At 63.8% G+C, this 56,819-nt stretch carries 53 protein-coding genes and 1 tRNA gene (2 of these 54 cut by a window edge); 23 read left to right on the top strand and 31 right to left on the bottom strand.

Annotation, left to right across the window (positions count from 1 at the left end):
* Positions 1-590, top strand: partial view of a zinc-dependent alcohol dehydrogenase family protein gene (locus tag ACS13N_RS02375; RefSeq protein WP_438930179.1) — the 3' portion only. The gene continues 427 nt to the left of window position 1, outside the view; 590 of the gene's 1,017 nt are visible here — the last part of the coding sequence; the start codon falls outside the window, past its left edge; its stop codon occupies positions 588-590.
* A 7-nt stretch (positions 591-597) separates the two neighbouring features.
* Here ACS13N_RS02375 and cobA read toward each other — a convergent pair whose 3' ends face one another.
* The 7 genes from cobA to ACS13N_RS02340 all read right to left on the bottom strand — a co-directional run bounded on the left by cobA (position 598) and on the right by ACS13N_RS02340 (position 7,680).
* On the bottom strand, positions 598-1,404 hold the full coding sequence (gene cobA, locus ACS13N_RS02370) for a uroporphyrinogen-III C-methyltransferase (protein ID WP_438930178.1): 807 nt from the start codon (positions 1,402-1,404) through the stop codon (positions 598-600).
* Between the two features lie 57 nt (positions 1,405-1,461).
* Positions 1,462-2,769: a sulfate adenylyltransferase subunit 1 gene (locus ACS13N_RS02365; RefSeq protein ID WP_438930177.1), complete on the bottom strand. Its 1,308-nt coding sequence runs from the start codon at positions 2,767-2,769 to the stop codon at positions 1,462-1,464.
* A gap of 2 nt (positions 2,770-2,771) precedes the next feature.
* Positions 2,772-3,722, bottom strand: coding sequence for a sulfate adenylyltransferase subunit CysD (cysD, locus tag ACS13N_RS02360; RefSeq protein WP_048934575.1), 951 nt, complete (start codon positions 3,720-3,722; stop codon positions 2,772-2,774).
* Positions 3,723-3,732: 10 nt separating this feature from the next.
* Entirely contained in the window at positions 3,733-4,536 is an 804-nt protein-coding gene (locus ACS13N_RS02355; RefSeq protein ID WP_438930176.1) for a phosphoadenylyl-sulfate reductase, read from the bottom strand.
* Positions 4,533-5,081, bottom strand: coding sequence for a DUF934 domain-containing protein (locus tag ACS13N_RS02350; protein WP_438930175.1), 549 nt, complete (start codon positions 5,079-5,081; stop codon positions 4,533-4,535). Before ACS13N_RS02350 ends, ACS13N_RS02355 begins: the two co-directional genes overlap by 4 nt.
* Before the next feature lie 17 nt (positions 5,082-5,098).
* The gene (locus ACS13N_RS02345; RefSeq protein WP_438930174.1) at positions 5,099-6,760 is read right to left on the bottom strand and encodes a nitrite/sulfite reductase; all 1,662 of its coding nucleotides are present in this window, start codon (positions 6,758-6,760) and stop codon (positions 5,099-5,101) included.
* Positions 6,761-6,906: 146 nt separating this feature from the next.
* On the bottom strand, positions 6,907-7,680 hold the full coding sequence (locus tag ACS13N_RS02340; RefSeq protein ID WP_438930595.1) for a sulfite exporter TauE/SafE family protein: 774 nt from the start codon (positions 7,678-7,680) through the stop codon (positions 6,907-6,909).
* Positions 7,681-7,830: 150 nt separating this feature from the next.
* Between ACS13N_RS02340 and ACS13N_RS02335 the strand changes: the two genes are divergently transcribed.
* From ACS13N_RS02335 to ACS13N_RS02320, 4 genes are all read left to right on the top strand, one after another.
* The gene (locus ACS13N_RS02335; protein ID WP_438930173.1) at positions 7,831-8,772 is read left to right on the top strand and encodes a CysB family HTH-type transcriptional regulator; all 942 of its coding nucleotides are present in this window, start codon (positions 7,831-7,833) and stop codon (positions 8,770-8,772) included.
* 37 nt (positions 8,773-8,809) lie between these two features.
* Entirely contained in the window at positions 8,810-9,988 is a 1,179-nt protein-coding gene (locus tag ACS13N_RS02330; protein ID WP_438930172.1) for an ABC transporter substrate-binding protein, read from the top strand.
* 21 nt (positions 9,989-10,009) lie between these two features.
* Entirely contained in the window at positions 10,010-10,894 is an 885-nt protein-coding gene (locus ACS13N_RS02325; RefSeq protein WP_438930171.1) for an NAD(P)-dependent oxidoreductase, read from the top strand.
* A gap of 70 nt (positions 10,895-10,964) precedes the next feature.
* A tRNA-Leu gene (locus tag ACS13N_RS02320) sits at positions 10,965-11,049 on the top strand.
* Between the two features lie 184 nt (positions 11,050-11,233).
* Here ACS13N_RS02320 and ACS13N_RS02315 read toward each other — a convergent pair.
* Positions 11,234-11,707 (bottom strand): RidA family protein, encoded by a 474-nt coding sequence (locus ACS13N_RS02315; protein WP_438930170.1) that lies wholly within the window; start codon positions 11,705-11,707, stop codon positions 11,234-11,236.
* Between the two features lie 372 nt (positions 11,708-12,079).
* On the opposite strand from ACS13N_RS02315, the gene ilvD reads away from it, so the two are divergent.
* The 4 genes from ilvD to ACS13N_RS02295 all read left to right on the top strand — a co-directional run bounded on the left by ilvD (position 12,080) and on the right by ACS13N_RS02295 (position 16,550).
* A complete protein-coding gene (gene ilvD / locus ACS13N_RS02310) occupies positions 12,080-13,939 on the top strand; it encodes a dihydroxy-acid dehydratase (RefSeq protein WP_438930169.1) in 1,860 nt (619 codons plus the stop codon).
* Between the two features lie 167 nt (positions 13,940-14,106).
* Positions 14,107-14,907 (top strand): prolipoprotein diacylglyceryl transferase family protein, encoded by an 801-nt coding sequence (locus ACS13N_RS02305; protein WP_438930168.1) that lies wholly within the window; start codon positions 14,107-14,109, stop codon positions 14,905-14,907.
* 80 nt (positions 14,908-14,987) lie between these two features.
* Entirely contained in the window at positions 14,988-15,851 is an 864-nt protein-coding gene (locus ACS13N_RS02300; protein ID WP_438930167.1) for an ion transporter, read from the top strand.
* Positions 15,852-16,061: 210 nt separating this feature from the next.
* A complete protein-coding gene (locus ACS13N_RS02295) occupies positions 16,062-16,550 on the top strand; it encodes a GlcG/HbpS family heme-binding protein (RefSeq protein WP_438930594.1) in 489 nt (162 codons plus the stop codon).
* Between the two features lie 73 nt (positions 16,551-16,623).
* On the opposite strand, the gene dkgB is transcribed toward ACS13N_RS02295, so the two are convergent.
* The 4 genes from dkgB to ACS13N_RS02275 are packed head-to-tail and all read right to left on the bottom strand — an operon-like array spanning position 16,624 to position 19,962.
* Positions 16,624-17,430: a 2,5-didehydrogluconate reductase DkgB gene (gene dkgB / locus ACS13N_RS02290; RefSeq protein WP_438930166.1), complete on the bottom strand. Its 807-nt coding sequence runs from the start codon at positions 17,428-17,430 to the stop codon at positions 16,624-16,626.
* Positions 17,431-17,478: 48 nt separating this feature from the next.
* Complete coding sequence (locus tag ACS13N_RS02285) at positions 17,479-18,681, bottom strand: MFS transporter (protein ID WP_438930165.1); 1,203 nt, start codon at positions 18,679-18,681, stop codon at positions 17,479-17,481.
* Positions 18,678-19,628, bottom strand: coding sequence for a TIGR03571 family LLM class oxidoreductase (locus ACS13N_RS02280; protein ID WP_438930164.1), 951 nt, complete (start codon positions 19,626-19,628; stop codon positions 18,678-18,680). The genes ACS13N_RS02285 and ACS13N_RS02280 overlap by 4 nt, the downstream gene beginning before the upstream one ends.
* A 13-nt stretch (positions 19,629-19,641) precedes the next feature.
* Positions 19,642-19,962 (bottom strand): MoaF-related domain-containing protein, encoded by a 321-nt coding sequence (locus ACS13N_RS02275; protein WP_438930163.1) that lies wholly within the window; start codon positions 19,960-19,962, stop codon positions 19,642-19,644.
* A 260-nt stretch (positions 19,963-20,222) separates the two neighbouring features.
* On the opposite strand from ACS13N_RS02275, the gene ACS13N_RS02270 reads away from it, so the two are divergent.
* Both ACS13N_RS02270 and ACS13N_RS02265 read left to right on the top strand, forming a co-directional pair.
* Positions 20,223-20,684: a MarR family winged helix-turn-helix transcriptional regulator gene (locus tag ACS13N_RS02270; RefSeq protein WP_438930162.1), complete on the top strand. Its 462-nt coding sequence runs from the start codon at positions 20,223-20,225 to the stop codon at positions 20,682-20,684.
* Positions 20,671-22,470 (top strand): chloride channel protein, encoded by a 1,800-nt coding sequence (locus tag ACS13N_RS02265; RefSeq protein WP_438930161.1) that lies wholly within the window; start codon positions 20,671-20,673, stop codon positions 22,468-22,470. The genes ACS13N_RS02270 and ACS13N_RS02265 overlap by 14 nt, the downstream gene beginning before the upstream one ends.
* A gap of 11 nt (positions 22,471-22,481) precedes the next feature.
* Here ACS13N_RS02265 and ACS13N_RS02260 read toward each other — a convergent pair whose 3' ends face one another.
* The 3 genes from ACS13N_RS02260 to ACS13N_RS02250 all read right to left on the bottom strand — a co-directional run bounded on the left by ACS13N_RS02260 (position 22,482) and on the right by ACS13N_RS02250 (position 26,216).
* Complete coding sequence (locus ACS13N_RS02260; RefSeq protein ID WP_438930160.1) at positions 22,482-23,438, bottom strand: DUF4892 domain-containing protein; 957 nt, start codon at positions 23,436-23,438, stop codon at positions 22,482-22,484.
* 95 nt (positions 23,439-23,533) lie between these two features.
* The gene (locus tag ACS13N_RS02255) at positions 23,534-25,216 is read right to left on the bottom strand and encodes a diguanylate cyclase (protein WP_438930159.1); all 1,683 of its coding nucleotides are present in this window, start codon (positions 25,214-25,216) and stop codon (positions 23,534-23,536) included.
* A gap of 1 nt (position 25,217) precedes the next feature.
* The gene (locus tag ACS13N_RS02250; RefSeq protein ID WP_438930158.1) at positions 25,218-26,216 is read right to left on the bottom strand and encodes an NAD-dependent epimerase/dehydratase family protein; all 999 of its coding nucleotides are present in this window, start codon (positions 26,214-26,216) and stop codon (positions 25,218-25,220) included.
* 59 nt (positions 26,217-26,275) lie between these two features.
* Between ACS13N_RS02250 and ACS13N_RS02245 the strand changes: the two genes are divergently transcribed.
* From ACS13N_RS02245 to ACS13N_RS02235, 3 genes are all read left to right on the top strand, one after another.
* A complete protein-coding gene (locus tag ACS13N_RS02245) occupies positions 26,276-27,325 on the top strand; it encodes a CDP-6-deoxy-delta-3,4-glucoseen reductase (RefSeq protein WP_438930157.1) in 1,050 nt (349 codons plus the stop codon).
* Between the two features lie 270 nt (positions 27,326-27,595).
* Positions 27,596-28,783: an acetylornithine transaminase gene (locus tag ACS13N_RS02240; protein WP_438930156.1), complete on the top strand. Its 1,188-nt coding sequence runs from the start codon at positions 27,596-27,598 to the stop codon at positions 28,781-28,783.
* 79 nt (positions 28,784-28,862) lie between these two features.
* Entirely contained in the window at positions 28,863-29,339 is a 477-nt protein-coding gene (locus ACS13N_RS02235) for a GNAT family N-acetyltransferase (RefSeq protein WP_438930155.1), read from the top strand.
* A gap of 67 nt (positions 29,340-29,406) precedes the next feature.
* On the opposite strand, the gene ACS13N_RS02230 is transcribed toward ACS13N_RS02235, so the two are convergent.
* From ACS13N_RS02230 to ACS13N_RS02200, 7 genes are all read right to left on the bottom strand, one after another.
* On the bottom strand, positions 29,407-30,123 hold the full coding sequence (locus ACS13N_RS02230; protein ID WP_438930154.1) for an ABC transporter ATP-binding protein: 717 nt from the start codon (positions 30,121-30,123) through the stop codon (positions 29,407-29,409).
* A 16-nt stretch (positions 30,124-30,139) separates the two neighbouring features.
* Positions 30,140-30,916: an ABC transporter ATP-binding protein gene (locus tag ACS13N_RS02225; protein WP_438930153.1), complete on the bottom strand. Its 777-nt coding sequence runs from the start codon at positions 30,914-30,916 to the stop codon at positions 30,140-30,142.
* Between the two features lie 13 nt (positions 30,917-30,929).
* A complete protein-coding gene (locus ACS13N_RS02220) occupies positions 30,930-32,057 on the bottom strand; it encodes an ABC transporter permease subunit (protein WP_104657092.1) in 1,128 nt (375 codons plus the stop codon).
* Between the two features lie 13 nt (positions 32,058-32,070).
* A complete protein-coding gene (locus ACS13N_RS02215; RefSeq protein ID WP_048934552.1) occupies positions 32,071-33,006 on the bottom strand; it encodes a branched-chain amino acid ABC transporter permease in 936 nt (311 codons plus the stop codon).
* Between the two features lie 231 nt (positions 33,007-33,237).
* Complete coding sequence (locus tag ACS13N_RS02210; protein ID WP_438930152.1) at positions 33,238-34,446, bottom strand: branched-chain amino acid ABC transporter substrate-binding protein; 1,209 nt, start codon at positions 34,444-34,446, stop codon at positions 33,238-33,240.
* A gap of 464 nt (positions 34,447-34,910) precedes the next feature.
* Positions 34,911-35,885: a 4-hydroxy-3-methylbut-2-enyl diphosphate reductase gene (gene ispH / locus ACS13N_RS02205; protein ID WP_438930151.1), complete on the bottom strand. Its 975-nt coding sequence runs from the start codon at positions 35,883-35,885 to the stop codon at positions 34,911-34,913.
* A complete protein-coding gene (locus tag ACS13N_RS02200; RefSeq protein WP_438930150.1) occupies positions 35,885-36,364 on the bottom strand; it encodes an FKBP-type peptidyl-prolyl cis-trans isomerase in 480 nt (159 codons plus the stop codon). Before ACS13N_RS02200 ends, ispH begins: the two co-directional genes overlap by 1 nt.
* 123 nt (positions 36,365-36,487) lie before the next feature.
* Here ACS13N_RS02200 and radC point away from each other — a divergent pair, with 123 nt between their 5' ends.
* The 4 genes from radC (at position 36,488) to nadB (ending at position 39,539) form a co-directional block, all read left to right on the top strand.
* Positions 36,488-37,162 carry a RadC family protein gene (gene radC, locus ACS13N_RS02195; protein ID WP_438930149.1) on the top strand — a complete coding sequence of 225 codons (675 nt, stop codon included), beginning with the start codon at positions 36,488-36,490 and terminating at the stop codon, positions 37,160-37,162.
* A gap of 180 nt (positions 37,163-37,342) precedes the next feature.
* Positions 37,343-37,576 (top strand): 50S ribosomal protein L28, encoded by a 234-nt coding sequence (rpmB, locus tag ACS13N_RS02190; protein ID WP_004631999.1) that lies wholly within the window; start codon positions 37,343-37,345, stop codon positions 37,574-37,576.
* Positions 37,577-37,590: 14 nt separating this feature from the next.
* A complete protein-coding gene (rpmG, locus tag ACS13N_RS02185) occupies positions 37,591-37,761 on the top strand; it encodes a 50S ribosomal protein L33 (protein WP_003262397.1) in 171 nt (56 codons plus the stop codon).
* A gap of 176 nt (positions 37,762-37,937) precedes the next feature.
* Positions 37,938-39,539 carry an L-aspartate oxidase gene (gene nadB, locus ACS13N_RS02180; protein WP_438930148.1) on the top strand — a complete coding sequence of 534 codons (1,602 nt, stop codon included), beginning with the start codon at positions 37,938-37,940 and terminating at the stop codon, positions 39,537-39,539.
* Positions 39,540-39,557: 18 nt separating this feature from the next.
* Here nadB and nadC read toward each other — a convergent pair whose 3' ends face one another.
* The 7 genes from nadC to purN all read right to left on the bottom strand — a co-directional run bounded on the left by nadC (position 39,558) and on the right by purN (position 47,355).
* Complete coding sequence (gene nadC, locus ACS13N_RS02175) at positions 39,558-40,445, bottom strand: carboxylating nicotinate-nucleotide diphosphorylase (RefSeq protein WP_438930147.1); 888 nt, start codon at positions 40,443-40,445, stop codon at positions 39,558-39,560.
* On the bottom strand, positions 40,442-41,590 hold the full coding sequence (gene nadA, locus ACS13N_RS02170; RefSeq protein WP_438930146.1) for a quinolinate synthase NadA: 1,149 nt from the start codon (positions 41,588-41,590) through the stop codon (positions 40,442-40,444). The genes nadC and nadA overlap by 4 nt, the downstream gene beginning before the upstream one ends.
* A gap of 190 nt (positions 41,591-41,780) precedes the next feature.
* A complete protein-coding gene (locus ACS13N_RS02165) occupies positions 41,781-42,971 on the bottom strand; it encodes a DesA family fatty acid desaturase (RefSeq protein WP_199033149.1) in 1,191 nt (396 codons plus the stop codon).
* A 371-nt stretch (positions 42,972-43,342) separates the two neighbouring features.
* Positions 43,343-44,707 (bottom strand): mechanosensitive ion channel family protein, encoded by a 1,365-nt coding sequence (locus tag ACS13N_RS02160; protein WP_438930145.1) that lies wholly within the window; start codon positions 44,705-44,707, stop codon positions 43,343-43,345.
* Positions 44,708-44,732: 25 nt separating this feature from the next.
* Positions 44,733-45,302, bottom strand: a complete 570-nt coding sequence (locus ACS13N_RS02155) for a phospholipase D family protein (protein ID WP_438930144.1) — start codon at positions 45,300-45,302, stop codon at positions 44,733-44,735.
* Positions 45,299-46,708, bottom strand: coding sequence for an RsmB/NOP family class I SAM-dependent RNA methyltransferase (locus ACS13N_RS02150; RefSeq protein ID WP_438930143.1), 1,410 nt, complete (start codon positions 46,706-46,708; stop codon positions 45,299-45,301). The genes ACS13N_RS02155 and ACS13N_RS02150 overlap by 4 nt, the downstream gene beginning before the upstream one ends.
* Complete coding sequence (gene purN, locus ACS13N_RS02145; RefSeq protein ID WP_438930142.1) at positions 46,705-47,355, bottom strand: phosphoribosylglycinamide formyltransferase; 651 nt, start codon at positions 47,353-47,355, stop codon at positions 46,705-46,707. The genes ACS13N_RS02150 and purN overlap by 4 nt, the downstream gene beginning before the upstream one ends.
* A 413-nt stretch (positions 47,356-47,768) precedes the next feature.
* On the opposite strand from purN, the gene ACS13N_RS02140 reads away from it, so the two are divergent.
* The gene (locus ACS13N_RS02140; RefSeq protein ID WP_438930141.1) at positions 47,769-48,434 is read left to right on the top strand and encodes a response regulator transcription factor; all 666 of its coding nucleotides are present in this window, start codon (positions 47,769-47,771) and stop codon (positions 48,432-48,434) included.
* 52 nt (positions 48,435-48,486) lie between these two features.
* Here the strand turns inward: ACS13N_RS02140 and ACS13N_RS02135 are convergent, their stop codons facing one another.
* Positions 48,487-50,322 (bottom strand): ATP-binding protein, encoded by a 1,836-nt coding sequence (locus ACS13N_RS02135; protein WP_438930140.1) that lies wholly within the window; start codon positions 50,320-50,322, stop codon positions 48,487-48,489.
* Positions 50,323-50,544: 222 nt separating this feature from the next.
* Between ACS13N_RS02135 and ACS13N_RS02130 the strand changes: the two genes are divergently transcribed.
* The 4 genes from ACS13N_RS02130 (at position 50,545) to ACS13N_RS02115 (ending at position 56,531) form a co-directional block, all read left to right on the top strand.
* Positions 50,545-51,543, top strand: a complete 999-nt coding sequence (locus ACS13N_RS02130; RefSeq protein WP_438930139.1) for a bifunctional riboflavin kinase/FAD synthetase — start codon at positions 50,545-50,547, stop codon at positions 51,541-51,543.
* A 104-nt stretch (positions 51,544-51,647) separates the two neighbouring features.
* On the top strand, positions 51,648-54,527 hold the full coding sequence (ileS, locus tag ACS13N_RS02125) for an isoleucine--tRNA ligase (protein ID WP_438930138.1): 2,880 nt from the start codon (positions 51,648-51,650) through the stop codon (positions 54,525-54,527).
* Positions 54,527-55,057: a signal peptidase II gene (lspA, locus tag ACS13N_RS02120; RefSeq protein WP_438930137.1), complete on the top strand. Its 531-nt coding sequence runs from the start codon at positions 54,527-54,529 to the stop codon at positions 55,055-55,057. Before ileS ends, lspA begins: the two co-directional genes overlap by 1 nt.
* Before the next feature lie 208 nt (positions 55,058-55,265).
* Positions 55,266-56,531: a DUF4062 domain-containing protein gene (locus ACS13N_RS02115; protein ID WP_438930136.1), complete on the top strand. Its 1,266-nt coding sequence runs from the start codon at positions 55,266-55,268 to the stop codon at positions 56,529-56,531.
* A gap of 62 nt (positions 56,532-56,593) precedes the next feature.
* Here ACS13N_RS02115 and ACS13N_RS02110 read toward each other — a convergent pair whose 3' ends face one another.
* Positions 56,594-56,819, bottom strand: the final stretch of a protein-coding gene (locus ACS13N_RS02110) for a YdcF family protein (RefSeq protein ID WP_438930135.1). It continues 431 nt past the right edge of the window; 226 of the gene's 657 nt are visible here — the last part of the coding sequence; the start codon falls outside the window, past its right edge; it ends in the stop codon at positions 56,594-56,596.

Below are 56,819 nucleotides of genomic sequence, written 5' to 3'. Positions count from 1 at the left end.
GCGCCGGACTCACCGCATGGCACTGCCTGATCGAAGCGGGCAGCCTGCAGCCGGGCGAAACGGTGCTCGTGCAAGGCACGGGCGGTGTGTCGATGTTTGCGGTGCAGTTCGCGCTCATGGCGGGGGCACGGCCCATCGTCCTGTCGAGCAGCGATGCGAAGCTCGAACGCGTGCAGACCCTCGGCGTGCCCAAATCCGACACGGTCAACTACCGCACCACGCCCGAATGGCACGAAGCGGTGCTCGCGCGCACGGATGGCCGCGGTGTCGATCACGTCATCGAAGTGGGTGGCGGGGGCACGTTTCAGCGCTCGCTGAAAGCGCTGCGGGTGGGCGGACAGATCCACCTCGTCGGCTATCTGGCTGGGCGCGAGGGCGGCGTGAGCCCGCTGGAGATCTTCGCGCGCAAGGCGGTGATCCGGCCGGCGTCGGTCGGCTCGCGGGCGTCGTTTGAAGCGATGAACCGGGCGCTGGCGGTACACGGCTTGCACCCGATCGTCGATCAGGTGCTGCCGTGGCAAGACTCGGCGGAGGCGTTCCAGGTGATGGAAGCCGGGAGAGTCTTTGGGAAGATCGCGCTGACGTTCTGAGCGATGCTCAGGCCGCCAGAACGTGGGGCTCGCTGGAGACGGCTTCAGGCGCAGCGTTGGTTGCACGCGCGGCAAACGCATCGCCGATCATCAGCAGGCTCGGGTGTTCCGGGTTGATCCACTCAGCAGCAGCGCCATCGGCCATCTGCTGCAGCGTGAAGCACGCCGAGCGCTGTTGCGGCGTGGTGGCGGCCTCAACCACCCAGGCGGGTGTCGACGGTGCGCGACCACGGGCGATCAGGTCGGCCGCGATGGAGGCGGCTTGATCGCGGCCCATGTAGTAGACGAGCGAATCGGCCTGCGCGGCCGGTTCAGGCGTGATGTTCTCCGGCTGCGGCGTATCCGGATCGGCAGCCTTGGCCTGCGTGACGAACGCCACGCTGCGAGCGACGCCGCGCTTGGTCAGCGGTTGGCGAATCGCCGAAGCGGCCGCCAACGCAGCGGTGATGCCCGGCACGACTTCGTAATCGATGCCGGCCTGCTCCAGCGCTTGCAGTTCTTCATCGGCACGGCCGAACAGCATCGGGTCGCCGCCCTTGAGGCGCACGACGCGCTGGTACTTGGTCGCCAGATCAACGAGTTGGCGGTTGATGAAGCGCTGCGCGGTCGAGCGCTTGCCGCAACGCTTGCCGACCGCAATCAGCACGGCCTGCGGGCAATACTGGAAGACCTCGGGCGAGACCAGGGCGTCGTGCAGCACGACCTCGGCTTCGCCCAACAATCGTGCACCGCGCACCGTGATAAGGTCCGCGGCACCGGGGCCGGCACCAATCAGGCTCACGCGGCCGAGTGTCTTGTGGGTCTTCGCTTCCATTTGCCTAGCTTCCTTCGCTTTTTCCTGCGGGGCGCAGATTACCGTACCCCATTCACTTTAGGAAAATGCACGGATCATGCCTGCCGCCACCGTATGGTGCGTCGCTTCGTCCACCAGGATGAAGGCGCCGGTGGCCGGGTTGTCGCCATACGCATCGCAGACGATCGGCTTCTGCAGGTTGATGTTGACGGTACCGATGTCATTCAGCGCAATCTGCTTGCGGCCGGTTTCGTGCGACAGCGTGTGCACGTCCAACACGCGCTCGACTTCCGACACGCGGGCGAACACGGTGGCCGTGGTGTGCTTGAGTACGTACTTGCGGGCCGGGTTCAGCTCGTGTTCGTCGAACCAGCAGAGATCGGCGTGCAGTTTCTTAGCGGCGTTGGCAGCCGTGGTGGGCGCTGCGACGATGGTGTCGCCACGCGAGATGTCCACGTCGTCCGCCAGGCGCACGGTGATGGTCTCGCCGGGACCAGCGGAATCAGCAGCGCCGTTCGGCGTCAGCACTTCGGCCACGGTGGTCTCGCGGTTGGCGGGCAGCACGCGCACAGCCTGGCCGACGCGCACGGTACCGGCTTCCACACGGCCCATGTAGCCGCGGAAGTCATCGGCTTGCGAGCCATCCTGGCGTGCCACGAGTTGTACCGGGAAGCGCAACGCATCGTCACCAGTCGGCGCCGTCTCTTCCACCTTCAGGTCTTCCAGCAGCGCCAGCAGCGGCTCGCCTTGGTACCACGGCATGGCTTCGGACGCGTGCACGATGTTGTCACCGCGCAGGGCCGACACCGGCACGTAGCGCACATCGCGCAGGCCGAGTTGTGCGGCCAATGCATCGTAAGCAGTGCGGATTTCGTTGAAGCGCGCTTCGCTGTAGTCAACCAGGTCCATCTTGTTGACGGCCACGATCACGTGTTGCAGCTCCAGCAGCTTGACGATGGCCGAATGGCGCTTAGTCTGGGCCAGCAGTTGCGCCTTGCCATCCACGGTCGTCACGCGCGTGACGTCGATCAGGATGATGGCAGCGTGCGCAGTGGATGCGCCCGTCACCATGTTGCGCGTGTACTGCTCGTGGCCCGGCGTGTCGGCGATGATGAACTTGCGGCGTGCGGTCGAGAAATAGCGATACGCCACATCAATCGTGATGCCCTGCTCGCGCTCGGCTTCCAGGCCGTCGGTCAGCAGCGAGAAGTCGATGTCTTCGCCGGCGGTGCGCTTGTTCTTGGCGCGCGTGAGCGCTTGCAACTGGTCGGTCAGCACAGCCTTGCTGTCGTACAGCAGACGGCCGATCAGCGTGCTCTTGCCGTCGTCGACGGAGCCAGCGGTGATGAAGCGCAGCAGCCCTTGGTGCGATGTTTGGTTGCTCATGATCAGAAATACCCTTCCTTCTTGCGCTTTTCCATCGAGGCTTCGCTCGTCTGGTCGTCCATGCGCGTGGCGCCGCGTTCGGTGATCTCGGTGATGGCCGTCTCGGCGATGATCTCGGCCGGCGTGGCAGCCGTGCTTGCCACCGGGCACGTGCAGCTGATGTCGCCCACGGTACGGAAGCGCACCGACAGGACTTCGCTCTCGTCGCCATCGGCCTTGGGCGTGATCGGCGTGACGGGCACCAGCAGGCCGTTCTTGCGCACGACTTCACGTTGATGCGCGTAGTAGATCGGCGGCAGGGCGAGGTTCTCGCGGGCGATGTACTGCCACACGTCGAGCTCCGTCCAGTTGGAGATCGGGAACACGCGCATCTGTTCGCCTTGCGCCATGCGGGCGTTGTACAGGCTCCAGAGTTCCGGACGCTGAGCCTTCGGATCCCACTGGCCGAACTCATCGCGGAACGAGAAGATGCGCTCCTTGGCGCGGGCCTTCTCTTCGTCGCGGCGGGCGCCGCCCATCAGGGCGTCAAAGCCGTGCGATTCGATCGTTTCCAGCAGCGTGACGGCCTGTGCGGCGTTGCGCGAATCGGTTTCCTTGCGCAGACGGACCGTGCCGCGCTTGATGGAATCTTCCACATGGCCAACCACTAGGCGCGCGCCGAGCTCAGCCACGCGCTGGTCGCGGAACTGGATCACTTCCGGGTAGTTGTGGCCCGTGTCGATGTGCACCAGCGGGAACGGCAGTTCGATCTTGCGATCGCCCAGGCGGAAGGCCTTGAGCGCCAGGTGCAGCATGACGATCGAATCCTTGCCGCCCGAGAACAGCAGCGCCGGGTTGCGGCACTCGGCCACCACCTCGCGAATGATGTAGATCGACTCGGCTTCCAGCCAGTCGAGATGCTCGTTCTGCACGGGCGTCAGTGCCGTGCCGGGGATTTCGCTCATGACTCCCATGTTCCTTTCCTTAGCTCTTTTGCGACACGTTGGTCGCATGCAAACCGCATTCTTTGCTATCGCGCGATTCCCACCACCAGCGGCCGGCGCGCACATCTTCACCAGCGCGCACTGCGCGCGTGCAGGGTTCGCAGCCGATGCTGGGATAGCCCTTGTCGTGCAACGCGTTGGTGGGCACGTTGTGCTGCTCAAGGTAGGCCCAGACTTCAGCCTCGGACCAGTCGAACAGCGGGTTGTACTTGGCGATGCCGCGGGCGTCGTCGTCTTCGGCAAACGGCAGATCGGCACGGGTGACGGCCTGTTCGCGACGCTGGCCCGTGAGCCATGCATCGGCGTCTTTGAGTGCGCGATTCAGCGGCACCACCTTGCGGATGTTGCAGCAGGCCTTGCGCAGCTCGATGCTGTCGTAGAACGCGTTCAGGCCGTTGTCGCGCACGTAGGCTTCGACTGCGCGGGCGTCCGGTGCGTATTGCTCGATCGCATAACCGTAGTGCTCGCGGATGCGGTCGAGCATCGCCAGCGTTTCGGCGTGCAGGCGGCCGGTCTGCAGCGTGAAGATCGGCAGGTGCGCGCGCACAGCTTCGGGGTTGCGCAGGATCGCGTCAGTCACGACCATGTCTTCGGCGGCTAGGCTGGTGGCGAACTTCGCCACGCCGTGCTTGGCAGCAATCTCGGCCAGGCGCTCGAACAGCGCGGCTTCCTTCGCAGCCAGGGCTTCAGCCGTGCCGGTGTAGACGGGGCGCGTCCACAGCACCGGGCGTCCGATCGCGGACACCGGCACTTCGGACACGGCGATGTCTTGCGTGTCACTCATGCTGCGCTCGCCTCAGTCGCACGCTCGCGGCGGAACAGCGGACGCGGCTCGTCGACGGCACCCTGGTAGCGCACGCTGATCTCGCCGAAGCCGTTCAACGCATCGTCGATGCTCTTGTCGGCGCGCACGGCGTAGGCGTCGAAACCGCAACGGCGCATGAAGTCCAGTTGATCGCGCAGCACGTCACCGATGGCGCGCAGCTCACGCGTAAAGCCCAGGCGCTGGCGCAGCAGGAACGCCGTGCTGTAGCCGCGGCCATCGCGGAACACAGGGAAATCCACCGCCACCAACGACAGGTTCGGCAGATCGGCCTCCAATGCGAACGGCTCGTCGTCCGGGGCCAGCCACACGGCCAGCGTGCCGGCGCGGGCGCGCGTCAGCAGCGCGTCGCGGTTGGCTTGCCAGAAGGCCAGCGGCACGATGGCGTGTGCGGCGGCATCCACGTCGGCTTGCGTCAGTTCACCACCCTCGGGGGCGCGGAGCACCGTCCACTCGTCGGCCACGATTTGCGGGGCACCGTTTTGCAGCTTGATGATCTTGCTCATGTTCGTTTCCCCTCGGCTTAGGCTTCTTCACGGGCGTAGACACGTTCCTTGAACGGGGCCATGCCGATGCGGTTGTAAGTGTCGATGAACAGCTCGTCTTCCGTGCGGTTGGCGACGAAAGTGTCGATGATGCGTGTGATCACGTCGGGCATTTCTTCGGCCTTGAACGACGGGCCAATGATCTTGCCGATCGCCGAATCGTTGCCCTGCGCGCCACCCAGCGACACCTGGTACCACTCCTCGTCGTGCTTATCGACGCCCAGGATGCCGATGTTGCCCACGTGGTGGTGACCGCACGAGTTGATGCAACCCGAGATGTTGAGCGACAGCTCGCCCAGGTCGTACACATAGTCGAGGTTGTCGAAGCGCGCTTGAATGGCCTGTGCGATGGGGATCGACTTGGCGTTGGCCAGCGAGCAGAAATCGCCGCCCGGGCAGGCGATCATGTCGGTCAGCAGGCCGATGTTGGCGGTAGCCAGGCCGTGCTGCTTGGCCAGTTGCCACAGCTCGAACAGGTCGTGCTTCTTCACGTCCGGCAGGATCAGGTTCTGCTCGTGCGCCACGCGCAGCTCGCCAAAACCGAAGCGCTCGGACCAGTCGGCCACCAGCGCCATCTGCTCGGCGGTGGCGTCACCCGGGGGCAGTGCCACGCCCGGCTTGAGCGACAGCGTGACCGATGCATAGCCCGGCACGCGGTGCGCGTGCACGTTGCGGCTGACCCAGCGCGCGAACGCCTTGTTCTCCAGCAGCGCCTTCTCGTAAGCGGCGTCGGTGTCGGTCAACTTTTCATACGCGGGCGGCGCGAAGTCCTTGGCCACGCGGTCGAACTCGGCCTGCGGGATGGTCGACGGGCCGTCCTTGATCTGCTGCCATTCTTCTTCCACCTGGCGGGCAAATTCTTCCGCACCGATGGCCTTCACGAGGATCTTGATGCGCGCCTTGTATTTGTTGTCGCGGCGGCCGTAGCGGTTGTACACGCGCACGGCGGCTTCGATGTACGACAGCATGTGCTGCCACGGCAGGTCTTCCTTGATGACCGCGCCCAGGATCGGGGTGCGGCCCATGCCGCCGCCGGCCAGGATGCGCAGCAGCGTCTGGCCGTCTTTCTCATAGGCATAGACGCCGATGTCGTGCAGTTGCGTCACGGCGCGGTCTTCGCGCGTGGCCGAAATGGCGATCTTGAACTTGCGCGGCAGGAAAGCGAACTCGGGGATGAAGGTCGACCACTGGCGCAGGATCTCGCCCAGCGGACGCGGGTCCACAAACTCATCCGCCGCCACGCCGGCAAACTGGTCTGTCGTGATGTTGCGGATGCAGTTGCCGGACGTCTGGATGGCGTGCATTTCCACCGAGGCCAGCTTTGCCAGGATGTCCGGCACCTCTTCCAGCTTGATCCAGTTGAACTGGATGTTCTGGCGCGTGCTGAAGTGGCCGTAGCCACGGTCATGTTCAGCGGCGATATGGCTGAGCATGCGCATCTGGTTGGCACGCAGGTGGCCGTACGGAATCGCCACGCGCAGCATGTAGGCGTGGCGCTGGTAGTACAGGCCGTTCTGCAGACGCAGCGGCAGGAACTCCTCTTCCGTCAGCTCACCCGAAATGCGGCGGCGCACCTGGTCACGGAACTGCGCAACGCGGTCGGCGACGAGGCGGTGATCGTAAGCGTCGTATTGGTACATGGCTTTGACTGTTCAGTCCGGGCCAGCTTGCGCCGGCATGCAATTCAATTGGGGAAAAGCGTTCGTTGTGCTGCTGGGGTCGTCTCAGCGACAGCAACAACACATGACAAGCGGCATCAGCATCGCATCACACACGGGCGCACGCATCACGACACCAGCTTGATGGCCGTGACCGTCAGCGTGGCGGCAAGCGCGCCGCGCACCAGACGTTCCGGCAGATTCTTGGAGAGACGGGCGCCCAACCAGATACCCGGGATCGAGCCCACCAGCAATGAGAGCAGCAGGTTCCAGTCGATCGTGCCCAGGTACATGTGGCCCAGGCCCGCCACGGCGGTCAGCGGCACGGCGTAGGCGATGTCGGTGCCTGCCACTTCGGCGCTCTTCAATTCGGGGTAGAGGATCAGGATGAGCGTCGCGCCCACGGCACCGGCACCAATGGACGACACCGTCACCAGCACGCCGAGCACCGCGCCGACGACGATGGTCGCCACGGCCAGCGCGGTGCCCTGCAGGCGGTAGCGCGGGTTGCGGGCCAGCCAGCCCAGCACGCGCTGGCGGAACAGCAGCGAGATCACCGTCAGGATGACCGACACGCCGATCGTCAGGCGGATGAGGTGCATCCACTCCGCATCCAGGTTGCCGGCGTTCTTGAGCACGATCACCGTCACCAGCGCGGCGGGTAGGCTGCCCAGGCAGAGGCGCTTGACGATGTCCCAGCGGATATGGCCGTGGCTGCGGTGCGCGATCGTGCCCACGCCCTTGGTCAGCGATGCAAACGCCAGGTCCGTGCCCACGGCGGTGGCCGGCGAGAAGCCGAACATCAGCGTCAGCAGCGGCGTCATCAGCGAACCGCCGCCAACGCCCGTCAGGCCGACCAACAGGCCGACCAGCAAACCGGAAACCGTATAGGCGAGCGTCATGGGGGACAGTGAGGGCGTGTTATCACGGAGTTCGAGCATCGTAATGACGCCGCCTCATATCCCAAACCAATAAAAAATTGTTTGTTTATATGGCCTCGGTTATAAGTAGCGATCAGATCGCTCTCGTTCTTCTATATCGACCGCGCAGCCATGAACCTTCACCAATTCCGCTTCGTGCGCGAAGCCGTGCGGCAGAAATTCAACCTGACCGAGGCAGCAAAAGCGCTCTATACGTCACAACCAGGGGTCTCCAAGGCCATCATCGAGCTGGAAGAGGAGCTGGGTGTCGATATCTTCACGCGGCACGGCAAGCGCATCCGGGGCCTCACGGAGCCCGGCCGGCGCATCCTGGCCTCGGTGGAACGCGTGCTGGAAGAAGTCGAAACGCTCAAGCGCGTGGGCAAGGACTACGCCGCGCAGGACCAGGGCAACTTCACCATCGCCACCACGCACACGCAGGCGCGCTACGCGCTGCCCAAGGCGATTGCCGAGTTCACCCGCAAGTACCCGAAGGTGCGCCTATCTATTCAGCAGGGCACGCCCGCGCAGATTGCCGAGATGGTGCTGCACGACCAGGCCGACATCGCCATCGCCACAGAAGGCATGTCGCATGTGAAGGATCTGATCTCGATCCCGGGCTACCAGTGGCAGCACGTGGTGGTGACGCCACCCGACCACCCACTGCTCTCGCGCCAGCACCTGACGCTGGAAGACCTGAAGGGCTATCCGATCATCACGTACGACCAGCACTTTGCCGGCCGCCCCAAGATCGACCACGCCTTCGAGCTGCGCCAAATCAAGCCAGACATCGTGCTCGAGGCCATCGACGCCGACGTCATCAAGACCTACGTGGAAGTGGGCCTGGGCGTGGGCATCGTCGCCGGTGTCGCGTTTGATGCCGAGCGCGACCGCAACCTGCGCGCGATTCCGGCTGGGCACCTGTTCGGCACCAACGTCACGCATCTGGGCGTCAAGCAGGGCGCGTACTTGCGCGGCTTCGTCTACACCTTCATCGAACTGTTTGCGCCGACGCTCACGCGCAAGCTGGTCGAACAACTCATGTCCGGCGATCACGAAGCGTACGAGCTTTGATTCGCCAGCACCTTGGCCTGAACTTCCCGGAGATTTCATGACGACCCGACGTCGCCTGCTGTGCGGCATGGCGCTCTTTGCGAGTGCCGCCGCCCTTGCCATGACGGCCCTCCCCGCCCAAGCCGACATCCGCGTGGGGGTGGTGCTGTCGACCACCGGCCCGGCTGCGGCCATCGGCATCCCCAGCAAGAACACCGTGCAGATGTGGCCCGCGACCATTGGCGGCCAGCGCGCACAGGTCATCATCCTGGATGATGCGTCCGACCCATCGATGGCGGTGCGCAACGTGCGCAAGCTGATCGCCGAAGACAAGGTGGACGTGATCGTCGGCCCGACGATTGTGCCGACTGCACTGGCGTCGCTCGATGCCGTGGCCGAGGGGCAAACCCCGATGGTGACGCTGGCCGCATCCGCCTCCATCGTCGAGCCGCAGGACGCCAAGCGCCGCTGGGCCTTCAAGATGCCGCAGAACGACTCGCAGATGGCGACGCTCGTCACACAGCACATGGCCGACAGCGGCGTGCACACGGTAGGCTTTATTGGCTTTACCGATGCCTATGGCGAGAGCTGGTGGCGTGAGTTCTCGAAGCTGGCCGACGTGCGCAAGCTGAAGGTGGTCGCCAACGAGCGCTTTGCCCGCACAGACGCCAGCGTCACCGGCCAGGCGCTCAAGCTGATGGCCGCAAAACCCGATGCCATCCTGATCGCCGGTGCCGGCACGCCGGCCGCGCTGCCGGAGCGCACGCTGGTCGAGCGTGGCTACAAGGGCCGCATCTATCAGACGCACGGTATCGCCAGCACGGAGTTCCTGAAGGTCGGCGGCAAGGACGTGGAGGGCACCCTCTTCCCGACCGGCCCGGTGGTCGTCGCCCGTGAGCTGCCGACCAGCCATCCGGTACGCAAGGTGGCCGTGGAATTTGCCGATCGCTACGAAGCCAAGTACGGCACCAACTCCGTCACGCAGTTCGCGGGCGATGCCTGGGGAGCCTGGCAGTTGCTCGACAACGCCACCGCCCGCGCGCTCAAGACCGGCGCACAACCTGGCACGCCCGCCTTCCGCTCCGCCCTGCGCGATGCGCTGGAAACCACACGCGACCTGACCGTGCCCAATGGCGTGCTGAACCTGAATGCCCAGGATCACCAAGGCTTCGACCAACGCTCGCGCGTGATGGGCATCATCAAGAACGGCCGCTTCGCGTATGCGGGCCCGCGCTAAATCAACACGCAGAGATTTGCCATGACACGACTCGCCTTCATCGGCCTCGGCAACATGGGTACGCCGATGGTCCAGCACCTGATTGCCGCCGGCCACACCGTGCGCGCTTATGTGCGCCGCCCGGAAGCCGCCGACAACGCCCGCGCCATCGGCGCCGAGCCATGCAGCACCCCCGCCGAAGCCGCGCGCGACGCCGAGGTCATCTTCACCAACGTCACCTCCACCGCCGACGTAGAAGGCGTGCTGCTGGGGCCGGATGGCGTCATCCATGGCGCACCGCGTGGCGCGGTGTGCATCGACCACAGCACGATCTCCGCCGTGGCCACGCGCCGCATTGCGGCCGAGCTGGAAGCCGCGGGGCTGGAATTCCTGGATGCGCCGGTTTCCGGCGGCACGGGCGGCGCGCAGAAAGCCACGCTGTCGATCATGGTGGGCGGCAAGCCCGAGGTGCTCGAACGCGTGCGCCCGTTGCTGCAACTGCTGGGCACCACCATCACCTACATCGGCGGCCATGGCTCGGGCCAGGTTGCCAAGGCGTGCAACCAGATCGTTCAGGTCATCAACATCCAGGGCATTGCCGAAGCCATGCTGTTTGCACGCGCCCAGGGCACTGACCCGTCGCGCGTGCTGGCCGCCATCGGCCCGGGCTTTGCCGGCAGCCGCATGCTCGACATGGAAGGGCCGAAGATGGCGGAGCGCAACTTTGCCGCCGGCATCGAAGCGCGCCTGCACGACAAGGATTTCGGCCTCGTGCGCGAGATCGCCCAGGAACTGGGTCTGCAAATGCCCGCAATGGAGCTGGTGGCCTCGCAGCTCAACACGCTGGTCGCCAACGGCTGGGGGTATGACGATACGGCGTCGCTGCTACGCGTGCTGGAGCTGCAGAACGCGCAAAAAGCGGGTTGATTGCGCCCTTCCCGGCGTGCCTTGTTTGGCTGGCCGGACTTCTGGCATAATGACTGGCTCAGCTGTACCTGCCCGAGTGGTGAAATTGGTAGACGCAGGGGACTCAAAATCCCCCGCCGCAAGGCGTGCCGGTTCGATTCCGGCCTCGGGCACCACCTTCTGGACTCACTTGCTTGCTCCAAGCGAGCCCCCGAACCCCGCTAGAGCCTGATGCCAGCGGGGTTTTTTGTTGCTCGGCGGTCCATCTCCGCCCCATCCCAAGCGCCATCATGTAGGCGCACGACCCTGTTACAGAACGCTCGCAGCGTCCTGCCCGCATCGATGCGGGTCACAACGCCCCTACTCGCGGACAGCAACGCAGTCGATCTCAAGCATGAAATCGGGGTTCGGTAACGGGGTGACAGCAGTGGTCCGGGCTGGAAACTTCCCGTCCGGGAAGTAGCTGGCGTAAATGCGGTTCATCTCTTTGAAGTCTTCGCGGCGTGTGATGTAGACGTTGACCTTGACGACACGATTCCAGCCAACGCCGGCCGCTTTGAGAATGCCCGTAATGCTGTCCATCACCTGCTTCATCTGGGCCGGAAAGTCATTGACGGCCAGTTTGCCGTTCTTGTCGTAAGCTGGGATGCCCGATACGAAGACCAGGTTGCCAGCCCGCACGGCGGGAGAAAGCGGCACGGGAATCGCGAACTGGCCCTCCGCATGAATGAACTCAAGCGGCGTCACGGCAGGCTTCGCCTCCTGTGCCCAGCTTGAAGCTGGGGCGACCAGGCCCAGACAAACAAGCGTTCCGAGCATCCAACGTTCGAGCATGATGGCCACCTCCTTTCATGATTGTGGCTGTCTACCACCTGACCGCTGACGCCGTGGCCGAACTGCCGAGCGGCGCGCGCACGGGTTTCTCAAAAATGCTAGGAAGCCATGCCGGGGAAAACCATCGGCAAAAGGAACGAGGGATCGCTGACACAACAGTGAACCAGCAACATTCCGCGCTAAGGTGGCCCCGACAGAAGTGGCATTCTCATTGCGCCGTCGCCCGGATACGCTGCCTAGCAACACCTGCCGCGCGGCGTGGGATAATGCGCGTTTTGCCCCGGGCACGGCTCAAGAGGTTGATCGCACGGGCGCGCGAGGGCCTTTATCCGCGTGGCCCGCTCCCACAATCGACCTTCTTCAGTACCCACAATGCCCGCATACCGTTCCAAAACCTCCACCGCCGGCCGCAACATGGCAGGTGCGCGCTCGCTGTGGCGCGCCACCGGCATGAAAGACGAAGACTTCCAGAAGCCGATCATCGCGGTCGTCAACTCGTTCACCCAGTTCGTGCCCGGCCACGTGCACCTGAAGGATCTGGGCCAGCTCGTCGCGCGCGAGATCGAAGCCGCGGGCGGTGTAGCCAAGGAATTCAACACGATCGCCGTGGACGACGGCATCGCGATGGGCCACGACGGCATGCTGTATTCGCTGCCCAGCCGCGACATCATTGCTGACTCGGTCGAATACATGGTCAACGCGCACTGTGCGGATGCCATGGTGTGCATCTCCAACTGCGACAAGATCACCCCGGGCATGCTGATGGCCGCCATGCGCCTGAACATCCCGGTGATCTTCGTGTCGGGCGGCCCGATGGAAGCCGGCAAGACCAAGCTGGCCAACCCCGTCACCAAGGCCATCGAGATCAAGAAGCTCGACCTGATCGACGCTATGGTGATCGCCGCTGACAGCAAGTACAGCGATGCGGAAGTGGCGGAAGTCGAGCGCTCGGCGTGCCCCACGTGCGGTTCGTGCTCGGGCATGTTCACGGCCAACTCGATGAACTGCCTGACCGAGGCGCTGGGCCTCTCGCTGCCGGGCAACGGCACCGTGGTCGCCACGCACGCAGACCGCGAGCAGCTCTTCAAGCGCGCCGGCCACCGCATCGTCGAACTGGCCCGCCAGTACTACGAGCAGGAAGACGAGCGCGTGCTGCCGCGCTCGGTCGGCTTCAAGGCGTTCGAGAACGCGATGACGCTCGACATCGCCATGGGCGGCTCGACCAACACGATCCTGCACTTGCTGGCGATCGCACAGGAAGCCGAGATCGACTTCACGATGGCCGACATCGACCGCCTCTCGCGCGTCGTGCCGCAGCTCTGCAAGGTGGCGCCGAACACGAATAAGTACCACATCGAAGACGTGCATCGCGCCGGCGGCATCATGGCCATCCTGGGCGAGCTGGACCGCGCCGGCAAGCTGCACACCGATACGCCCACTGTGCACGCCCCCACGATGAAGGACGCGCTGAACCAGTGGGACATCGTCCGCACGTCGGACGAAGCCGTGCAGACGTTCTATCGCGCTGGCCCGGCGGGCATCCCCACGCAAGTGGCGTTCAGCCAGAACACGCGCTGGCCGAGCCTGGACCTGGACCGCGCCGAAGGCTGCATCCGCTCGAACGAGCACGCGTTCTCGAAGGAAGGCGGCCTGGCCGTGCTGACGGGCAACATCGCGCTGGATGGTTGCGTGGTGAAGACCGCCGGTGTGGACGACAGCATTCTCGTGTTCGAAGGCACCGCCCACGTGACCGAATCGCAGGACGAAGCGGTCGAGAATATCCTCGCCGACAAGGTCAAGGCCGGCGACGTGGTGATCGTGCGCTACGAAGGCCCGAAGGGCGGCCCCGGCATGCAGGAAATGCTCTACCCGACGAGCTATATCAAGTCCAAGGGCCTAGGCAAAGCCTGTGCGCTGCTGACCGACGGCCGCTTCTCGGGCGGCACGTCGGGCCTGTCGATCGGCCACTGCTCGCCGGAAGCGGCGGCGGGTGGCGCCATCGGCCTCGTGCGCGATGGCGACAAGATCCGCATCGACATCCCCAACCGCACGATCAACGTGCTGGTGAGCGACGAAGAACTGGCGCGTCGCCGCGAAGAGCAAAACGCCAAGGGTTGGAAGCCCGCCAAGGCGCGTCCGCGCAAGGTATCGGCTGCGCTCAAGGCGTATGCCAAGCTGGTCATGTCGGCCGACAAGGGTGCCGTGCGCGACCTGTCGCTGCTGGACGACTGACATGGCGACGGGCCCTGTGCCCAGTTGTCGAAGCCGCTCTCCGGAGCGGCTTTTTCTTTGGACGTTGCCCGCCGCAGCATCCACAAGATGTCGCAAGTGCACGCGCCGAACTCCCCGTGTCGGCCGTTGTCTAGCGTCTCATTGCCTATCTTGACCGCAGATTCCTCATGATGAGTGTTGGCCCGTTCTCAGTGCACGTGATTGTCGTGGTGCTGGCAGCCCTGATTGCGTGGCTCGTTGCACGGTCCATGCAGCGCGGCGAGCCGCGCAAACCGGCGGCCAACCTCCTGCTCGATGCCCTGTTCGCTGGCCTGATTGCCGCGCGCATCGGCTATGTCGCACGCTGGTGGCCGGAATATGCTGCCGTGCCCAGGTCCATCATCGCGATCGGTGACGGCGGGTTCGACTGGTGGATCGGGCTGCCGGCTGCCGTTGTATTCGTGCTCTGGAAATCGCGCCATGCACGCGCACTGCGCCGGCCAGCCTTGATGGGCATTGCTGCCGGCATGCTGGCGTGGGCGGCTGCGCAAGGCACCCTGGCGACGCTTCAACGTGCAACGCCGTCGCTCTCTGCGTTGCAGCTTGAAGGCATGGACGGCGCCGCCGTGTCGTTCGACAAACCCATCGGCAAACCCGTTGTCCTGAACCTGTGGGCCAGCTGGTGCCCGCCGTGCCGGCGCGAGATGCCGATCCTCGCCCAGGCGCAGTCCGACTACCCAGGCGTCGCCATCCTGATGGTCAACGAGGGCGAGCAGGCACCCACGGTGCAACAGTTCCTCGCACAACAGGGGCTGACGTTCAACCAGGTGCTGCTGGACCCGCTGTCCGAAGCCATGCAGACCTTCGGCTCGCGCGGGCTGCCGACCACGCTGTTCTTCGATGCGCAGGGCAAGCTGGTCGACTCGCACATGGGTGAGATCACCGCCGCCCGCCTGAAAGACGTGGTGGAGCATCGCCTCCAGCCCTAGGGCCTGTTGACGCGGCGGGGTACCGTCAAATCAGTCAATTCTGATATGCGTTACGACTTGTGCCTTCTACAGTCGGGCGCATGAAGACATCGATCCGAAAACTCGTGAGCATCGTGCGCCACGCCGCAAGCGATGCCGTCAGCCCGGCGCGGTTTCAGCGCAACCTCGATATCGTGGTGCTGGGGCTGATCGTAGCCAGCGTGCTCGTCGTCATGGCCGATAGCGTGAAGGAGTTTCACGCGCAATACGGCCAGGCGTTGTATGTGACCGAGTGGGCGTTCACGCTGCTGTTCACGGCGGAATATCTGTTCCGCCTGCTCACCGCCCCCAAGCCTGCGGCCTACGCGCGCAGCTTCTTCGGCATCGTGGATCTCGTCTCCGTGCTGCCGACGTATCTCGCGTTCTTCTTCCCCAGCCTGCATGCGCTGATTGACGTGCGCCTGCTGCGGCTGCTGCGCGTGTTCCGCATTCTCGGGTTGTCGATCTATCAAGAAGAAGGGCAGGCGCTGATGCGCGCCCTCACCCGTGCACGCCGCAAGATCTTCGTCTTCATCGGCGGCATGTTCGTGCTCACGGTCATCCTGGGCACGGTGATCTATCTGGTGGAAGGGCCGGAGAACGGCATTACGAGCATCCCCGTGGGCGTGTACTGGGCAGCGGTCACGATGAGCACCACCGGCTACGGCGACCTCACACCGCAAACACCGCTCGGCCGCCTCATCACGTCATGCGCGATCCTGCTCGGCTACGGCATCATCGCGTTCCCGACCGGCATCATGGGGGCAGAACTCGTAGCGACAGCGCTGGAACGCAATCGATCACAGAAACCAGCAACAGAAGTCGATCCGCCGCGATGCCCCTACTGTGGCGGTACCGTATCGGCACCCGAATCGACCGCCACAAACACTGCACAAGGCGCAGCTGCGCCGTGCAGTCGCGACTAGGAAAGCACCAGGGCCGGTCAGCAAGATCGGACGATTCTCATTTTCCTGCGTCACAGCCTGTCACACACTGGAGTCATCAATCGGCCCCGCCGCGGTTGATCGCATTGGCCCCGACGGACATGCCTTGAGAAACCACGGGCGGCTCCTTCCCAGGCCGGGTATCGGCTTGGGCCTGCACTTCAGTGAATCCCTTCAGGAGTTTTCATGATCATTCGTTCTGCTTCCGCTCTGGCGGCAATCACCCTGGCAACGTTGGCTGGCACCGCATCCGCGCAAGCACTGCAGGAGAAGAACCTGCCCATGAGCGTGGCCGCCGAGATCGCCCAGCAGGCCGTTCAAGCCTGCGCAGCAGACCGCTACAACGTGGCCGTTACCGTACTGGATCGCACGGGTGTGCCGCGTGCTGTCCTGCGCGCAGACAACGCCGGGTTGCATACGGTCGATGCATCGCGTCGCAAGGCCTTCACAGCACTGTCGACACGCACGCCCACCACCAAGATGGCGGAGAACATCCAGAAGAATCCGGCGCTGGCACAACTGACGGCGATTGACGGCTTCCTGGTGCTGGGTGGCGGTGTTCCCATCAAGGCTGGCGACGAGGTGATCGGTGCCGTCGGCGTGGGTGGCGCGCCCGGCGGCCATCTGGATGAAGCCTGCGCATTGAAGGCCATCGAGAAGGTCCAGGCGAAACTGATCTAACGCCGCAGTACACCTCAACGGAAAAAGGCCAAGCAGTTGCTTGGCCTTTTCTATTGCATCAGCAATGCGTGGCTCAGTCCCACTGCGCTGCGAGCCCCTCGGGCGACACCTCGCGGCCATTGCGTTCAAGCGCGGCAATCTGCGCCATGTCGTCGTCCGTCAGACGCAGCGTTTGCGCGCGCAGGTTGCTCGCCAGGTTCTCGCGCTTGGTCGACGACGGGATCACCGAGTAGCCGAGCTGCATCGCCCAGGCGAGCACGACTTGTGCCGGCGTTGCTTCATGCCGCTGCGCGATCGCGCCGATCACTGGATCACCCAGCACCTTGCCATACGCCAGCGTCATGTACGAGGTGACATGAATGCCTTCGCGCTGCAGGAAATCCACGAGCTTGCGGTTCTGCAGATACGGGCTCAGCTCGATCTGGTTGGTGGCGATGGCGTCTTTGCCGACGGCCGCAATCGCCTGCTGCGTCAGCTCGATATTGAAGTTCGAGATGCCGATCTGGCGGGTCAGCCCCTTGACCTTGGCATCGGCCAGCGCGGTCATGAACGCCTCCAGCGACACACCGTTGTTGGGCGCGGGCCAGTGGATCAGCGTGAGGTCGACGTAATCCGTGCGCAGCTTGGCGAGGCTGTCTTCGAGGCTCGGCACGAGCTTGCCCTTCGCGTAGTTGTCGACCCAGATCTTGGTGGTCAGGAACAGGTCTTCACGGCGGACGTTCGCGTCGGCAATCGCCTCGCCCACGTCGGCTTCATTACCGTAGATCTGCGCGGTGTCGATGGCGCGGTAGCCGAGCTCGAGACCATTGCGGACCGAGTCGATGACAACTTGGCCCTTCAGGCGGAAGGTGCCGAGGCCGAAGGCAGGAATGCTGTTCATCTTGTGCTCCAAAGGAGAGGTATCAAGGATGGAATGGATGGCATCGAATCAGGGGTTCATGGCCAGGCGCGTCCGGCGCTGCACCACGTGCAGGCCCACCAGTGCAAGGCCTGCCGCCGCGATCACCGCGCCGACGATCGGCACCGCTGCATAACCGAAACCTGCTGAGATGGCCGCACCACCGGCCGCCGCACCCAGCGCGTTGCCAAGGTTGAACGCACCTACGTTGACCGACGACGCCAGCCCGGGGGCCTCGGCCGCAGCGCGCATCACGCGCATCTGCAACGGCGGCACCACGGCGAAGGTCGCAATGCCCCACACCAGCAGCGCGGCAGCCGCACCCACATGGGTTTTGGCTAGCGCCGGGAAAGCGAGCATCGTCACGATCAGCAGCACAAGGAAGCCGATCAGGCTGCCATCAAGCGAGCGATCCGCCAGGCGGCCGCCTGCGATATTGCCAATCGAGAAACCAATGCCAATCAGCACCAGCATTGCCGTCACGAAAGCAGGCGCGGCGCTGGTCAGTTGGGTGAGTGTCGGAGCGACGTACGTGTAGAGCGTGAACATCGCACCCGCGCCAAGCACCGTGGTGAGAAGCGCACCGAGCACAACCGGGCGCGTGAGCACCGCGAGTTCAGCACGCAGATTGGGCATCTTGCCGGCCTCACCCTTGGGCAGGGCGGCGAACAAGCCAGCGATGGCAATCACGCCCAGGCTTGCCGTGGCGGCAAACGACATGCGCCAGCCGATCATCTGACCCAGCCATGTCGCGGCTGGCACGCCACCCACGTTGGCAATCGTCAGGCCCATGAACATGGTCGCCACGGCACTGGCCTGCTTCTCGCGCGGCACGAGGCTCGCCGCCACCACTGAACCGAGGCCGAAGAACGCGCCATGGTTGAGGCTGGTGACGAGTCGTGCGAGCAGCAGCGTCGTGTAATCCGGCGCGACGGCCGACAGCAGATTGCCGATGGTGAAAATGCTCATGAGCGCAATCAGCGCCTTGCGGCGGGGCCAGCGCGCGAGCAGCAGCGTCATCACCGGCGCGCCAACCATCACGCCGATGGCGTAGGCGCTGATCAGCATGCCGGCCTGCGGAATCGACACATGCACGCCGTCGGCAATCACGGGCAACAGGCCCATCGGCGAGAACTCGGTAGTGCCGATGCCAAAGGCTCCGGCGGCAAGCGCGAGCAGCGGCAGCGTTGCGCTGCTGCGTGCGTGCTCGGCGGAAGGAGTGGTTGGGTTCATGCTGCGTGCTCCAGTACAGGGGTATGGGTATGGAAGATCGGCAGAACTTCTGCAGCGATTTCCGCAAACGTTTCAGCAAGCGGGCGACGATTGCGGCGGAAATGCAGCCCGATATGCTGCACACCCGCGTCACGCATCGCCGCCAGTTCTTCAGCCAGGGCGATACGGCCAGCGCGTGCGCCAAAGCGGTGGCGCTGCAGCGGCATGTACGGATCGTCGGCAAGATCGAGGTGGATGAAGCTCACATACGGCTTGTCACCCGCCACGGCACGCCACGCGGCGGCGCGCTGTGCGTGGTCTACCGGCGTGCCCGGATAGGCAAGGCAGCCATCCATGTGCACACCAATCCAGGCCGGTGTCTGCTGTGCGAGGCCCGCGACCAGCAACGGGAACGGCGTACGCAGGGTCGGCAGGACTTCCACGCCGGCGGGCAGATTGCCTTGGGCGCCGTCGCGCAGCATCGCGATCTGGTCGCGGAAGCGTGCGCCACGCGATTCGAAGTCGCGGTTGAACAGCGGATATTCGACCGGCCGATCACCGCTTGCCACGCCGAGCAGCAAACGGCCGCGGCTGAGTTCTTGCACCGTCGCGGCGGACTTCAGCGTCAACAGCGGCTCGCGCAGCGGCAGCACGATGGCCGCCGTACCGAGCAGGATGTCGCGGGTGGTGCCCGCAAGGTAGCCGAGATACGAAAACGCCTCGAACACCTGCGCGGCATCGCCGAACGCGGGATCGTACACCGGCACGTCCCGCACCCAGAGGGCACGGAAGCCGAGCGTATCCGCCAGTTGCACCAGGGTTGCGTGGTGCTCCATGTCTGGCACGCCGGGGCGGCGTCCATCCTGCTGGCGTTTGGCTTCGCCTGCAGGGGACCAATCGTTGTCGAGCGGCAGCTCGATACCGATGCTGAAGCCGCCGCGTGTCAGTTTGTCGAGTGAAGTAGACATGATCGTGACCGGCTCAAAGCGCGCGCAGGTCGCCTTCCAGGCGGTGCAGCTCCAGAGACGCTGTCGTGAAGAACGAGCGCGAGGTGCCCGCGCCAAAGTCGTCAATGTGGACCACCGTCGAGCGGTCGGCTTCTTGCCACGAAATCGCGTAGATGCCGTTGGCCACCGGCTGCCACGTATAGGCAACCTCGCCGCGGGCACCGGCAAACGGCCCTTCGGTGATCTCGTAGCGCATATGGATGCCGTCCTCGGCATACGCGTTGGTAGCCGTGAGGCCGCCGTAACGGACTTCGAACGCCTTGCCGGCAAACGGTGGGAGGGTTGATGCGTGCATGTTGGTGATCTCCTGAAGCCACCACACCAGCGGCATGACCGTTCAGTGCAGTAGGAATGGAGCGCAGTGTGCTGGCTTTACCTGTGCGCATAAACCCGGTTTGACAAGAAAGACACTTGATTCCCAATCAACAATCGAGGGACCCCGGCAGCCACCGCCAGCGGCATCGCCTTGACCGGCACGTTGCAATTCGGCTATCGATCACCTCTTCCATATATGTCATATTGTGATACATTCCACCAGAAACGTACTGCCATACCATGTCGCCCTCCACCCCACGCCCCCTGTCCAAGCAGGATTTCGAGACCCTGTCCGATTTCCGCTATCACCTGCGCCGCTTCCTGCGTGCGTCTGAAGACCTGATCCAGTCCGAGGGGATCACGCCGCTGCAATATCAGCTGCTGCTGCACATCAAGGGCTATGCCGGACGCGAATGGGCGACCGTGGGTGAGCTGGCTGAACGCCTGCAGGCCTCGCCGCACGGCACGGTGGCACTGGTCACCCGCTGCGAAGAAGCAGGCCTGGTCGAACGCCGCCCGAGCGAAGCCGACGCCCGCCAGGTGGAAGTCCACCTCAGCAAGAAGGGCGACCACCTGGTCGCACTGCTGGCGGCACTGCACCAGAGCGAGCTGTCCATCTTCAGCCGCGCCTTCAAGATTCCCTACCTTGAACAACCCGTCGAACAACACTCAGTCGAGCAGTCACGTCATGCAAGCCCTTGACCATCGGCGTGATTTCGCGACCGACACGACGCTCTTTCGCACCACCACGCTGGCGGTCGTCATTGCCGCCTTCGCCACGTTGGCGGCGGTGGCGCTGCTCAACCTGATCCGCTTCTTCACCAACCTGTTCTTCTTCCAGACGCTGTCGCTGGCCGACCATTCGCCGGCAGCCAACACGCTGGGGCTGCGGGGGATCGTGGTGCCGGTCATCGGCGGGCTGATCGTCGGGCTGATGGCACGCTTCGGCTCGGAGAAGATTCGCGGCCATGGTATTCCCGAGGCCATCGAAGCTATTCTCTTCGGCAAGAGCAAGATGTCGCCCAAGGTGGCGGTGCTCAAGCCGCTGTCGTCGGGCATCGTGATCGGCAGCGGCGGGCCGTTCGGCGCGGAGGGCCCGATCATCATGACCGGCGGCGCACTCGGCTCGCTGTTCGCACAGTTCTTCAAGCTGACCGCCGCCGAGCGCAAAACGCTGCTGGTAGCAGGTGCCACGGCGGGCATGACAGCGGTGTTCGGCACACCGGTGGCCGCGCTGCTGCTGGCGGTGGAACTGCTGCTGTTCGAATGGCGCCCACGCAGCATGCTGCCGGTGGCGGTAGCGTGCGCGGTGGCGGGCTTCCTGCGCGTACTGGTGCTGGAGCCCGGCCCCCTCTTCCCACTGGAGACAGCTCCGGCGACGCTGCCCGCGCTGGGCTCGTGCGTGGTCGCGGGGCTGCTGTGCGGCGCGCTGGCGCGCTCGCTGTCGATGGCGCTCTACAAGACGGAAGATCTGTTCGGCCGCCTGCCGATCCACTGGATGTGGTGGCCGGCCATCGGCGGTCTGGCAGTCGGCATTGGCGGGTACTTCGAGCCGCGCGCGCTGGGTGTCGGCTACGACGTCATCGGCGATCTGCTGCACAACCATCTGGCCATCAAGGTGGCGCTGGCGTTGCTGGTGGTCAAGGCCATCATCTGGGTGATTGCCCTGGGCTCGGGCACCTCAGGCGGTGTGCTCGCCCCGCTGCTGATGATGGGCGCGGGCCTCGGTGTGCTGATCGGCCCCGTGCTGCCGGGCGGCGATCCGGGCCTGTGGCCGCTCGTGTGCATGGCGGCCATGCTGGCCGGCGTGCTGGGCGCCCCGCTCACGGCCATCGTCTTCGCGTTCGGGCTCACGCACGATGTGAATGCGCTGCTGCCGATCCTGCTGGCGGTGGCGGTGTCCTATGGCTTTGTCGTGCTAACCATGCCTCGCTCGATCATGACCGAGAAGATCGCGCGCCGCGGCTTCCATATCTACCGGGAATACGCCGTCGACCCGCTCGAGCGCCACGCCGTGGGCGAGGTGATGACACGATCGGTGCAGACCATCGAGGCCACGGCCTCCATCACGGACGTACTGACCGCACGCTTTGGCACTACACAGGCGCATCGCGCATTTCCTGTCGTGCGCGACGGTGCGCTGGTTGGCACGCTCGACCGCGACGCCCTGCTGGCTGGCCAGCAACGCGGCGCAACCACAATTGCCGAACTGTTCGGTGCCAACGCACCCGTGATGGCGCTGCCAGATGAAACCTGCCGCATCATCGCCACGCGCCTGGCCGTGCATGGCTTGGAGCGGTTGCCCGTGGTGGCCGACTCGCAATCGCGCAGGCTGGTGGGTATCGTGTCGCGCAGCGATCTGGTCAAACCGTCGCTGGCGTTCTTTGATGAAGAGCAGCGCCGTGAGCGCTTCCGCCGCGCGCCGCTGTCAGGCGCGCGCACCCAGCTGGAGCTGCGGCGCCGGCGTGCCGGCCGGGCGCCACGTTGATGCATTGAGACTTACTGCAGGACGAGCTCGACGCGCCGGTTCCTTGCGCGTCCGGGCTCGGCGTCGTTGCTGGCGACAGGTGCCAGCGACGCCACACCCTTGCCCGACAAGCGCCCCGCCGCGATCCCGTACTGCGAAGACAGCGCCTTCGCCACCGCATCCGCACGCTGCTGCGACAACTCCTGGTTGTGCGCAAACTGCCCCTGGTTGTCGGTGTGCCCGACGATGAATACCTTCAGCGCGGGCGCCGTCTTCAGCAATTGCGCCATCTGGTCGAGCTGTGCCTTGGATTCCGGCTTGAGCGTCGCCTTGTCTGTGTCGAAATAGACGCCGTACAGCGCGACCTTGCCATCGCTCTGCAGAGCCTTCTGCAGGGCTGGCGCGTCCAACAACCGCACTTGCCCCGTCTGCATGGCCTGCCCGTCGACCACCTGCTCGTAGACATACGCACCACCATTGCCTGAAGTGCTTGCTTCCATCACGTGCAGGAACACCGTGGTGGTGCCCTGCGCGTTGGCACGCTGCGCCAGAATCGCGCGATGGGGTGGGCCGAACGATGCGTCACCAAACCCCGTCGGGGCGACCTTGTTCGCGTTGTGCACGTAGCCGCCAAATCGGCTTCCGCAGGCATCGTTCGCACACTGGAACAACACCTTGAACTCCGATTTGGCCAATGCCTGCTCGTAGTTGCGCGTAATCTCCAGCGCGCTCTTGTCGCCAGGAATCCGGTAGCTGATGTAGGTGATCTTGCCCTCGGTCTTGAGCACCTTCGGGTTGTGGTCGTCCTCGATAGGGGCGTTGGGCAAGACGGCCTCATCGAAGCTCGTCACCTTGTAGGCGGCGATCGTCGCGCCGGCAAAGCGCCCCAGCGCCGGATGGTCCTTGGACCCTTTGATATCGGCAGCATGCGCCAGCGCGGTGGCACCCAACAGCGGCAGCACCGCCAATACGGACAAGCGATTCGACAAAATTTCCTCCGAAGCACGATCGACACGCGCCATCTGGCGCGTCGGCCGAGTATAGGAAGCCGCCCGCCGCGTTGTGTTATGCCGTCTTAACCTGTTTAACCCGCAATGTGCCGGTTGCGCCCGCTCTCCTTGGCGCGGTACAGCGCCAGATCGGCGCGCTTGAGCATCTCCGATGCCGTGTCGCTGGCACGGTGGCTCGTCATGCCCATGCTGACGGTCATGGTCAGGCCGGTGGGGAAGCTCTCATCGGGCTCGGCCACAGCGGTACGCAGGCGCTCGGCCACTTCGGTGGCCTCCTCCATCGTGGTGCGGCCCATCACGATGGCGAACTCCTCGCCCCCAAGGCGGCCAACGAGATCGCTGCTGCGCAGGGCACTGGTCGCCAGCGAGGCAAAGCGCTGCAGCGCCATATCGCCCACCGCGTGGCCCCATGTATCGTTGATGCGTTTGAAATGATCCAGATCGGCCAGCACCAGCACGAGTGGTTCACCACGGTTGTGGGCCCGCGTGAGCACCGTATCGAACAGCGCAAGGAAGCGGCGCCGCGTCAGCACACCCGTCAGGTGATCAAAGTGCGCCTCGTTGGCGAGCGCGCTGTTGGTACGCTGCAGCCGCTGGTTCAGGTGGCGCGTGAGGCGGTGGTGCTGCCGCTCGCGCACCAGTGACCACGCCACCAGAACGAAGCTCAACAGCACGCTCACGAACAGCACGAAACCGATCACGCGATTGCGGTCATGGTTGGCCATCTGCTGAGACCACGCCGGCAGCGGCTCGGCCACCACGATCGTGAGGTCCGCGCTGGCGTTGCGCGACACGGTCAGCGAAGGTGTGGCCACGCCATCTCGCCAGGTCAAGGCATTGCGCACCTCCACCGGCACCCAATTGGGCACGTCACGGCGCGACTGCGTCATCGATCCGTTCGGGTGATATGGCCAAGCATCAAAATCGACACGCTGATACGCGTTGTAGCGCTCGCTGGCACTCATGTGCTGCAGGTGCGAGTCCGGCAAGATCTTGCCCACCAACGATGCATCGGTCGACAGGATGATGAGCCCGTTTGGATCGGTCAGCAGCGAGGTCGGATGCGACACCCAGTGCTGCAGGCGCGTGAGGCTCACCTTGGTGGCCATCGCCGCCACGAGGTAACCCGCGTCGTCATACACCGGCGCCGCGAAGAACAGGCCCGGCACGGCAGTCACCATCCCCACGGTGAACTGCTCGCCCAGCCCGCCTAGCATCGCCTCTTTCATATAGGGCTGCATGGCCGACTGCACGCCGAGGAACGATTCGGCGTGGCCGGCGTTGTTGGCCAGCACCACGTAGCCGCGCTGGTCGACGACCCACACGTAGTCCAGCCCGAGATTCCCCGCGGCGGTGCTCAGGAAGGCGCTGGTATCCACAACCTCCGGATGCGTCAACGCCTCCTTCGCGCGCGAGCCCTGGTCCATCAGGTTCCAGCGTCGCGTGTCGACGCGGTCCACGGCACGCGGGATGGCTTTGATCTGCGCGAGCGTCTGCGGAACGGCGCGCAGCAGCGCCACGTCGGCAGTGATCTGGTTTGACATGCCCTCGGCCACCTGCGCAGCCAGTTGGCGGCGTGCATCCACCATCTGTTGCACATCGCGCGCGCCCATTGCATCGGCCACCATGTTGGCGGCAAACCAGCACAGCACCACACCCACTGCCAAGCCCGCCAGCACAAGTGCAACGCGCACCATGCGCTTGCGCTCGGTGGGCGAAGCCGGTGCGGGTGTTGATGTGGGCGCGGGCTCAGCCATGTCAGGCCTCACCTTGCAGGAAGTCGGCCACGGTCGGATAGCGCAGTGCCACACGCAGTTCGTGCGTCAGGCGCGCATTGCGCAGCCGGCGCGATTCGCTCATGAAGGACAGCAGCGACGGCTCGATCTGCGCAACGGCTTCGGCCCGGGAGATGCGCGGCGGCCGCTGCAAGCCGCGCGCATCGGCCACGGCATCGAAGTAATCACCCATGCGCAACTCGGAGGCATCGCTCGCGTGTACGACACGCTGCGCACGGCCGCGCACCAACGCTGCGATCAACGCGCGCGCCAAGTCGTCGGCATGGATATGGTTGGTGTAGACATCGTCTTCTGCGCGCAGAGCAGGCGTGCCGCGCTGCAGGCGCGCCACCGGCAGGCGGTCGGCGGCATAGATGCCGGGAATGCGCAGGATCGACGTGCGCCAGCCGCCGCCCACACCAAACCAGCGCACCCGGCGCTCCGCCGCCACACGACGCTGGGCACGCGCGGTAGCCGGGTTGACCGGGCGAGATTCGTCCACCCACGCGCCGGCCGCATCACCATAGACGCCGCTGGTGCTGGCATACACGAACGACCGCGCTTGGAGGCGGGTTTTCAAGCGGCCTGTCAAGCCACCAAACCGGCGCGCCCGGTCGGGTAAAATGCGTTGTTTTGTGCCTCGGGGCAGTTGACCTGGACGGGCCAATGCATGCAGCAGCGCGGCGGTACGCGGGTCGTCATCACCAGTGGACGGTGGCGGTGCCAGGTGCAGCACGCGGGGGCTCAAGCCTCGCAAGCGTCGCAGCGATGCGGCATCGTCCAGGTTGGCCAGGACCGGCACGGCGCCGGCTTCGCGCAACGGTGCGCAGCCATCCTGACGTGAGGTGACGGCAAAGACGCGAAAACGCGTGCGCAACATTGTCAGGCAACGCTGGCCGACATCGCCGCAGCCGACGATGAGCACGCTTGGTGCCCCCAGGCGGGACATGGATTTCGGTGGCCGGGCTCTTGCCGGGGTCATGATTGGACGTGCCGCAGCAAGGCGACCAGACACTCTTTTCAACATATTCGGATTGTAGTATGGCTTACCAGATCAACGTGCTGCCCAGCGGCCGCCAGTTCCAGGCCGAAGACGGCGAGACCATCCTTGCAGCAGCGCTGCGCCAGGGCATCGGCCTGCCGTACGGCTGCAAGAACGGCGCATGCGGCTCGTGCAAGGGCCACGTGCGCGAAGGCTCCATCGTGCAGGGCAATCATTCGCCCAATGCGCTCTCCGCCCAGGAAGCCACTGAAGGCCGCGCGCTGTTCTGCTGCGCCACCCCCGCCACCGACGTCACCATTGAAGTGCGCGAAGTGCAAGGCGCCGGCGACGTGCCCATCAAGAAGATCCCGTGCCGTGTGGCATCGCTGGAAAAGGCCGCGCCGGACGTCACCATCGTCAAGCTGCAACTGCCTGCCACCGAGCGTATGCAATTTCTGGCCGGGCAGTACGTGGAATTCATCCTGCGCGACGGCAAGCGCCGCAGCTACTCGATTGCCAACCCGCCGCACGAAGAAGGCCCGATCGAGCTGCACATCCGCCACATGCCGGGCGGCGCATTCACCGATTACGTCTTCGGCGCCAAGGAAGGCGCGCCGGCCATGAAGGAACGCGACATCCTGCGCTTCGAAGGCCCGCTCGGCAGCTTCTTCCTGCGTGAAGAATCCGACAAGCCGATCATCCTGCTGGCCTCCGGCACCGGTTTCGCACCCATCAAGGCCATCGTCGAGCATGCCCAGTTCATCGGCAGCACGCGCCCGATGACGCTGTACTGGGGCGGCCGTCGCCCGCAAGATCTGTACATGCATGCCAAGGCCGAGGAATGGGCGCGCACGATCCCCGGCTTCACGTACGTGCCGGTCGTCTCCAACGCCCTGCCCGAAGACGCCTGGACGGGCCGCACCGGCTTCGTCCACCAGGCGGTGATGGCCGACCACCCAGATCTGTCCAACCACGAGGTGTACGCCTGCGGCGCGCCGGTGGTGATCAACTCGGCCCGCGCGGACTTCGCTGCCCAGTGCAAGATGCATCCGGACGCGTTCTTCGCCGATTCGTTCACCTCGGAGGCAGACCTGCACCCGGCGGGCTAACGTTGCACAAATCCAAAGACCGTCGAAATTTCGTTTTGACTTGACTTGGCATCCGTCTTATTCTTGCGCCTTATGAACCACGCCCTGCACCTCCGACGCCGCCGTACGTTGCTCCCTCCGGGAAGCCGCGCGGCTGTCTGCTGATTGCATATCGGGTTCACAGGATTCGACGATCACAAGGCCACGGGCTCACCCCGTGGCCTTTGTCTTTTTCCAACTCGCGTTTTTCCACGTTTTCATCTTCCTGCCGCCTTTTTCTGGAGCACTGCCATGGCGTTTGCTGACTACCCCGTCCAGTCCCTGATGTACATCACCAACCGGCCCGAAATCGTCTTCACCGAAGGCAAGGGCTCGTGGCTGACGGATCACAACGGCAAGCGATACCTGGACTTCGTGCAAGGCTGGGCGGTCAACTGCCTCGGCCATTCGAACGACGGCATGATCGAAGCGCTCAACGCGCAGGCCAAAAAGCTCATCAACCCGAGCCCGGCCTTCTACAACGAGCCGATGGCCAAGCTGGCCGGCCTGCTGACCGCGCACAGCTGCTTCGACAAGGTGTTCTTCGCCAACAGCGGCGCCGAAGCCAACGAAGGCGCCATCAAGCTCGCGCGCAAGTGGGGCAAGAAGCATAAGAACGGCGCCTTCCAGATCATCACGTTCGACCACAGCTTCCATGGCCGTACGCTCGCCACCATGAGTGCATCGGGCAAGGCCGGCTGGGACACCATCTTCGCACCGCAGGTGCCGGGTTTCCCGAAGGCGATCCTGAATGACATCGCATCGGTGGAAGCGCTCATCACCGACGAGACCGTCGGCGTGATGCTCGAACCGGTGCAGGGTGAAGGCGGCGTGCTGCCGGCCACGCCGGAGTTCATGCAGCAACTGCGCGCGCTGACCAAGAAGCACAAGATCCTGCTGATCGTCGATGAAGTGCAGGCGGGCTGCGGCCGCTGCGGCACCCTCTTCGCCTATCAGCTCTCGAACATCGAGCCGGACATCATGACGCTGGGCAAGGGCATCGGCGGTGGCGTGCCGCTGTCGGCGCTGCTGTGCACGGATGAAGTGGCCAGCTTCGAAGCCGGCGACCAGGGCGGCACCTACAACGGCAACCCGCTGATGACGGCCGTCGGTTGCTCGGTGATCGAACAACTGCTCGCCCCGGGCTTCCTGGCCGGTGTTGAGGAGCGCGGCGCCTACCTGCGCAAGCAACTGCTGCAGCTGTCGGAAGAATTCGGCCTGGCTGGCGAGCGCGGCAACGGTCTGCTGCGCGCCCTGCTGCTCGGCAAGGACATCGGCGGCCAACTGGTCGAATCCGCACGCGAGATGAACCCGACGGGCCTGCTGCTCAATGCGCCGCGTCCGAACATCCTGCGCTTCATGCCGGCGCTGAACGTGACGACCGAAGAAATCGACACGATGATCGGCATGCTCCGCACGCTGCTCAAGGCGCACGCTTAAAGCTAGACGCATCACCCAGGGCGGCGTGCAATGCGTCGCCCTTCATCGCTCCACCGCTGTTTCCCATTCGAGGTTTGCCATGGCCGCAACGCATGTTGTTCCGGCCACGGGGATCGTTTTGTCCGACGATCCTGCGTGGCTCCCGCTGGACGAGATCTACGGTTTCCTCTCGCAGGAAACGCATTGGGCCCGCGGTCTGCCGCGCGAAGTGTTCGACCGATCGATCGCCAATTCGCTGTGCTTCGCTGCCTACTCCCTGAACGATAACGGCACGCACGGTGAGCTCGTAGGCTTCGCACGCGCCATCACCGACCGCGCGACGTTCGCCTATCTGTGCGACGTGTTCGTGCTGCCCGAGTGGCGCGGCAAGGGTGTCTCGCACTCGCTGATGGATTTCCTACGTGAGCACCCCGAACTGCAGACCCTACGCCGCACGGTGCTGGTCACCACGGGCGCCGACTGGCTCTACCGCAAGCATGGCTTTACCGACGTGCCGGAAGGGATCGGCTTCATGCAACTGCATCGGCCGAACATCTACAAGACGGCAGCCGCCTGAAACGCCGGGCACACGCCAAAGAAAAAGCCCCGCAGTTGCGGGGCTTTCTCATGGTACTGCGAGGTACTTATTCGCCCAGGTAGGCGGCACGTACCTTCGGATCATCCAGCATCTGCTTGGCATCGCCGCTCATGGTAATGAGACCGGAGTCCATCACGTAGCCGCGGTGCGCTGCCTGCAGTGCCAGGCGCGCGTTCTGCTCGACGAGCAGCACGGTCACGCCTTGCGCCGAGATGTCACGCACCACCTCGAAGATCTTCTCCACCATGATCGGCGAGAGACCCATCGACGGTTCGTCCAGCAGCAGCAGCTTTGGTTGGCTCATCAGCGCGCGCGCCATGGCCAGCATCTGCTGCTCGCCGCCCGACATCGTGCCGGCCAGCTGGTTTGCACGCTCCTTCAGGCGCGGGAAGATGCCGAACATGCGGTCGATGTCGGCCTTGATCTGGGCATCGTCGTCGCGCGTGAAGGCGCCCATCTGCAGGTTCTCGACGATGGTCATGCGCGCGAACACGCCGCGGCCTTCCGGCACCATCGCCAGACCCTGCTTGAGCAGGTTGTAGCTCGGTACGCCCTTGATGGACTTGCCCAGATACTGCACGTCACCAGCGGCCCAGCCCTGCAGGCCGGTGATGGCCTTCATGGTGGTCGTCTTGCCGGCGCCGTTGGCACCGATCAGCGTGACCAGCTCACCTTCGCGAATCTCCAGATCCACGCCCTTGACTGCCTGGATGCCGCCGTAAGCGACCTTCAGGCTGTCGATCTTCAACATTACTGGTTTCATATTCCGTTCCTCTGCGTCAGTGCGCTGACGCGCCGAGGTAGGCCTCGATCACGGCCGGGTTGCTTTGTACTTCGTGCGGCAGGCCTTGTGCGATCACCTTACCGTAGTCCAGCACGGTCAGGCGGTTGCACAGACCCATCACCAGCTTCACGTCGTGTTCGATCAGCAGGATGGTTTTGCCGTCGGAACGGATCTTGTCGAGCAAGCCACGGAGTTCCACCTTTTCCGTGGCGTTCATGCCGGCAGCCGGTTCGTCCAGGGCCAGCAGCTTGGGCTGCGTAGCCAGGGCGCGCGCGATCTCCAGACGACGCTGGTGACCGTACGACAGGTTGCGCGCCGTGTAGTTGGCGTACTTGCCGATGCCGACGTAGTCCAGCAGGTCATGCGCCCAGTCTTCGATGGAGGCTTCTTCCTCACGTGCGGACTTGGTGCGGAACACTGCGCCGATCAGGCCAGCCTTGGTGCGCACGTGGCGGCCGACCATGACGTTTTCCGCCGCAGTCATGTCGCCGAACAGGCGGATGTTCTGGAACGTACGGGCGATACCGGCCTTGGCCACCTCGTGCACGGCGGTCGGCTGGTAGGGCGTACCGCCCAACACGAACTCGCCGGCGTCGGGCGTGTACAGGCCCGTGATGACGTTGAAGAACGTGGTCTTGCCGGCGCCGTTCGGACCGATCAGACCGTAGATTTCGCCTTCGCGAATTTCCAGGCTCACGTCGGACAGCGCTTGCAGGCCACCGAAACGCTTCTGCACTCCTCGGATCGAGAGGAGGACGTTGTTATTGCTCATGTGCGTGCCTCCATCAGATACGGGACAGTCCACCAGCCCGCTGCTTTTGCGGACGGTCTTCCTTGCGCGGCGAGGGCCACAGGCCCGACGGGCGATACAGCATCACCACCACCATCGCCAGGCCGAACAGCAACTGACGAAGCACTTCCGCTTCAACGATCACATGACCAAATAGCTTGTTCTGCACCGGCTCAGCCAGCGCACGCAGCAGCTCTTGGAAACCCACCAGCAGGATGCCGCCCAGGATCACGCCCGGGATATGGCCCATGCCGCCCAGCACCACGATCGCCAGGATGTAGATCGACTCCCACAGCACGAACGATTCCGGCGACACGAAGCCCTGGAACGACGCGAACATCGCCCCCGACACACCACCGAACGACGCACCCATCGCAAAGGCCAGCAGCTTGATGTTGCGCGTGTTGATGCCCATCGCCTTGGCAGCGATTTCGTCTTCACGCAGCGCCACCCATGCACGACCGATACGCGAGTTCTGCAACCGCAGGCACACGATGATGATGATCGCTGCCAGGAGCACGAACAGGTAGTAGTACATGTAGACCGAGTCGAAGCGGATGCCGAAGAAGTCATGGCGCTTCGAGAAGTCGAACCCGAAGATCTTGACCGGCTCGATCAGGTTGATGCCCTTCGGACCGTTGGTGATGTTCACCGGACGGTCGAGGTTGTTCATGAAGATCCGGATGATTTCACCAAAGCCCAGCGTCACGATGGCGAGGTAGTCACCGCGCAGCTTCAGCACTGGCGTGCCCAGCAAGATGCCGAACAATGCCGCCAGCCCAGCACCCAGCGGAATCACCCACCAGACGATGAGGTGCAGCCCATTCGGGAACAGGTTGTGGATCCACTCGAACTGATTGGAAAGGTGCGGCGAGCCCAGCAGCGCCATCATGTAGGCGCCCACCGCGTAGAACGCGATGTAACCCAAGTCGAGCAGGCCGGCAAAGCCCACCACGATGTTCAGGCCCAGGGCCAGCATGATGTATAGCAGTGCGAAGTCCAGCACGCGCACCCAGTAGTTGCCACCTGCAGCACCCACGATGAACGGCGCGAAGATCGCAAGGATCAGGAAGCCGTACAGCGCGGCGCGCGTCTTCATCGGCGCTTTGAAATTTTCTGTCATGGCGCTCCCCTTCTTATGCGCGGTCCGCAACGCGTTCGCCCATGATGCCGGACGGGCGGAACAGCAGCACGCCAATCAGCACGATGAACGCGAACACATCCTGGTAGTTCGAACCGAACACACCGCCAGTCAAGTCCCCGATATAGCCGGCACCCAAAGCCTCGATCAGGCCCAGCAGCATGCCGCCCACCATGGCGCCTGCCAGGTTGCCGATGCCGCCCAGCACTGCGGCGGTAAACGCCTTCAGGCCAGGGATGAAGCCCATGTAGAAGTGGGCATTGCCGTAGTTGGTCGCCATCATCACGCCCGCGACGGCTGCCAGGGCAGCACCGATCATGAACGTGGCGGAGATCACGAAGTTCGGGTTGACGCCCATCAGGCCTGCCACACGCTGGTTCTCGGCGGTAGCGCGCATGGCGCGGCCGAGCTTGGTCCGGTTGACCAGCAGGATCAGCCCGATCATCACCAGGATAGCCACCACGATGATGACGATTTCCTTGCCGGTGATGGTCGCGCCCGTGGAGCCGATATCAATCGGGCTCGAAGGCAGCAGCTGCGGGAAGGTCAGCGGGTTACGCGACCAGATCATCATCGCCAGGGTCTGCAGCACGATCGACACGCCGATGGCGGTGATCAGCGGCGCCAGACGCGGCGCATTGCGCAGCGGCCGGTAGGCAACCCGTTCGATGGTGTACGCCACGATGGCACAGACCGGCATTGCAAACAGCAGCGCAATGACGAGCGTGAGCCAGTCAGGCAGATTGGGGAAGTACTTCTGGAGGAAGTTGATGGCGGTCAGCGCGGACATTGCACCGACCATCAGGACATCGCCGTGGGCGAAGTTGATGATGCCGAGAATACCGTAGACCATGGTGTAGCCAAGTGCGATCAGCGCGTAAATGCTGCCGAGCACCAGGCCGTTCACGATCTGCTGGATAAAGATATCCATGAGAACAGCTCCTGCTATGCCTTGCTTTGTTGTAGGCGACGGGATGGCGCGCCCGCAAGGTATGCGATCAATCGGATGGGTAAGGTGAGGTTGCTGGTAAGCGGCCTGCCGAACGCGCCCATGGTGAGGGCCTTGTATGACTGGCTAGGCTATAAAAAACGGCACCGCAAGGGTATGCGCGGTGCCGTTTTTAAGGGCAAATCGTAATGAGAATCGCCCTTCGATTACTGATTACATCTTCACAACGTCAAGGACGGTCTTCTTCTTGTCCTTGTAGTTGTACAGGGTGATGGAGCCTTGCTTCAGGTCACCCTTCTCGTCAAACGAGATGTTGCCGATCACGCCGTTGTAGTTGGTTGCCGGCATGGCAGCCAGGATCTTGGCCGCATCGGTCGAGTTGGCGCGCTTCATCGCGTCGATGATCACGTTGACAGCGTCATACGTGAACGGTGCGTAGATCTGCACCGGCGTGTGGAAACGGTCTTGGTACTTCTTGTCGAAGTCCGCGCCCTTTTCCATCTTCGACAGCGCCAAGCCTGCTTCCGAGCAGACGATGTTGTCGATGGCGTCGCCAGCCAGTTCAGCAACCTTGTCGGTACACACGCCATCGCCGCCGACGATCTTGGCGGTGATGCCAAGTTCCTTGGCTTGCTTGGCGAACGGACCGCCGGTGGCATCCATGCCGCCGTACATGATCACGTCCGGCTTCTTGCCCTTGATCTTGGTCAGAATGGCCTTGAAGTCGGTGGCCTTGTCGTTGGTGGCTTCACGTGCCACAACGCTTACGCCGTCCGCCTTCGCGGTCTTCTCGAACTCGTCGGCCAGGCCCTTACCGTAGGCGGTGGCATCGTCAACGATGGCCACGGTCTTGGCGCCCAGGGTCTTGGCGGCGTAGTTCGCCAGTGCCGGACCTTGCTGCGCGTCAGTTGCAACCACGCGGTAGGTCGTCTTGAAGCCTTGCTTGGTGTAGTCGGGGTTCGTCGACGACGGCGAGATCTGCACGATGCCTGCATCGCTGTAGATCTTGGAAGCCGGGATCGAAACGCCCGAGTTCAGGTGGCCGACGACGGCAACAACCTTCTCGTCAACCAGCTTCTGCGCCACGGCGGTGCCGGTCTTCGGGTCGCCCGCATCGTCTTCACCGACCAGTTCCAGCTTGATCTTCTTGCCGTCGATGGTCAGGCCTTCCTTGTTGGCTTCTTCAACGGCCAGGCGTGCACCGTTTTCGTTGTCTTTGCCAAGGTGAGCAATACCGCCCGTGAGCGGAGCCGCGTGACCGATCTTGACGACGGTCTCGCCGCCGCCAGCAGCAGCGGCCGGAGCCGACGTTGCTGCAGGTGCAGCAGCTTGGTCTGCGGGCTTTTCCTCGTTCTTACCGCAAGCTGCTACGAGTGCCACGGCAGCCGCAAGCGGCAGAACTTTGGCAAACTTGATTTGCATGAGTGATCTCCTAGATCTCGCAAGAGCAAGAAGAGCGTCCTGCCTCCCGGCCGCTCCCCCTGCGCCGATTGTTTCAATTTGAAACGCGCGAATTGTATCCCCTTTTTTTGCGGATGCAATACGCGTCGCAACAACGATTTTTACAGTAACTACGCCGCTTTACGGGCTTTCCCCAATGCCCAAACAGGCGTCATTTCGCGCAGGCATTCGCGAATGGCAGACAGGCATATCAAGAAGCATGCCAGAGTAGGGGAAACCCTGTATTTACGCGGCTTGGCGGGCGATCCGCACGGTAAATCAAGGCTTTACAGGCATTGAAGCCGTTTTTGCGATGCACAAAACAAAACGGCCACTCCAGTTAGAGTGGCCGTTCGCATGTCAAAAGCGCTTTATGCACCGCATTAGGGCGCACCGCTTTTGTGCGCGCATTACCCACAATTAAGTGGGCATTTACATAATCGACTTCAATTGATTTGAAGCCCCCTCGGAAGAGGGAAGGACATGTTTTCTTGAATACCCTCGAGCGGACGCACGGTGCGCGCCCCCAGGGCCTTGAGTCGATCGACAATCGACTGTGCCAGTTCTTCCGGTGCCGAAGCGCCTGCCGTAAGACCCACACGGCGCTTGCCGGCCAGCCATTCAGGTTTCACCTGCTCGGGCGTATCCACCATATAGGCAGGCACACCCAGCTTTTCGGCCAGTTCGCGCAGGCGATTCGAGTTGGAGCTGTTCGGGCTGCCCACCACGATCACCACCTCCACCTGCGGCGCCATGAACTTCACGGCGTCCTGGCGGTTCTGCGTGGCGTAGCAGATGTCCTGCTTCTTCGGTTCGTTCACGGCAGGGAAGCGCGCCTTGATGGCGGCCACGATCTCCTGCGTCTCGTCCACCGACAGCGTGGTCTGCGTGACATACGCCAAGCGCGTCGGGTCCTTCACCACTAGATGCGCCACGTCGTCCACCGACTCGACGAGCAGCATGCCGTCGTCGGCCTGGCCCATGGTGCCTTCCACCTCGGGATGGCCCTTGTGGCCGATCATGATGATCTCGAAGCCCTGCGAGCGCATCTTCGAGACTTCGACGTGGACCTTGGTCACCAGCGGGCACGTCGCATCGAACACGCGCAAGCCGCGCGCCTCTGCCGCCTCGCGCACCGCGCGGGACACGCCATGCGCGCTGAAGATGACCGTGCCGCCCACCGGCACATCGTCCAGCTCCTGCACGAACACCGCACCCTTGTTACGCAGATCGCCCACCACATAGGCGTTGTGCACGATCTCGTGGCGCACGTAGATCGGCGCACCAAACAGTTGCAGCGCGCGCTCGACGATCTCGATGGCACGGTCCACGCCGGCACAGAAGCCACGCGGCTGCGCGAGCAGAACCTCAGCATCGATCTGGGTAACTGGGTCGACCGGGGTGTTCATGGTGGTGCTCATTACAGAATGCCGATCAGCTGGACTTCGAACAGGATGGTCTGCCCAGCCAGCGGGTGGTTGAAATCGAACAGCGCGGAGGTCTCGCCAATCTCTTTCAGCACGCCGGCGTACTTGCCGCCGCTCGGTGCATTGAACTCGACGAGATCGCCCGGCTGGTAGTCCTCTTCAAACGAGGAGTTCTCGCGCAGCGTGGCCAGCGACACGCGCTGCAGCAGCTCGGGATTGCGCGGGCCGAATGCATGCTCGGGCGCTAGGCGGAACGTCGTGCGCTCGCCCTCGCGCATGCCGAACAGCGCCTGCTCCAGCGTCGGCGCCAGTTGGCCCTGGCCAAGCAGCAGCGTCGCGGGCTTGTCACCAAAGGTGGTGACGACGTCCGTGTCGTTTTCCAGGGCAACGCGGTAGTGCAGCGTCAAATAGGAATCCGCCCCAACTACCTTGTCTGCGCCGCTTGCCGACGCCTGATTCGTCAAATCTTGCACGCTCAACCTGCTTGACCAAAAAGTAACCCGTTATTGTACGTCAGCCCTCCCTCCGGTCGCTGGCGCGGCGCCTGCTCCACACGGCTGCACACGGGCGTCAACGCCCCCCTTACTATTATCTATATGGCAATTGTCGACTGGCCCGTCCACGAGCGGCCGCGTGAAAAACTGCTCGCCCATGGCCCGAGCATCCTGTCGGATGCAGAATTGCTGGCCATCTTCCTGCGCGTTGGCATGCCAGGCAAAAGTGCGGTCGACCTGGCGCGTGAGTTGCTCGCGCATTTCGGCTCGCTCGGGCGGCTCTGCCACGCCTCGCGGCAAGAGTTTTCGTCGATCAACGGAATGGGACCTGCCAAGTACGCGCAACTACATGCGCTGCTGGAAGTCGCCAGGCGTGCGCTCAAGGAAGACATCACCCACGGCCAGACCTTCGAATCTCCGCAGAGCGTGAAGGATTTCTTGCGCCTGTCGCTGGGCCACCGCCCGCACGAAGTCTTCGCCTGCCTGTTTCTGGATGTGCGGCACCGGCTGATTGCCTGGGAAGAGTTGTTCCGTGGCACGCTGACCGAAGCCCGCGTCTACCCGCGCGAGATTGCCAAGCGCGCTCTACATCACAATGCGGCGGCCGTCATCCTCGCCCACAATCACCCGACTGGCCACGCCGAGCCCAGCGAATCCGATATCGTCCTGACCCGCGAGTTGTGCCGCGCGCTGGCGTTGCTTGACGTGATCGTTCTGGATCACATGATCGTCGGCCGGACCACGGTCTACGGTTTTCTGGAGCACGGCAAGATGTAGCGCAGACGCCGCATCGCGCGTTGCTCAACGGCAATCCACTGATCTCGTTGATTTGCCAGCGGTTTTGTGTGTATAATCCGCGTTTCGCTGAAGTCCCACCTCTACAGTGGCGCTGCGCTTGGTTTTGGTCCCAGCGCCCGGTCGCAAACTGTAGCCAACGAATTTTGTTAGGAGTGCTCCATGGCACGCGTCTGTCAAGTGACCGGGAAAGCGCCGATGGTCGGCAATAACGTTTCCCACGCAAACAACAAGACCAAGCGCCGTTTTCTGCCGAACCTGCAGAACCGCCGCTTCTGGGTCGAATCCGAAAACCGCTGGGTGAGCCTGCGCGTCTCGAACGCCGGTCTGCGCCTGATCGATAAAAAAGGCATCGACGAAGTGCTCGTGGATCTGCGCGCACGCGGCGAAGTCTAATTAGGAGTTAAATCATGGCCAGCAAAGGCGGACGCGACAAGATCAAGCTGGAATCGACCGCAGGTACGGGTCATTTCTACACGACCACCAAGAACAAGCGCACCAAGCCGGAAAAGATGGAGATCATGAAGTTCGATCCCGTCGCCCGCAAGCACGTCGCTTACAAGGAAACCAAGATCAAGTAATCCTCGCGATTGCATATCTTGCTTCCGTCGGCACGACCGACAGCAAAAACCCGCTTCAAGGCGGGTTTTTTGTTGCCTGTCGTTTAGCGTACGCTGGGGTGTACACTGCTCCCCTTTCCGATTGACACGCGACTGTGTTACCGCCAGCCGCGTTTGCCCAGCGTCTCGCGTCTTCCATGAATTTCGATGTTGCCGTCGTCGGCAGCGGCCTGGCGGGCCTGACCGTCGCCCTGCACCTCGCCGATCACCGCCGTGTGGTCGTCATCAGCAAACGCAGCCTGCCGGAAGGCGCCAGCGATTGGGCACAGGGTGGCATTGCCGCTGTGCTCGATTCGAGCGACAGCCATGACGAACACGTCGACGACACGCTCATCGCCGGCGCTGGCCTCTGCGACGAAGCGGCCACGCGCTACATCGTCGAGAACGGGCGTTCAGCCATCGAATGGCTGATCGGACACGGTGTGCCGTTCACGCGCGATGAACAGGCTGAACTCGGCTTCCATCTCACGCGCGAAGGCGGCCACCGCCGTCGACGCATCATCCACGCAGCAGATGCCACCGGCCATGCCGTGGTAACAACGCTGGTGGAAAAGGTGCGCAATCACCCGAACATCACGCTGTTGGAAGACCATTTCGCGATCGACCTGATTACCGATGCGAAGCTGGGCCAACCGGGCATGCGCTGCCACGGCCTGTATGTGCTCGACTGCAAGAGCGGCCGCGTCAAAACGCTCACTGCCAGTCAAACCGTGATGGCCACAGGCGGTGCGGGCAAGGTCTATCTCTATACGACGAACCCAGACACAGCCAGCGGCGACGGCATTGCCATGGCATGGCGCGCAGGCTGCCGCGTGGCGAACATGGAGTTCATCCAGTTCCACCCGACCTGCCTATATCACCCGTTCGCCAAGTCCTTCCTGATTACCGAAGCCGTGCGCGGTGAAGGCGGCAAGCTGATCCTGCCGGATGGCACGCGCTTCATGCCCGCGCACGATGAACGAGCCGAATTGGCGCCGCGCGACATCGTCGCCCGCGCCATCGACTTCGAAATGAAGAAGCGCGGCCTGGACTGCGTCTACCTGGACATCAGCCACCAGAGCCCGGCGTTCCTGAAAGAGCATTTCCCGACCATCCTGGCGCGCTGCCTGGAACTGGGCATCGACATCACGCGCGAGCCGATTCCGGTGGTGCCGGCCGCGCACTACACGTGCGGCGGCGTGGTGACGGATCATCTCGGCCGCACCGACATTGCCGGCCTGTACGCAGTGGGCGAGACGGCCTACACCGGTCTGCACGGCGCCAACCGGCTGGCGAGCAATTCGCTGCTGGAATGCATGGTGATTGGGCGCGGTGCGGCGGAAGACATCCTCGCCCAACCGCAATCGAAGCCGACGACGATTCAGATGCCGGCGTGGGATGAAAGCCGCGTCACGGATGCCGATGAAGATGTCGTCGTCTCGCACAACTGGGATGAGCTGCGCCGCATGATGTGGAACTACGTCGGCATCGTGCGCACGAACAAGCGGCTCGAACGCGCGCAGCACCGCATTGCCCTGCTGCGCGAAGAGATTGCCGAGTACTACAAGAATTTCCGCGTGAGCCACGACCTGCTGGAGCTACGCAACCTCGTCGAGGTGGCCTCGCTCATCGTCGATGGCGCGCTGTCACGGCATGAAAGCCGCGGTCTGCATTTCTCGCGCGACTACCCTGAGACGCTGCCCAAGGCACTGCCGACGGTCATGCAGCCGACCCACCGGCAGATCGCCCGCAAGAACTAAGCGGGCTGATTCAACCGCTTATTCGACAATGCGCAGAGAGTAGTCGGTCGCTTGCACGTCCTTCGTGAGCGCACCGACGGAGATGCGGTCCACGCCCGTCTCGGCAAACGTGCGAATCGTGTCGATGTTCACGCCACCGGATACCTCCAGCAGTGCCCTGCCCGCGGTCACGCGCACAGCCTCGCGCATGGCAGGCGGTTCGAAGTTGTCGAGCAGCACGGAGGTGGCGCCGGCCGCCAGCGCTTCATCGAGCTGCGCGAGCGTTTCCACTTCCACCTGGATCGACACGCCGGCATTCAGCGCCTGCGCCGCGCGCAGGGCCGCCGTCACGCCGCCCGCTGCAGCGATGTGGTTTTCCTTGATGAGGATGCCGTCGTACAGCGCTAGGCGCTGGTTCTCGCCACCACCGATGCGCACAGCGTACTTCTGCGCCAACCGCAGACCGGGCATCGTCTTGCGCGTATCGAGCACACGAGCACGGGTGCCTGCGATGACATCGGCATAGCGCGCCGTTGCGGTCGCCACGCCGGAGAGCAGTTGCAGGAAATTCAGCGACGGGCGCTCGGCGGTCAGCAGCGAACGCGCCGGGCCTTCGATCTCGCACACCACCGAATCGGGCGCCATGCGATCGCCCTCCTGCTGGCGCCATGTCACGCGCAGCGCCGGATCCACCGCGCGCATGCAGGCGTCGAACCAGGGCGTGCCACACAGCACGGCGTCTTCACGCACGATCACGCGTGCGCGCGCATGGCGATCAGCAGGAACCAGCAAGCCAGTGCGATCACCTGTGCCAACGTCCTCGGCAATCGCGGCAGTCACATTGGCAGCCAGCGCTTCACGCAGCGCCGGGCCAAAGCTATCGAAAATCGCCTGTGCGGCGTTCACGTTCATCTGAGTCACCGTCATGCTGGACCAATTCCTTGAAAGAGCTGTGCATTGGCCGCCAGATCACCCTGCGGCCGGACCCCGGCTTTCTCGCGTGCGGAGAAGTCCAGCATGCGGTCAATGCAGACCACGGCTTGTTTGCCGATGGCCGGATCGACGTGAATTTCGTTGGCGCCGGTTTCCAGTACCTCGGCCAGATTCGTGAGCGCATTCATCGCCATCCACGGGCAGTGCGCGCAGCTCTTGCAGGTCGCACTGTTGCCAGCGGTCGGCGCTTCGATGAAGTGCTTGCCCGGTGCGGCCATGCGCATCTTGTGCAGGATGCCGTTGTCGGTCGCGACGATGAATTCCTGCGCCGGCAGCGACTGTGCCGCTGCAATCAGCTGCGAGGTCGAGCCAACCACGTCCGCCTGTGCCACCACAGATGCCGGCGACTCCGGATGCACGAGGATCTTCGCGTTCGGGTGCTCAGCGCGCAGCAGGTCCAGCTCCACGCTCTTGAATTCGTCATGCACTAGGCACGAGCCCTGCCACATCAGCATGTCGGCGCCGGTCTGCTGCTGGATGTAGTTGCCGAGATGGCGGTCCGGCGCCCAGAGGATCTTCTTGCCCTGCTCGTGCAGGTGCTTCACGATCTTCAGACCGATGGAGGACGTCACCATCCAGTCCGCACGCGCCTTCACAGCAGCACTGGTGTTGGCATAAACGACCACGGTGCGATCCGGATGCGCGTCACAGAAAGCCGCAAACTCATCCGGCGGGCAGCCGAGATCCAGCGAGCAGGTCGCATCCAGGTCCGGCATCAGCACAGTCTTTTCCGGGCTGAGGATCTTGGCGGTCTCGCCCATGAAGCGCACACCCGCCACCACCAGCGTCTTGGCCGAATGGTCGCGGCCAAAGCGCGCCATCTCCAGCGAATCCGACACACAGCCGCCGGTTTCCTCGGCTAGGTCCTGCAGATCGGCATCCACGTAGTAATGCGCGACCAATACAGCCTCGCGCTCCTTGAGCAGCCGCTTGATGCGGGCCTTCAGTTCATCGCGCTCCTCGCGCGACAACACGGGCGGCACCTTGGCCCAGGCGTGCGCTACGCAGCTGGCGCCGGACTGCGCCTCGGTGAGCATGTCCGGGCGATCGAATTCAACCGTCTTGATGTGTGCTTCCATGATGGTCTCCCCGTCCGGGCAGGACGCCGAGAAGCTGGCGTGGCAATGAAACGGACGGCGTGTGAGGAGGACTCGTACCGCGATGCGCTCTCGTGGGCGATTCGTGCGGCCAGTTAAATGTGTGATCTGCCAGTTTACCCAAAAGAAAAGCCCCGCTGCGGAGCGGGGCTTCACCTATGAAACAGGAAACTCAGGCGTAGCGGCGCAAACGCAGGGCAAATTCCTGCAGTGCGTGGATACCGCTTTCCTCGGCGCGCTTGCACCAGTCCTGCAATTGGTGCAGCAGTTGCTCACGCGTGGCGTTCGAACGACCCCAGAGGGCGCCCAGTTCGCGGCGCATCTCAACAAAGGTGTGCAGCGACGAGTGGTCCGACACGATTTGCGAGAGCTGCTCGCGCTGCGGCGCGCCCAGCTTGGTTTCGTCGCGGTGGAACCACTTACGGGCCGGCTTCAGCGCACGGTATTCGACGTCGCGCGAGTCCTTCAGCTTGGCCAGTTCCTGACGGTAAGCCGCCTTGACGGTCTTGGCATAGCGGGCCATGACGTCGTAGCGGTTGGCGATGATGGCTTCCAGCGTGTTCTGGTCAACCGGCTTCGCATCCACAAAGCGTGCCTTGGGCGCCACTTTCTTGACCTTGGCCAAGCCAACGATCTCCAGCGCGCGGATGTAGCCCCAACCGATGTCGAACTCGTACCACTTGACCGAGAACTTGGCTGACGTGGCGTACGTGTGGTGGTTGTTGTGCAGCTCTTCGCCGCCGATGATCAGGCCCCACGGCGACACGTTGGTCGAAGCGTCTTCGCAGTCGAAGTTGCGATAGCCCCAGTAGTGGCCCAGGCCGTTGATGATGCCGGCGGCGTTGATCGGAATCCACAGCATCTGCACCGCCCACACCGTCAGACCGATCGCGCCGAACATCAGCACATCCAGGATCAGCATCAGGCCAACGCCCTGCCACGTGAACTTGGAATACAGGTTGTGCTCGATCCAGTCGTCCGGCGTGCCGTGGCTGAACTTCTGGATGGTTTCCTGGTTCTTGGCCTCGGCGCGATACAGCTCGGCGCCTTCCAGTAGCACCTTGCGGATGCCGCGCGTCTGCGGGCTGTGCGGATCGTCTTCGGTTTCGCACTTGGCGTGGTGCTTGCGGTGGATGGCGGTCCACTCACGGGTGACCATGCCGGTGGTCAGCCACAGCCAGAAGCGGAAGAAATGCGCGGGAATCGGATGCAGATCCAGCGCACGGTGCGCCATGCAGCGGTGCAGGAAAATCGTGACAGCGGCGATGGTGATGTGGGTCACCACCAGCGTGAAAATCAGGATTTGCCACCAAGCCCAATCCAGGGTGCCGTTGGCAAGGAAATTCAGAAAGGAGTCGATCAAAGTGTTCTCCGTGGTCAACTCGGGGTGATCAAGGCAGACTAGGTCGAAAGCGACGTTGCTGCCTCTTAAGGCCATCCGCTGTCGCGGCGTTGCGACAGTGGGGTCGTCTTGGCGGGGAATCGGGTGTTGGCACCCGGCTTGCGCGTCACATCTGCGAGCGTTCTGTCGCCAATGATATGACCTCCGCCCCTGCGCAATACAAGGCTTTTGCGGCGCTTTGTCGCTAGAGCTAAGCCTTTGCGACGAGCCGTCTGATCCTTTGTGGGAGCATCCAACATTTTAACTGAATAGCCCCTCTATTCCATGAGGGAAAACCGTCAGTTTGACCCAAAACAAAGGGGCATCGTTCCTGACGACAGTGTGCTAGACCATCAGGTCGGCACTGATGGATTGGCAGATGGGGCGCCTGCATCACCTGGGGCACCCTGCTGCAGTGCCAGCGGCCCAAGTACGCGCACTTCACGCTGTGGGTACGGAATCTCGATCCCCGCCTCCTTGAAGCGGCGATAGATGGCACGGTTCAGGCCGGACTGCACACCCAGCTTGCCGTTGTGCGGGTCACTGATCCACACGCCCAATTCGTACTCGATACCGCTGTCGGCAAACAGTGCCATGAACGCGGCCGGCGCCGGATCGGCCAGCACGCGCGGAACGCCCTCGGCGCATTGCACAAGCAGCGCGAGTACGACTTCCGGGTCCGCCGCATACGACGCCTGCACGCGCACCGCCACACGCACCATGCCGCGCTCGTTATGGTTCTGCACGGCCTGCGCGACCATCAATTCGTTTGGCACCAGCGTGTCGCCATCGCCGTTGCGCACCACGGTGTAGCGCGTGCGGATCTGCGTGACGATGCCGGTATAGGTGCTGACCGTGATCTGGTCGCCCAGCTTGAGCGAGCGCTCCAGCAAGATGATGAAGCCCGACACATAGTTGCTGGCAATCTTCTGCAAGCCGAAACCCAGGCCCACACCCAACGCACCGCCAAACACCGACAGCACCGTCAGGTCGATCCCCACCAGCGACAGGTTCAGCAGCAGCGACACCAGCAGCAGCACCGCCTTGGCCACGCGCGACAACACCACCTTCAGGTTGGCGTCGAGCGCCTTAGCCTGCGTGATGCGGTTATCCAGCCACGAACCGAACCACATCGCGACCAGCACGGTGAGCAGGATCCACACCGCACCCATCAGCATGGCTGCGAGGCTCACCTTCTGCTTGCCGCCGATCGCGAACCGGATGCCATCCAGATAGTCGACCACGTCGCCCAGCACACCCAACACGTAGAGCACCGTGCCGATCCACATCAGCGTGGTCAGCACGCGCTGGACGAGCACCAGCATGCCGTGCAGCTCACCGTTGGCCGACAGCACGCGGCGCAGCACGTAGAACGCGAGGTAGAGCATCGTCAGGCCGAACAGCGGCACGGCGGCCAGCCGGAACACGCTGATCGGCATGATGCTGACCAAGGCATAGCGTGCCCCGAGCACCAGCAGCCAGCCGATCAGCGGGAACATCGCCCGCTCCAGGCTCGACCACGCAAAGCGCAGCGCGAACGTGTCATTCACGTGGCCGGCATGCAGGCGCCGCGCGATCGGCCGCGCAATCAACCAGGCGGCGCCCAGCAGCAGCACCAGCACCACGAGTTGCCAGATGAAGCGCGGGCCACCCAGATCGGAGACGATGTCGCCAATCATGTGGCCCAGTGCGATGTGGTTCAGTGGGAGTCCGTTCATTGAGGATGGCTGCTATTGCGCACGCTCATTGGGCACGATACGGCAACGCATCACCCACATGCTTCTGCCAGTTGGCGGCGTAACGCTGCGCGAGGTCCGCATCGCCGCGCACGATCAACACGTTCTCGGCGTTGCCGCGCTGCGCGGTCTGTGTGAAGTTGAAGCTGCCGGTCACCAGCACCGGATGCGACCCGCGCGGGTCAACCACGATGACCTTGTTGTGCGCGTTCTTGTAGCGCACCTCCAGCCACACAGGAATGCCGGCGTTGGCGATCTCGGGCACACGGCTGCCACCCGAGCGCGTCATCTGCTCTCGGTCGGCCAGCACGCGAACGTCCACACCACGCTGATGCGCGGCCAGCAACGCCCGCGTGATCGCCTTGTTCGAGAGCAGGTAGGCCTGCACCAGTACCTGCTCGCGGGCCTGGTCGATGGCATCTGCCAGCAGCCCTTCGATGTCGTCGTCCGGCGTGAACGCGGCCTGCACCGTGCCCTTCGCCGGCTGCACCGGCGGCGTGTTGCGCGCCTGGGCGATGCCGCCGGCGCTGAAGGCCAACGCAGCGGCCAACAGCAAACCCAACCGGCGCATCCTCATGCGCGACGCTCCAGCACGGCAGCAAAGAAGCCATCGGTCTGGTGCACTTGCGGATACAGCTCCAGGTACGGGCCCATCTCCAGCGCGATCTTCTGCGCGGCCAGCACCTCGCCGACGGGCACGAGCACGAAGTCTTCATGGGCGGCCAGGAACTGCTCGACCACCTGCTGGTTCTCACGCGCCAACACACTGCAGGTCGCGTAGACGAGGCGGCCCCCCGGCTTCAACAGCCGTGCCGCCGAAGCGAGGATCGACTGCTGCTTGGTCGACATCTCTTCCACCGCCTGCGCGGATTGGCGCCACTTCAGGTCCGGATTGCGACGCAGCGTACCCAACCCGCTGCACGGTGCATCGACCAGCACGCGATCGATCTTGCCAGCCAAGCGCTTGATCTTGGCGTCGTGTTCGCTGTCGATGCGGCTCGGATGCACGTTCGACAGGCCGCTGCGAGCCAAGCGCGGGCCCAGATTGCTCAAGCGTTTTTCCGACACGTCAAAGGCGTACAAGCGCCCCGTCGAGCGCATCGCCGCGCCGATCGCCAGCGTCTTGCCGCCTGCGCCCGCACAGAAGTCCACCACCATCTCGCCGCGCTTGGGGGCAAGCAATTGGCACAGCAGCTGGCTGCCCTCGTCCTGCACCTCGACCGTGCCGTTGGTGAAGATCTCGAGCTTGTTCAGCGCCGGCTTGCCCGCCAGGCGAATACCCACCGGCGACAGCGGCGCCACTGCGCCTTCGATACCGGCTTCGGCCAGCGTGGCAAGCACCGCATCGCGCTCGCCCTTGAGCGTGTTGACGCGCAGGTCCAGCGGTGCCGGCGTCAGCCAGGCTTGGGCCAGCGTCTCGGTAAATTCGGCGCCGTGCTGCGCGACCAGCGCGTCGAACAGCCAGTCCGGCAGGTTGGCGCGCACGCGCGGCGCCAAAGCAGCACGATCTCGGAGTTCCCAGCGGTCCAACCACTCGGCTTCGACCGGCGTCAGGAACGGGGCGATGGCCTCGCGGCCGGCGGTCTGCAGCAGACCGAGCACCACCAGACGACGGCGTGCCGGGCCGGAGCCACTCTCAGCAAACTGGCCGAATTCGACCTTGCGACGCAGCACCGCAAATGCCGCCTCGGCGATGATGCCGCGCTCGCGGTGGCCCAGTTCGTGGTGTTCACGGAAGTACTGGCTGACGACCATGTCGGCCGGTGCAGCAAAGTGCAACAGGCGGGCGAGCACCTTGTCCAGGTGTTCGAAATGGCTGCCGTGCACGCCCGTGCGGGGGCGCGGGGCGCTGCGTTGCTGGGGCTTGCCCTGCGGCGCGCGATACCACCCACCACCACCCGCGCCGTGACCTGAACTCTGGCGCTTGTTGCCGCCACCGCTGTTACCACCGCCGTTGCGCGAACGCTGACGATCCTGACTCATGCTGCCTCCTGGGCGTCAACGCCAATGACAAGTTGCGACGCGTCCGGCGAAACCCGGACCACGCCTTGTTCGACGCGCAAGCGCCCTTCCACAAACCAGCGCACGGCACGCGGATAGATCACATGCTCCTGCGTCAGCAGCCGCCCGGCGAGCGACTCCGGCGTATCACCCTGCCGCACTTCGATGGCGGCCTGCAGCACGATCGGTCCGTGATCCAACTCGGCGGTCACAAAATGGACCGTCGCGCCGTGCACCTTCACGCCCATGGCCAGCGCCTGTTCGTGCGTATGCAGACCGGGGAAGCACGGCAGCAGCGACGGATGAATGTTCAGCATGCACCCGCTGTAATGATTGACGAAGCCCGGCGTCAGGATGCGCATGAAGCCCGCCAGCACCACCAGATCGGGCGAAAACCCGTCGACGACCTGCGCCAGGGCGGTATCAAAACTGTCGCGGTCGGGAAAGCCCTTGTGGTCGACCACCGCGGTGGCAATGCCGTGCGAGGCGGCAAATTTGAGGCCGGCGGCGTCGGGACGGTTGGAGACGACGGCGGCAATGCGCCCGGGCCAACCCTCGGCCTGACATGCGCGAACGATGGCTTCCATATTCGAGCCACGTCCGGAAATGAGAATGACGATGTTTTTCATCGCGGCATTTTATCAAGTGCGCCGCTCTCCCCCGAGAAAATCCGCTATGACGGCCCGGGGTGGCGCCTGCATGGCCGTGCCAGGCCCACTTTTGCCGCTAGCGTGGTATTTAGCCGACGGGCTTCAGCAAAATCCCTCCCGTGCCGATAAAAACGGGCGGGGCAGGCGTGAAGGCGTTGGCACGCCGCGCTGCGGTCTGATAATCTCGACCCCATAATTGTCCGCGCACCCGGGGGTCGGGGTGCTGCCAGCGGTGATCCGTCGCATATCTCGCTTCCGATCATCCTGCGCCGCAACATTGCGCGGTCGACAACCGTGACGGCCGATCGGCATCAAGCTTGACGGCCAACCGCCCGCGCCGGGTCGGCACGCGTACAACAACAAGAGGGCACTGCCCTCACCGGGGAATAAGAATGACGAGCTCGCTGCGTAGCCTGCTGGTGGTCGACGACCACCCTCTCGCCTTGTCTGGCACGACCACGTTTCTTGCACAAGCCTTGCCTGAAGTCCAAGTGCACGCGGCGATCGGCCGCCGCCAGGCGCTGGCACTCGTCGATGACGGCGTCCGCCCGGACGTCGTGCTGCTCGACGTATGGCTGTCCGACTGCACCGGCTTCGATGCCATGCGCGAGTTGCGCGGCAAGCTGCCCGAGGCACGCTTTGCCTTCATGTCGGCCGAGAACACGCCTGAGATCGTCGCCAAGGCGCAAGCCCTGGGTGCCATCGGCTTCATCGGCAAGCACGCCGATGCGCATGCGTTCTCCAAGGCGGTGGCCGGCATCTTCGGCGGGGACTCGTCGTTCCCGTCGGAAGACGACATGGGTGGTGTCAACGGCAAGGGCAGCGCCTCGCATGGCATCCCCATCACACCGGCGGAACTGGGCCTGACGCCGCGTCAGGGCTCGGTGCTGGCGCTGCTGCTTGAGGGCTTGCCGAACAAGTCGATCGCGCGCCAACTGGGTCTGACGGAGAACACCGTCAAGGAGCACGTCTCGGCGATTCTGCAGCGGCTGGGCGTGCGCACGCGCATCCAGATCATCTCGCGCATGGAGCGCTTCCGCCTGACCGGCGCGGCTTGATCGCCTGATCTGATCACGGCGCCGCATTCGACGGCGCCGCCTCCTTCCTACCTCAGTAAGCGATCTGCGGTTCGGCCGCGCGCCCGCGCAGCCAGCGCTTGAGCAGCACGCGCAGCATGTTCGGGTCCATCGGCTTGGCCAGCAGCAGGTAGCCGGCTTCTTCGGCACGCGCCAGGGCGGCGGAGTTGCGGTCGCCCGTGAGCAGCACGGCATGTGCATCGGGGTGGCTGACCTGCCAGCGCTCGAGCAGTTGCAGGCCGTCTTCCTTACCCGGCAGGCGCAGGTCGCAGAAGATGATCTGCGGGCGCAGGCCCTTCGCGAGCAGTTGATCGGCGGCAGTGCCGTCGGCGGCGCTGTGCACCTCCACACCCCAGGCTTCGAGCAGCGCGTGCCAGGCCTTGCGGATCTGCGGATCGTCGTCCACCACCAGCACCACACCCGAGAAGCGCGGCTGATCCAGCACCGCACGCTTCTGCTCGGCGCGCGGCTGGGCAGCCAGCGGCGCCTTGATCTCGGCGGGCACCGGGCGCAACGCCATCCAGAACATCGACCCCCGCCCCGGCACCGAACGCACGCCAAACGTGCCGCGCAGCAAACGCACACACTCCTTGTAGATCGACAGGCCCAGGCCGAGGCCCTGGCTCGGGTCGCGCTCGGGGTTCTCGACCTGGTAGTACGTCGAGAAAATGTCTTTCTGGTGCTCCGGCGCGACACCGATACCGGTATCCCACACCTCGATGCGCAGATACTTCTGGCGCACACGCAGCGCCACCATCACGCCGCCGCGCTCGGTATAGCGCAGGGCGTTCTGCAGCAGGTTGAACAACGCCCGGCGCAGCAGCACCGGCTCCGCCATACCGAACACCGGCAGCGGCGGAATGCGCTGCGTGAGCGTCAGCCCCTTCGCACGCGCATCGGGCATGAACTGCTGGACCACCTCGGTGATGACCTCGCCCAGATCCACCGGCTCCAGCGTCGGTGAGGTCTTGCGGCTTTCCAGCTTCGACAGATCCAGCAGCGAGCGGAACAGCAGGTCGATGGTGGCCGCACCCGAAGCCAGTTGCTCCACCAGCGGCGCCAGCGACTCTGACTGGTTGCGCGCCCGCAGCGCCTCCACCAGCAGCACGATCGCATGCACCGGCTGGCGCAGGTCGTGGCTGGCCGCGGCCAGGAAGCGCGACTTCTCCTCCGACGCCGACAGCGCGCGCTGCTTCTCGTCCTGATAGCGCCTTGCGAGCTGACGGCTTTCGTTCTCAAGCTGGATTTCGCGCACCAGCGTGTTGTGGATGTTCACAGCATGCCGCGTCAGCAGCGCCGCGAAGAACAGCAGCACGCCGCGCAGGTACAGCCCGTGCCCAGGAAACGCCTGCTCGGCCAGCAAGAAGTGCGGCGCCAGGATGCCGGTCCCCAGGATCAGCAGGCTGGACGGCACCGGCGCCTGCGAAAGCACCGCCGCTGCCGCCACCCCGATGATGACGATCATCAGCAGGCTGCCGAACTCCAGCGACGGCGACATCAGATACAACCCCGCCGAACAGCCCCACGCCACCCCGCCCACGGCCGACATGACATGCATGCCCGTCCACCACTTGCGGGTATGCGCGGCCAGCGTCATGCGGGTCAGGTCGTAGCGATAACCGAAATAGAAGCGCAGGCCCGAGGCGGTCAGGCACAGCATGATCAGGCACCAGCCGAGCAGTGCCGGGCGGATCGAGACATCCCCCCAGAAGGCCGCCATCGTCAAGGCGGGCAGCACGACGGAAGCCGCGATCCCCATGGGGGCGCCGCGATGCACGGCAGCAAGCAGCTTGGCTCGGGCGTCCAGTTCAAGCGGCGCGCGGCTGGCGAGCCCGAACTTGGTGAAGAAGATGCGCAACGGGGCGTTCAAAGGTAGGCGGGGAAGAAACCGGATATGGGATTGTGCCGCAAGGTTACGGCGGGCGGACACACCATTCGGACGATTGTGCAACACCCCTGCCCGTTCGCCCCCGCACCCGCCGACGCTGGGGCAATCCCTTATATAATGTGCGTTTTGCTGGATTTTTGCGGATTGCCACGCCAATCCAGCACGAAAACAGTTTCTTTTTTTCCTCGACCTCCGACGCCTCTCGTGAAAGTCTTTCGCGGCCTGCCCAACGCTGAAAGTCGCGCGCCCTGCGCGCTGACCATCGGCAACTTCGACGGCGTGCACCGTGGCCACCAGTCGCTGCTGGCCCGCGCGCGCGCGGCGGCCGACGCACGCGGGTTGCCGCTCACGGTCATGACCTTCGAGCCGCATCCGCGCGAATTCTTCATGCCGGACCGTGCGCCGACCCGCATCGCGCTACTGCGCGACAAGCTGGAAAGCCTGCGCCGCCAGGGTGTGGACCGCGTGGTCGTGGAGCACTTCAATGCCCACTTTGCCGGCCAGACGCCGGACGAGTTCGTGCGCAACGTGCTGGTCGACGGCCTGCACACGCGCTGGCTGCTGGTGGGCGACGATTTCCGCTTCGGCGCCAAGCGCGCGGGCGACTTTACCTATCTGCAGGCTGCCGGTGCCCAGTTCGGCTTCGAGGTCGAGCAGATGGGCTCGGTGTCGGAGTCCGGCATCCGCATCTCCAGCTCGGCCGTGCGCGAGGCGCTGGCCGCCGGTGACCTGGAACACGCGCGCCGCCTGCTCGGCCACGGTTACGCCATCAGCGGACACGTGGTGCACGGGCAAAAGCTCGGCCGCTCGCTGGGCTTCCCGACGCTGAACCTGCGCATCTCCCATAAAAAGCCAGCGGTATCGGGCATCTTTGTCGTGCAGGTGCATGGGCTGACTGACAAGCTGTTGCCGGCCGTCGCCAGCATCGGCGTGCGCCCGACCGTGGACGATTCCGGCCGCGTGCTGCTGGAAGTGCATATTTTCGATTACAACGCCAGCGTCTACGGCAAGCTGGTGCGTGTCGAATTCATGAAGAAGCTGCGCGACGAGGCCCGCTTCGATTCGCTCGATGCACTGAAAGACGCCATCGCGCAGGACTGCATCGACGCGCGCCACTTCTTCGGTCTGCCGATTCCCGCAGCCGGCGAATCGCCAGCCTTGCGGCGAGACTTCGCCACCTCCGCCACCGACCGAATTCAGTAGGCGGCTGACACACTCGCCGCCCGAAAGCTACGCCGCGCACGCGCCCTGCTCTGATGGACGCGCTGCACCGATCCGATTTGCCCGAATCTGCCCCACATCACACCATGTCCGATTCCAAGAAGCCCACGCCGGAGAAGAGCAAGTACCCGGTCAACCTGCTGGACACCCCCTTCCCCATGCGCGGCGACCTGCCCAAGCGCGAGCCGCAGTGGGTCAAGCAGTGGCAGGACAAGCAGCTCTACAAGAAGATCCGCGCCGCGCGCAAGGGCGCGAAGAAGTTCATCCTGCACGACGGCCCGCCGTATGCGAACGGTGACCTGCACATCGGCCACGCGGTCAACAAGATCCTCAAGGACATGGTGATCAAGGCGCGCGGGCTGACCGGCCTGGACGCCGTCTATGTGCCGGGCTGGGACTGTCACGGCATGCCGATCGAGATCCAGATCGAAAAGCAGTTCGGCAAGGGCCTGCCCGTCAAGGAAGTGCAAGAGAAGGCGCGTGCCTACGCCACCGGCCAGATCGCCCGCCAGAAGGTCGATTTCGAGCGCCTGGGCGTGCTGGGTGACTGGGCTGATCCGTACCTGACGATGAACTTCCGCAACGAAGCGGATGAGGTGCGTGCGCTGGGCAAGATCCTGGAAAAGGGCTACGTCTTCCGCGGCCTGAAGCCGGTCAACTGGTGCTTCGATTGCGGCTCGGCACTGGCTGAAGCCGAAGTCGAATACGCGGACCGTACCGACCTGTCGATCGACGTCGGCTTCCCGTTTGCCGATATCGATGCACTGTCGAGCGCCTTCCACGTGGGCGCCGACGTGCTCAAGGCCAAGCAAGGCTGGATCGTGATCTGGACCACCACGCCGTGGACGATCCCCTCCAACCAGGCGCTGAACCTGCACCCGGAAATCGAATACGCGCTGGTCGATACGACGCGCGGTCTGGTGATCGTTGCCAAGGAGCGCGTCGAGGCCTGCCTGCAGAGCTGGAAGCTGGAGGGCACCGTGCTGGCCACGTGCGAAGGCGCGGCGCTCAATGGCGTGCGCTTCCACCATCCGCTGGCCAAGATGGACGCCGGCTACGACCGCACCTCGCCCGTGTATCTGGGGGACTACGTGACGATCGACACTGGCACGGGCATCGTCCACTCCGCGCCTGCGTATGGCGTGGAAGACTTCCAGTCGTGCAAGGCGCACGGCATGGTCGACGCCGACATCATCAATCCGGTGATGGGCAACGGTGTGTATGCATCGACGCTGCCGCTGTTTGGCGGTCAGATGATCTGGGACGCCAACCCGAAGATCGTCGAAGTGCTGCGTGACTCGGGCAACCTGTTCGACGCGCACAAGCACCCGCACAGCTACATGCACTGCTGGCGCCACAAGACGCCGATCATCTACCGCGCCACGTCGCAGTGGTTTGCCGGGATGGACGTGCAACCCAACGACGGTAACGCCACGCTGCGCGAAACGGCACTCGCCGGCATCGACGCCACCGCGTTCTACCCGTCGTGGGGCAAGCAGCGCCTGCACAACATGATCGCCAACCGCCCGGACTGGACGCTCTCGCGCCAACGCCAATGGGGCGTGCCGATGGCCTTCTTCGTGCACAAGGAAACCGGCGCGCTGCACCCGCGCACGCCCGAGTTGCTGGAGCAAGTCGCCCAGCGCATCGAGAAGAGCGGCATCGAAGCCTGGCAGACACTCGACCCGCGCGAACTGCTCGGCGACGAGGCTGACATGTACGAGAAGAATCGCGACACGCTCGACGTGTGGTTCGACTCGGGCACGACCCACTGGCACGTTATCCGCGGCTCGCACGCGGCGGATCTGTACGACGCCTCGGCCGACCTGCCGGACGGTCGCCTGGCCGATCTGTACCTGGAAGGCTCGGACCAGCATCGCGGCTGGTTCCATTCGTCGCTGCTGACGGCTTCGATGCTGTACGGCAAGCCGCCGTACAAGGGCCTGCTCACGCACGGTTTCACGGTCGACGGCGAAGGCCGCAAGATGTCCAAGTCGATCGGCAACACGATCGCGCCGCAGGAAATCGCCAACAAGATGGGCGCCGAGATCATCCGCCTGTGGGTGGCCTCGACCGACTATTCGGGCGAGCTCGCCATCTCGGACGAGATCCTCAAGCGCGTGGTGGAAGGCTACCGCCGCATCCGCAACACGCTGCGCTTCCTGCTCGCCAACCTGACCGACTACGACCACGCCAAGCACGCGCTGCCGACCGAGCAATGGCTCGAAATCGACCGCTACGCGGTGGCGATGACGGACGCGCTGCAGAAGGAAGTGCTGTCGCACTACGACGTGTACGAGTTCCATCCGGTGGTCGCCAAGCTGCAGACGTTCTGCTCGGAAGACCTGGGCGGCTTCTACCTCGACGTGCTGAAGGACCGCCTGTACACCACGGCGCCGGATTCCGTGGCGCGCCGCTCGGCACAGAACGCGCTGTACCACATCACCCAGTCGATGCTGCACTGGATGGCGCCGTTCCTGTCATTCACGGCCGAAGAAGCGTGGCAGGTCTTCGCCCACGGCACGGAGCACACCGACACCATCTTCACCAGCACCTACTACGACGCACCGGTGCCGCAAGGCGCCAGCGCGCTGCTGGAGAAGTGGGCCGCCATCCGCAACGTGCGTGGCGAAGTGACCAAGCAACTGGAAACGCTGCGCGTCGACGGCAAGATCGGCTCATCGCTGCAGGCGGAAGTGACCGTCGCGGCGGGTGACACCGTGTACGACGCACTGGCCAGCATCGGCGACGATCTGCGCTTCGTGCTGATCACGTCGGCAGCCAAGCTGGAGCGCGCACCGGAAGGCGGCGACCTGCTCATCAGCGTGGTGCCGTCTTCCCACGCCAAGTGCGAGCGCTGCTGGCATTACCGCGCCGACGTCGGCCACGACGCAGCCCACCCGACCCTCTGCAAGCGCTGCACCGACAACCTGTTCGGCGCCGGTGAACAACGGAGCGCTGCGTAATGGCGACTCGTAACAGCGGTAAGAGCAAGTCGGTCGGATTGAAGAAGAGCAGTAGCGGTAGCGGCCATGGCGTAGGCCCGTGGCTGGGCCTGGCGGTCATCTGGATCCTGCTGGACCAGTTGACCAAGGTCGCCATCCTCAAGACCTTTACCTACGGCGAATCGCGCCCCATCACCGGGTTCTTCAATCTCGTGCTGGCCTATAACCGGGGCGCGGCGTTCTCGTTCCTCGCGGCAGCGGGCGGCTGGCAGCGCTGGTTCTTCACGGGCCTTGGCATTGCAGCGGCATTGTTCATCGTGTGGCTGCTCAAGCGGCACAGCGGGCAGAAGATGTTCTGCTTCGCACTGGCGCTCATTCTGGGTGGCGCGCTGGGCAACGTGATCGACCGCGTCATCTATGGCCACGTGGTGGACTTTCTCGATTTCCACCTGAACACCTACCACTGGCCCGCCTTTAACGTGGCGGACTGCGGTATCTGCATCGGCGCGGTACTGCTGATCATCGACGAACTGCGCCGCGTGCGGCGTTGACACCAGTCGTCCTCGTTCAGCGAAGCATGCCAGTCAGTTGAACGCTGACTGGCATTTTTTTTTGTCGGGAGTTGATGATCACCGCCCCGATGCAAGGCGTGTAGGTCCCAGACTACAAACCCGCGTTAAGCATCTGTAGACGGTCATGACAACAACGCGCTGCTCAAGTAATGTTGACCGCCATAGCCAGCGACAGCCTCACACATACATGCATCGCCCAACCTTTTTCATTTCTTCCACGATCCACGATTTTCACGATCTCCGGTCAGCGCTCAAGTTCCATCTTGAGGAGCAGGGCTGCAAGGTGCTAGCGTCGGAATTCAATGACTTCGAGAAGCCGCTGGACCAGCACTCGTACGAAGCCTGCCTGCAAGCTATCCATTCAGCCGACTATTTCGTACTCTTGATTGGCAGCAGGGTCGGGGGATGGTATGACGAGGCCAACCAAGTTTCGATTACCCAGAGGGAATATCGGGAAGCCTATCAATTGTACAAAGCGGGGAAGCTGAAGCTTCTCAATTTCGTGCGCTCAGACGTCTGGCAAGCGAAGGACGATCGCCGTGAACTCGTGAAATTTCTCGAGTCTACGAGTTTGGACAACAAGACACGCAACGCTATCGCAGGCCATCCGAGCAAGTCTGCCTCCAACCCAGACTTTCTGGTCAAGTTCATCAATGAAGTGAGCCGAAATGAAGAGACCAAGCTTGCTGTTCGTGGACAAGGACCGGCTCCTTCCGGCAATTGGGTTCACGTGTTCTCAGGATTTCGCGACATCGTCGATGTCCTGAACGGACAGGCTTTCGCGTCAATCCCGGTGGAAGACATGACTGCGAGGCGGTTGCTTCGACGAGAACTACGAGATTTCGTCGGTCAATGTCTTGTCAAATTCAATGGAGCTGTCCACTCCCCTCGTGTTGTCATCGACCGCTTTCACGAAGCACATCCAATTACGCTCGAAGGGAGAGCCAACGATTTCACGACAGTCAGCGCCAAGCGCTGGGACATGATCTCGACATTCTCCATCCATCTACTGGGGCGTACGCTACATCCGGTCGTTCTTCCTCAGGTACTGTCCAGACCAACTTTTTTGGAGTTCGATCTAGCGACCAATTCGTACCGTGAAACACCGGTTCAGGATGCTCTGGTGCACCTGCAGGAGGAGATCCGCAGGTTTAATCAAGCAAACACATCGGAGAACTTGGCCGTCATCTTCCAGCACACGCCGCGTAATCGCACAAACAGGGCCGACAATATTGAAATCGAAACAGTAAAACTTGCTGGCCTACTCCACCTGCTCGACAGATGGTCCAATGTTCTTGACCTTTCTGCCAGCGTGCTCAAGCACTTGGATGGCGAGCCCTTTGTATTGCCGAACCTGCGCCCCGACACTCCTGTTCAGGGAATGCAATCAGCCCTCGACGCTGAGAGGGCGACTGACAGCGACATCACGTCTTACTTGGCTAATGGCGGCTAGACGGTTCGCCAACGTGCGCGCAAAATCCCTCGCCATGCGCCGCTCGGCGCCGGTCCAGCGGATCAACTCGTGCGTTTTGATGGCGACATCGTCCCCAGCGTCGCGGAAGGCTTCGGTGCGCGGTATCGAATCGCGTACCACGCCCGTTTGACGTACTCGGCCAGGATCGAGCCGCTCTCGTAAAGCGGCAGCGATTTGGCTAGCGTATCGCCCGGAAACACGCCGCGCACACCCCATGTCACCTCGGGCCACACTTGGCGGAAAGCCTTGAGCGCACGGCCGGTGTGA

Source organism: Ralstonia sp. 24A2 (assembly GCF_051783885.1).
Classification (GTDB): domain Bacteria; phylum Pseudomonadota; class Gammaproteobacteria; order Burkholderiales; family Burkholderiaceae; genus Ralstonia.
This window is presented reverse-complemented; position numbering and strand designations above follow the sequence as displayed.

Coding starts and splice junctions, on each gene's coding strand:
- cobA (WP_438930178.1), bottom strand. CDS start 1,404: ATGGAAGCGAAGACCCACAAGACACTCGGCCGCGTGAGCCTGATTGGT.
- ACS13N_RS02365 (WP_438930177.1), bottom strand. CDS start 2,769: ATGAGCAACCAAACATCGCACCAAGGGCTGCTGCGCTTCATCACCGCT.
- cysD (WP_048934575.1), bottom strand. CDS start 3,722: ATGGGAGTCATGAGCGAAATCCCCGGCACGGCACTGACGCCCGTGCAG.
- ACS13N_RS02355 (WP_438930176.1), bottom strand. CDS start 4,536: ATGAGTGACACGCAAGACATCGCCGTGTCCGAAGTGCCGGTGTCCGCG.
- ACS13N_RS02350 (WP_438930175.1), bottom strand. CDS start 5,081: ATGAGCAAGATCATCAAGCTGCAAAACGGTGCCCCGCAAATCGTGGCC.
- ACS13N_RS02345 (WP_438930174.1), bottom strand. CDS start 6,760: ATGTACCAATACGACGCTTACGATCACCGCCTCGTCGCCGACCGCGTT.
- ACS13N_RS02340 (WP_438930595.1), bottom strand. CDS start 7,680: ATGACGCTCGCCTATACGGTTTCCGGTTTGCTGGTCGGCCTGTTGGTC.
- ACS13N_RS02335 (WP_438930173.1), top strand. CDS start 7,831: ATGAACCTTCACCAATTCCGCTTCGTGCGCGAAGCCGTGCGGCAGAAA.
- ACS13N_RS02330 (WP_438930172.1), top strand. CDS start 8,810: ATGACGACCCGACGTCGCCTGCTGTGCGGCATGGCGCTCTTTGCGAGT.
- ACS13N_RS02325 (WP_438930171.1), top strand. CDS start 10,010: ATGACACGACTCGCCTTCATCGGCCTCGGCAACATGGGTACGCCGATG.
- ACS13N_RS02315 (WP_438930170.1), bottom strand. CDS start 11,707: ATGCTCGAACGTTGGATGCTCGGAACGCTTGTTTGTCTGGGCCTGGTC.
- ilvD (WP_438930169.1), top strand. CDS start 12,080: ATGCCCGCATACCGTTCCAAAACCTCCACCGCCGGCCGCAACATGGCA.
- ACS13N_RS02305 (WP_438930168.1), top strand. CDS start 14,107: ATGATGAGTGTTGGCCCGTTCTCAGTGCACGTGATTGTCGTGGTGCTG.
- ACS13N_RS02300 (WP_438930167.1), top strand. CDS start 14,988: ATGAAGACATCGATCCGAAAACTCGTGAGCATCGTGCGCCACGCCGCA.
- dkgB (WP_438930166.1), bottom strand. CDS start 17,430: ATGAACAGCATTCCTGCCTTCGGCCTCGGCACCTTCCGCCTGAAGGGC.
- ACS13N_RS02285 (WP_438930165.1), bottom strand. CDS start 18,681: ATGAACCCAACCACTCCTTCCGCCGAGCACGCACGCAGCAGCGCAACG.
- ACS13N_RS02280 (WP_438930164.1), bottom strand. CDS start 19,628: ATGTCTACTTCACTCGACAAACTGACACGCGGCGGCTTCAGCATCGGT.
- ACS13N_RS02275 (WP_438930163.1), bottom strand. CDS start 19,962: ATGCACGCATCAACCCTCCCACCGTTTGCCGGCAAGGCGTTCGAAGTC.
- ACS13N_RS02270 (WP_438930162.1), top strand. CDS start 20,223: ATGTCGCCCTCCACCCCACGCCCCCTGTCCAAGCAGGATTTCGAGACC.
- ACS13N_RS02265 (WP_438930161.1), top strand. CDS start 20,671: ATGCAAGCCCTTGACCATCGGCGTGATTTCGCGACCGACACGACGCTC.
- ACS13N_RS02255 (WP_438930159.1), bottom strand. CDS start 25,216: ATGGCTGAGCCCGCGCCCACATCAACACCCGCACCGGCTTCGCCCACC.
- ACS13N_RS02250 (WP_438930158.1), bottom strand. CDS start 26,216: ATGACCCCGGCAAGAGCCCGGCCACCGAAATCCATGTCCCGCCTGGGG.
- ACS13N_RS02245 (WP_438930157.1), top strand. CDS start 26,276: ATGGCTTACCAGATCAACGTGCTGCCCAGCGGCCGCCAGTTCCAGGCC.
- ACS13N_RS02240 (WP_438930156.1), top strand. CDS start 27,596: ATGGCGTTTGCTGACTACCCCGTCCAGTCCCTGATGTACATCACCAAC.
- ACS13N_RS02235 (WP_438930155.1), top strand. CDS start 28,863: ATGGCCGCAACGCATGTTGTTCCGGCCACGGGGATCGTTTTGTCCGAC.
- ACS13N_RS02230 (WP_438930154.1), bottom strand. CDS start 30,123: ATGAAACCAGTAATGTTGAAGATCGACAGCCTGAAGGTCGCTTACGGC.
- ACS13N_RS02225 (WP_438930153.1), bottom strand. CDS start 30,916: ATGAGCAATAACAACGTCCTCCTCTCGATCCGAGGAGTGCAGAAGCGT.
- ACS13N_RS02220 (WP_104657092.1), bottom strand. CDS start 32,057: ATGACAGAAAATTTCAAAGCGCCGATGAAGACGCGCGCCGCGCTGTAC.
- ACS13N_RS02215 (WP_048934552.1), bottom strand. CDS start 33,006: ATGGATATCTTTATCCAGCAGATCGTGAACGGCCTGGTGCTCGGCAGC.
- ACS13N_RS02210 (WP_438930152.1), bottom strand. CDS start 34,446: ATGCAAATCAAGTTTGCCAAAGTTCTGCCGCTTGCGGCTGCCGTGGCA.
- ispH (WP_438930151.1), bottom strand. CDS start 35,885: ATGAGCACCACCATGAACACCCCGGTCGACCCAGTTACCCAGATCGAT.
- radC (WP_438930149.1), top strand. CDS start 36,488: ATGGCAATTGTCGACTGGCCCGTCCACGAGCGGCCGCGTGAAAAACTG.
- rpmB (WP_004631999.1), top strand. CDS start 37,343: ATGGCACGCGTCTGTCAAGTGACCGGGAAAGCGCCGATGGTCGGCAAT.
- rpmG (WP_003262397.1), top strand. CDS start 37,591: ATGGCCAGCAAAGGCGGACGCGACAAGATCAAGCTGGAATCGACCGCA.
- nadB (WP_438930148.1), top strand. CDS start 37,938: ATGAATTTCGATGTTGCCGTCGTCGGCAGCGGCCTGGCGGGCCTGACC.
- nadC (WP_438930147.1), bottom strand. CDS start 40,445: ATGACGGTGACTCAGATGAACGTGAACGCCGCACAGGCGATTTTCGAT.
- nadA (WP_438930146.1), bottom strand. CDS start 41,590: ATGGAAGCACACATCAAGACGGTTGAATTCGATCGCCCGGACATGCTC.
- ACS13N_RS02160 (WP_438930145.1), bottom strand. CDS start 44,707: ATGAACGGACTCCCACTGAACCACATCGCACTGGGCCACATGATTGGC.
- ACS13N_RS02155 (WP_438930144.1), bottom strand. CDS start 45,302: ATGAGGATGCGCCGGTTGGGTTTGCTGTTGGCCGCTGCGTTGGCCTTC.
- ACS13N_RS02150 (WP_438930143.1), bottom strand. CDS start 46,708: ATGAGTCAGGATCGTCAGCGTTCGCGCAACGGCGGTGGTAACAGCGGT.
- purN (WP_438930142.1), bottom strand. CDS start 47,355: ATGAAAAACATCGTCATTCTCATTTCCGGACGTGGCTCGAATATGGAA.
- ACS13N_RS02140 (WP_438930141.1), top strand. CDS start 47,769: ATGACGAGCTCGCTGCGTAGCCTGCTGGTGGTCGACGACCACCCTCTC.
- ileS (WP_438930138.1), top strand. CDS start 51,648: ATGTCCGATTCCAAGAAGCCCACGCCGGAGAAGAGCAAGTACCCGGTC.
- lspA (WP_438930137.1), top strand. CDS start 54,527: ATGGCGACTCGTAACAGCGGTAAGAGCAAGTCGGTCGGATTGAAGAAG.
- ACS13N_RS02115 (WP_438930136.1), top strand. CDS start 55,266: ATGCATCGCCCAACCTTTTTCATTTCTTCCACGATCCACGATTTTCAC.